This is a genomic window from Pseudomonas sp. GW458-11-26-14-LB4 (genome assembly GCF_059423925.1).
In genome coordinates, this window is the sequence record NZ_JBWKYU010000002.1 from 333,505 (window position 1) to 391,175 (window position 57,671).

A 57,671-nucleotide genomic window follows, 5' to 3' on the forward strand; every position below is an offset into this window, starting at 1 on the left:
TGTGGCTGGCCGCCAGTTATGGCGCGCGTTATGGCTTCATGGAAGATGCGCAGTGGGTGGGCATCTGCGTGGATGAGGCGAGCCGCTGGGAATGCTCGGTGCGCTCGAACCTGGGCCTGATGATTCATTTCCAGATGCTGGGCTGGGCGGCGGTCGCGGCTGCGGTGATCGGTTTTGTCGTGCCGGGACGGGCAGGGTGGTGGCTGGCGGTGCTGGCGCTGGTGTTCGGGTTGCCGGCGCTGGCGCTGTACAACACGACGCTGGCGGTGTTTGCGGTGGTGATTGCCGGGTTGCGACTGGTGCGGGAATCGCGCGACGCCAAGTAGTCATGCATCGCGGGCTCGCCCGCGATGCAATGCTTTCAAATGCTGAAGGTCAGCCCTTGCGAGCCCGCAGGCAGCGCCAAAGTGCAGCCACCATCAACACGCTGACCAGCGCCCAACCCCACGCCTGCTGATTCTGCAATCCTTCACGGAACAGTTGCGGCGCAATGCCGGCGCCGATGATGAAGGTCAGCAGGGCGATCTCCCGCCGGGCAACGGGCACCGGGCGGCACAGGTAAACCAGCGCTGGCAGGATGAAGGCCACGCTCGGAAAGCTGCGATAGCGCGGATCGAATACCAGCTCCAGCATCATCACGGCAGCGGCGAAACCGGCTGCCGCCACCAGCCAGCCGGCCCGTCGCTCGAAAGCGTTGAACGCCTGTTCACGCCAGCCACTGTGGGCGCTCAAGGTCAGCGCGGCATGGGCCAGCACCAACAGATTCAGAGCCGTCAGCAACCCGACCCACAGCCATTCGCTGGCAAATCGCGTGGTCACCCGGGCCAGATCACCCCAGGCACCAATCGAGCAGGCGGCGAGGGCGCCGAGCAGCGGCAGGATCAGCGCCGAACGCGTCGTACGAACCCGACCACCCAGCAGCAGTGTTCCGAGGAAAATCAGTCCACCGACCGCCAGCCACTGCGACCAGTAGGGTACGTTCGACACTGGACCGGCCAACACGCCCTTGTCCTGGCGATTCGCATCGAACAGCCCCCAGTAACCGCCGACCGCGCCTTCGCTGCCGCGCTTCCACGGCTGGTCGAACGCTTCGATCAGGTTGTAACGCCAGCCTTCCTGTTCGGCGAGGGTGACAAAACCACGAATGAACTTGGCCTCGTTGACCCGGCTCGGCAGCGCGGTCTCACGCTGGCGGCCTTCGCTCGGCCAGCCGGTTTCGCCAATCATCACGTCTTTTGGGGCGAACTTGTTGCCGAACACCTGACGCACTTCGGCCACATGATGCAGGGCCGCGTCGATGTTCGATGGATCGTCTTCCCAGTACGGCAGCAAGTGAATGGTCAGGAAATCCACCGCCGGCGCGACTTCCGGGTGCTTGAGCCAGAATTCCCAGACATCGGCGTAGGTCACCGGCTGCTTGATGTGGCTTTTGACCTTGTTGATCAGCTTCACCAGTTGGGTGGCGGTCACTTCCTTGCGCAGCAAGGCTTCGTTGCCGACGATCACGGCGCTGACCACATCCGGGTTGGCGTTGGCCGAGGCAATCAGCAGATCGACTTCCTTCTCGGTGTCCACCGGATTGCTGTTGACCCACGCGCCGATCATCAACTTCAAACCGTGCTTGCGCGCCAGATCCGGCAGCGCTTCGAGGCCCGTCATTGAGTAGGTGCGGATGCATTCGAAACGGGTGGCGAGCAGGGCGAGGTCGGCGTCCATGCGCTCCGGGCGCAGTTTGAACGGCACGTCGAACGGCGACTGGTCCTTGTCGAACGGGGTGTAGGAGGCGCATTGCAGCTTGTGGCTCGGGGTGGCGACGTCCGGCAGGATCACCGGTTTGCCGAGGCCGTACCAGAAACCGCACAGGGCAAACAGCCCGAGCAGGCAGGCGAACACATAAGGAAGAAAGGGGAAGCGGGAAGTCGCGGACATGGTCAGGCCGAGTGGCTGCAAAGCGACGCATGTTACCTGCATTTATAAGCAGGTTGGTGGCTCGCACGATTTTGACATGCAAAGTTCGGGCGGATTGTCTGGCGCCAAATATCCTGACGCAGTTAATGGCTTTCTGATGTCGTTTCTCGTTGCTTCGAGGTCGCTGGCAGAGCAGGTCTTAACGGGCGTCAGGTTGATGATCGGACTCATCAGTACTCCGCTGATGTTCGAACGAGTTCGCGAACGGGCGTGATGGGGGCGCCGAGCACCATAACAACACGTTGACGATGCCCGGCATCCGTCGGGCGCAGCATTTCGGGGAAGTAACGATGAAGATGCGACGACTTTTAGGCGCAGGTGCCGCTCTGGTGCTTGCGATGAGCTCCACTTTCGCCAGCGCTGAAAAACAGACCCTGAACATCGGTTACGTTGACGGCTGGTCCGACAGCGTCGCGACCACCCACGTGGCGGCCGAAGTGATCAAGCAGAAACTCGGCTACGACGTGAAACTGCAAGCCGTCGCTACCGGCATCATGTGGCAGGGCGTTGCCACCGGCAAACTCGACGCCATGCTCTCGGCCTGGCTGCCGGTGACCCACGGCGAATACTGGACCAAGAACAAGGATCAGGTCGTCGATTACGGTCCGAACTTCAAGGACGCGAAAATCGGTCTGATCGTGCCGGAGTACGTCAAGGCCAAGACCATCGAAGACCTGAAAACCGACGACTCCTTCAAGAAACGCATCGTCGGCATCGACGCCGGTTCAGGCGTGATGCTCAAGACCGATCAGGCGATCAAGGATTACGACCTGACCGGCTATCAACTCAAGGCCAGTTCCGGCGCCGGCATGATTGCCGAGCTGACCCGTGCCGAGAAGAAAAACGAATCCATCGCCGTCACCGGCTGGGTGCCGCACTGGATGTTCGCCAAGTGGAAACTGCGCTTCCTCGACGACCCGAAAGGCGTGTACGGCGCGGCTGAAACCGTGAACAGCATCGGCAGCAAGGAACTGGCGACCAAGGCGCCGGAAGTGGCCAAGTTCCTGAAGAACTTCCAGTGGGCTTCGAAAGACGAAATCGGCGAAGTCATGCTGGCGATTCAGGACGGTGCAAAACCTGACGCAGCGGCCAAGGATTGGGTTGCCAAACACCCGGAACGTGTTGCCGACTGGACCAAGTGATTTAAGCCGAAGCGTCTAATCTGCGCTTCCCAGGGCCGCCCGACATGACAGTCGGGCGGCCTTTTTTGTTTGCCTACTATTAATAAGCAGCGTTGGCCGTTTTCTGCTTGTCTGGAAATTGGCAAAAACGTCATGGCGTTCTACTACTAAGGTCGTCTGGAACCCGGCTCGCAGCCGCATACAGTGGATATGTTCCAAAAATAAAAATCTGTGCTGCGAGGATAAAAACAATGAACGACAGCATTTACCTCTCGATTCAGAACAGCCCGCGCTTCAAGGAGCTGGTCAAGAAAAGAGAAAGGTTCGCCTGGATACTCTCGGCGATCATGCTCGGGCTCTACTCCGGCTTCATCCTTCTGATCGCGTACGGGCCGCAAGTGCTCGGCACGAAAATCAGTCCTGAATCGTCCATCACCTGGGGCATCCCGATCGGTGTCGGACTGATTATCTCGGCCTTTATCCTGACCGGCATTTACGTGCGCCGCGCCAATGGCGAGTTCGACGACCTGAACAACGCGATTCTCAAGGAGGCTCAGCAATGATCCGGCGTCTACTGGCTCTTTTGAGCATCGCAGCGTTCGCTCCAGCCGTCTGGGCCGCTGACGCCCTGACCGGCGAAGTCCACAAACAACCGCTCAACGTTTCCGCGATCGTCATGTTCGTCGCGTTCGTTGGCGCGACCCTGTGCATCACTTACTGGGCGTCCAAGCGCAACAACTCGGCGGCCGATTACTATGCGGCGGGCGGCAAGATCACCGGTTTCCAGAACGGTCTGGCGATTGCCGGTGACTACATGTCGGCGGCGTCCTTCCTGGGTATTTCCGCGCTGGTGTTCACCTCCGGCTACGACGGCCTGATCTACTCGATCGGCTTCCTGGTGGGCTGGCCGATCATTCTGTTCCTGATCGCCGAGCGTCTGCGTAACCTGGGCAAATACACCTTTGCCGACGTGGCGTCCTACCGCCTCGGGCAAACCCAGATCCGCACCCTGTCTGCCTGCGGTTCGCTGGTGGTGGTGGCGTTCTACCTGATCGCGCAAATGGTCGGTGCCGGCAAGCTGATCCAGCTGCTGTTCGGTCTCGACTACCACGTTGCGGTGATTCTGGTCGGTATCCTGATGTGCATGTATGTGCTGTTCGGCGGCATGCTGGCGACCACCTGGGTGCAGATCATCAAGGCGGTGCTGTTGCTGTCCGGTGCCTCGTTCATGGCGCTGATGGTGATGAAGCACGTCAACTTCGACTTCAACACCCTGTTCTCCGAAGCCATCAAGGTTCACGCCAAAGGCGAAGCGATCATGAGCCCGGGCGGTCTGGTAAAAGATCCGATCTCGGCGTTCTCCCTCGGCCTGGCACTGATGTTCGGTACCGCTGGCCTGCCGCACATCCTGATGCGCTTCTTCACTGTTAGCGACGCGAAAGAAGCCCGCAAGAGCGTGCTGTACGCGACCGGTTTCATTGGCTACTTCTACATCCTGACCTTCATCATCGGCTTCGGCGCGATCCTGCTGGTCAGCACCAACCCGGCCTTCAAAGATGCGGCGGGCGCTCTGCTCGGCGGCAACAACATGGCGGCGGTGCACTTGGCCAACGCCGTGGGCGGCAGCGTGTTCCTCGGCTTCATCTCGGCGGTGGCGTTCGCGACCATTCTGGCAGTAGTGGCCGGTCTGACTCTGGCCGGTGCTTCGGCGGTGTCTCACGACCTGTACGCCAGCGTGATCAAGAAGGGCAAGGCCAACGAGAAGGATGAGATCCGCGTTTCGAAGATCACCACCATCGCACTGGGCGTTCTGGCCATCGGCCTGGGCATCCTGTTCGAAAGCCAGAACATTGCATTCATGGTGGGTCTGGCGTTCTCCATCGCGGCGAGCTGCAACTTCCCGGTGCTGCTGCTTTCGATGTACTGGAAGAAGTTGACCACCCGTGGCGCGATGATTGGCGGCTGGCTGGGTCTGGTGAGTGCGGTGGGTCTGATGATCCTTGGCCCGACCATCTGGGTGCAGATTCTGCATCATGAGAAGGCGATTTTCCCTTATGAGTATCCTGCGTTGTTCTCGATGATCATTGCGTTTATCGGGATCTGGTTCTTCTCCGTTACCGACAAGTCGGCGGCGGCTGAGAACGAGCGTGCGGCTTTCTTCCCGCAGTTTGTGCGTTCGCAGACTGGGTTGGGGGCTAGTGGGGCGGTTTCGCACTGAGGCTTTTGGGTTGAATATGTAGTTTGAGTTGGATGGAAATGCCCTGGTCGAGAGATTGGGGCATTTTTTTGTGGGCGGTTATCGGACTTTCTTGGGGGTGGTTTTGGTTTGTGTGTTTATCCGTTGCTGCGGTAACGGATTCTTAGGGTTCCGCCCTTACGGCGGGTCACTTTTTCCAAACGCCGAAAAGGTAACCCAAAAGGCTTTACCCTGACGTTCGGCCCTCGCTGTGGCTCGGGTTCCTTCGCTCCGGGATTGATCCGGGGGCATCGCCTACGGTTTGCTTCGCTGCACCTCCTCTCGATGCATGCGGCTGCGCCGCACGGTCGCTGCGCTCCCACCCCCGGATCAATCCCTCCACTCAGCCTGCCGACGGGCCCTGCGATCAAAAGCGGTACTCGAGCTAACGCTCATTGTGGTGAGTGGTGAGGGGCGGGTGTTCGGCTTTGGTTTTTTGGTGGGTTTACCCCTCACCCCAGCCCTCTCCCCGAGGAGAGGGAGCCGATTTTTGTGCTTTTCAAAGCCTGAGGTCGACTCGGTATTGCACGTCGGCGTAGCTCCCGCAAACACCTCGGTCAGTTCCCTCTCCCTCCGGGAGAGGGCTAGGGTGAGGGGGCTCTTGATCTGGCTTTTGCTCTAGCTCTGGCTCTGGCTCTGGCTTTTGATCTTTAGCCCCTTCGGCAGGCCGAGCGGAGGTGTCCATCAGGGGGTAGGCGCGTAGCGCCGTGCGGCGAAGCCGCATACATCGAGAGGAGGTGCAGCGAAGCAAACCGTAGGCGATGCCCCCTGATGGACACCGTAGCGAGGGAACACTGAGCCTAAGCGAAGTGCCGTACGCCGGGGCTCAGCCTTTTTGGTTACTTTTTCGGCGTTTGGAAAAAGTGACCCGCCGTAAGGGCGGAACCCTAAGAAGCCGTTACCGCAGCAACGGATATGCACACAAAACCAAAAGGCCACGCCCATTGACCCATCACGAACCCATGCGTAGCCTTGCGCTTTCGAGGTTCTTCGGCCCACGCCGAAGCTAAGAAGGGAACGCGGTCCAAGCCGCGGCTGCCCCCGCAACTGTGAACGGTGCTGTTCGCTGCCACGCCACTGCCAACTCAATCCAGAGCCAGCGGGAAGGCGCAGCGGATACCGGGCCAAGGCCCGAACACCGTCAGCCAGGAGACCTGCCTCGTCACAGATTCTCACTTTCAACCGGGCGGGGTGATCCGGTGGCGAACTCTCCAGGCACGCACCCGCGTTGCCGGTCTCGTCCCGTATGCCCGCCACCTTGCCAAAGGGCATCCGATGAAAACACTGGCCAAACTCCCCGTCACCATCGTCACCGGCTTCCTCGGCTCGGGCAAAACCACCTTGCTGCGGCACATGCTCGACAACGCTCAGGGCCGCCGCATCGCGGTGATCGTCAACGAGTTTGGCGAGCTGGGCATCGACGGTGAAATCCTCAAGCAGTGCACCATCGGCTGCACCGAAGAAGAAGCCACCGGCCGCGTCTACGAACTGGCCAACGGCTGCCTGTGCTGCACGGTGCAGGAAGAGTTTTTCCCGGTGATGCGTGAACTGGTGGCCCGTCGCGGCGACCTCGACCACATCCTGATCGAAACCTCGGGCCTGGCCCTGCCAAAGCCGCTGGTGCAAGCCTTCCAGTGGCCGGAAATCCGCAGCGCCTGCACCGTTGATGCGGTGATCACCGTGGTCGACAGCCCGGCCGTGGCCGCCGGCACTTTCGCCGCGTTCCCGGATCAGGTCGATGCCCAGCGCAAGCTCGACCCGAACCTGGACCACGAATCGCCGCTGCACGAACTGTTCGCCGACCAACTGGCCAGCGCCGACCTAGTGATCCTCAACAAGGCCGACCAGACCAGCCCTGAAGACCTCGCGCGTGTTCGCCTGGAAGTCGCCGAAGAGCTGCCGCCAGCGGTGAAAATCATCGAAGCCAGCAACGGTCGTCTGCCGCTGGACGTGCTGATCGGCCTCGGTTCCGGCTCCGAAGAACACATCGACAGCCGCCACAGCCATCACGATCACCACCACGGTGAAGGCGATGACGATCACGACGACCACGATCACGACGCCTTCGATTCGATCTCCATCGAACTGCCGCAAGCCGACGAAAGCCTGCTGCTCGATGCGCTGACGCAACTGGTGGTTCAGCACGGCATTCTGCGGGTCAAAGGTTTCGCGGCGATCCCGAACAAGCCGATGCGTCTGCTGATCCAGGGCGTGGGCACGCGTTTCGACAAGCACTTCGACCGTCAGTGGGGCGCCGATGAGGCGCGCGTGACGCGTCTGGTGTTGATCGGTCAGGCACTGGACGCTGCTCAGCTCGAAGCGCAACTGCGCGCCGCGCTCAGCGTTTAAGCCATGCACCTGCTCAGGACCCAGCCCGGCGGTTTCGTGTCGGACGACAACATTGCCGACCTTGGACAAACTCCCGCCGAGCTGGTGATCCTGTGCAGCGGCGATTCCAGCCTGGCACTGCTCGCCGAAGCCGCGCAGCAACTGCCCGAGGATTACCCGAGCGTGCGCCTGGCCAACCCGATGCAGGTGCAGAACCATGCGTCGGTCGACCTCTACGTCGATGAAGTGCTGCGCCACGCCAAGGTCATTCTGATTTCGCTGCACGGCGGCATCGCTTATTGGCGTTATGGCGTCGAGCGGCTGGTCGAGTTGTCCGAGCGTGGCGTGCAGGTGATTCTGGTGCCGGGCGATGACCGGCCCGACCCGGAGCTCAGCGACCTGAGCACCGTGGGCGCCGAGGATCGCGACCGGCTCTGGCAGTTTTTGCGTCAGGGCGGCATGGGCAATGCGCTGGACTTTTTCCGGTGTCTGGCCAATCGCTGGCTGGAACGGGATTACGTGTGGGGCGAGCCGCAAACGCTGCCGCGCACGGCGATTTATCACCCGAACAAAAACACCGCCGCACTGAGTGACTGGCAACCCGATTGGCTGCCCGGTCAACCGGTCGCGGCGGTGTTGTTTTATCGCTCGCATTTGCAAGCGGCCAACACGGCGTTTATCGACGTGTTCTGCCAACGGCTTCAGGCGGCCGGACTCAATCCGCTGCCGATCGCCGTGGCCAGTTTGAAAGAGCCCGGCTGCCTGTCGGTGGTCGAGGACTGGCTGGATGAGGTCGAGGCCTCGGTGATTCTGAACACCACCGGTTTCGCCCAGTCCAGCCCGGAGGCGCCACATCTGCGGCCGTTCCGTCGCAACATTCCGGTGATCCAGGCGATCTGTGCCCAAGACAACGAGCCCGGTTGGCGCGAGAGCGAACAGGGCCTCGGTCCGCGGGATCTGGCGATGCACATCGCATTGCCGGAGCTGGACGGCCGGATCATCAGCCGACCGATCAGCTTCAAGGATCTGGCCTGGCGCAGCGAGCGCAGTCAGTCCGATGTGGTGTGTTATCGGGCCCAACCCGAGCGCATGGATTTCGTGGCCGAACTGGCGCGCCGCTGGGTCGAACTGGCGCGGGTGTCGAACGCTGAAAAACGCGTCGCGCTGATCCTCGCCAACTACCCGACCCGGGACGGACGCATCGGCAACGGCGTCGGCCTCGACACGCCGGCTGCTGCGCTGAATATCCTGCGGGCGTTGCAGGCCGAAGGTTATCCGCTGCCGGCCGAACTGCCGGACAGCGGCACCGAACTGATCCAGCAATTGCTCGGCGGCGTCAGCAATGACCTCGACACCCTTGATCAGCGCCCGTGCCAGCAAAGCCTGGCGGTGGACGATTACCTGACGATGTTCAACGCACTCCCGGAAGCCAATCGCGCGGCGGTGCTGGAGCGCTGGGGTTCGCCGCAGAACGATCCGATGTGCCGTGACGGGCGGATGATGATCGCTGGTCTGCGTTTTGGTCTGACCTTCGTCGGCATTCAACCGGCGCGGGGTTATCAGGTCGATCCGAGCGCGGTGTATCACGACCCCGATCTGGTGCCGCCGCACGCGTACCTCGCGTTCTATTTCTGGCTGCGCCAGACCTACGGCGCTCACGGTGTGATTCACGTCGGCAAGCACGGCAACCTCGAATGGCTGCCGGGCAAAGGCGTGGGTCTGTCGGAGAACTGCTGGCCGGACGCGCTGCTCGGGCCGCTGCCGAATATCTACCCGTTTATCGTCAACGATCCGGGGGAGGGTGCCCAGGCCAAACGTCGCACTCAGGCGGTGATCATTGACCACTTGATGCCGCCGCTGACGCGCGCCGAAACCTACGGCCCGTTGCGCAATCTTGAACTGTTGGCGGACGAGTATTACGAAGCTCAGTTGCTCGATCCGCGCCGCTCCCGGGAGTTGCAGCGCGACATCCTGCAATTGGTGCGTGACACGCAGATCGATCGCGAGCTGCAACTCGACGAAGCCCTCGACAGCGATGCCGACGCGGCGATCTGGTTGCCGCGTCTGGACACCTATCTGTGTGACTTGAAGGAATCGCAGATCCGCGATGGCCTGCATATTTTCGGTGAGTCGCCGACCGGGCGTTTGCGTATCGATACCTTGCTGGCGCTGCTGCGGATTCCGCGTGGCGATGGCAAAGGGGCTCAGTCGAGTCTGTTGCGGGCGTTGGCCAAGGCGTTTCAGTTGGGGTTCGATCCGCTGGATTGTGCACTTGCTGATCCTTGGATCGGCCCGCGCCCATCGGAACTGCTGGCGATCAGCGACGAGGTCTGGCGCACGGCGGGGGATACCCGTGAACGCCTTGAACTGTTCGCCACCCAGTTGATCTCCCAATCACTGCCATTCCCCTGTGGGAGCGAGCCTGCTCGCGATAGCGGTGTGTCATTCAAAACGGAATCGCCTGACCTGACGCCATCGCGAGCAGGCTCGCTCCCACAGGATCCGCGCTGGGTTGAAGTCGGTGCAATCCTCGACAACCTGCGCGAAGTGATCGCCCCACGCCTCGACGCCTGCGGCCCGGCAGAAATGCACGGCTTGCTCGACGCGCTGAGCGGCCGTTTCGTCCCCGCCGGCCCGAGCGGGGCTCCAAGTCGCGGTCGTCTCGACGTACTGCCCACCGGGCGCAATTTCTATTCGGTGGACGTGCGTAATCTCCCGACTACCACCGCATGGCGAATCGGCTTCCAGTCGGCAACCCTGATTCTCGAACGACACCTGCAGGATCACGGCGATCACCTGCGCCAGCTCGGCCTGTCGGTCTGGGGCACCGCGACCATGCGCACCGGCGGCGATGACATCGCCCAGGCCATGGCGCTGATGGGCGTGCGGCCGGTGTGGGCCACCGGTAGTCAGCGGGTCGATGATTTCGAGATTCTGCCGCTGAGCCTGCTCGACCGCCCTCGGGTCGATGTCACGCTGCGGGTCTCCGGATTTTTCCGCGATGCGTTTGCCAACCTGATCCGCCTGTTCGACGCCGCCGTGCAAGCCGTGGCGGAGCTGGACGAGCCGGACGATCTCAATCCGCTGGCCGCCAAAGTGCGTGCCGAGCGTGAGGCGTTACGGCAATCGGGTCTGGATGAAGACGCGGCGCGACGTCAGGCCGGCTGGCGAATCTTCGGTGCCAAACCCGGCGCATATGGTGCGGGCGTGCAGGGCGCCATCGATGGACGCCTGTGGCAAACCCGCGAGGATCTGGCCGAGGTTTACTTGAATTGGGGCGCCTATGCTTACGGTGGCTCCGATGAGGGCACCGCCGCTCGCGAGCAATTCGCCCAGCGCCTGAGCCAGGTGCAGGCGGTGCTGCAAAACCAGGACAACCGCGAGCACGACCTGCTCGATTCCAATGATTATTACCAGTTCCAGGGCGGCATGCTCGCTGCCGTGGAAAGTCTGCGCGGCGAAGCAGCGGCCAGTTATCACGGCGATCACAGTCAGCCGGATCTGCCGAAGATCCGCACCTTGAAAGAAGAACTGAACCGGGTCATCCGCTCCCGGGCGGCGAATCCGAAATGGATCGACGGGATCAAGCGCCACGGCTATAAAGGCGCGTTCGAACTGGCGGCGACGGTCGATAACCTGTTTGCCTTCGACGCCACCACGCAACTGATCGATGATCATCAGTACGCCTTGCTGGCCGATGCGTATCTGCTGGACCCGGCGACCCGCGACTTTGTGCGCGAGCATAATCCCCACGCCTTGCGCGACATGACCGAGCGTATGCTCGAAGCGCAGCAACGCGGGATGTGGCAGGAACCGGGCGCCTACAAAGAAGCCTTGGAAAACCTGCTGCTGGACATAGAAGAAGAGAGCTGAGACTGAACATGACCGACACCCCGCATTTCCCGCTCTCCGCCGTGGTTGGCGCCGATGATCTGAAACTGGCGCTGTACCTGACGGCCATCGATCCGAAGATCGGCGGCGTGCTGATCGAAGGCCCGCGCGGTATGGCCAAGTCCACGCTGGCCCGGGGTCTGGCGGATCTGTTGGCCAGCGGTCAGTTCGTCACCTTGCCGCTGGGGGCGACGGAAGAGCGACTGGTCGGCACGTTGGATCTGGACGCGGCATTGAGCGACGGTCGTGCGCAGTTTTCTCCGGGCGTGCTGGCCAAGGCTGATGGCGGCGTGTTGTATGTCGATGAAGTGAATTTGCTGCCGGATCATCTGGTGGATTTGCTGCTTGATGTGGCTGCCAGCGGCACCAACCTGATCGAGCGTGACGGGATTTCCCATCGGCATTCGGCGAAGTTCGTATTGATCGGCACGATGAACCCGGAAGAGGGTGAATTGCGTCCGCAATTGCTGGATCGCTTTGGTTTGAACGTCGCACTGAGCGGTCACACAGCGCCGGTCGAGCGTGGTCAGATCATTCGTCGTCGACTGGATTTCGACAGCGATCCGCAGGCGTTCTGTGGGCAGTGGGAGGCTGAGCAGCAAGCTCTGCGTCAGCGCTGCGAGAACGCCCGCAAGGTTTTACCGGGTATTCCGCTGGATGATGCGGCGTTGGCGCAGATCACCGAGCGCTGCTTCGCGGCGGGCGTCGATGGTTTGCGCGCCGATCTGGTCTGGCTGCGTGCGGCGCGTGCTCATGCGGCGTGGCGCGGGGCTGAAGCCATCGCCGAGCAAGACATTGATGCCGTGGCTGAGTTTGCCTTGCGTCATCGTCGTCGCGAGCAGTCTTCACCCTCTGCACAGCCACCGGCGCAATCGCCGTCCGGCACTAACGCCGAGGCGAGTGAAGGGCAGGGCCAGTGGGGCGAAATGCCGGCGCCAGCACTCGCTACCGGCGCCCGCCGCGAAGTGCCTGTCTGGCCAAAAAAGCCCTAGGCATTCGCCCCCGATCCGACGCGGGGGCGAATGCCAGACCCCGCGCCGGACGCCTCGATAACGGTCGCCAGGGCAAGCGTCACGCGGCTCGCAGTGGCTCGGTGAACTGGCCCGGAACCTTGCTCAATGGTCGCCCCAAAGTCCGCGCGGATCTGCTGTTTCAACTGCGCACCCGCACGCCCCATGAACTCTGGCTGGTGATCGTCGACGCCTCGGCCTCGACCCGTCGCCATCAAGCCTTGATCGATGCCAAGGGCGTACTCGCGCAACTGTTCGACGACGCTTACCGGCAGCGCGCGCGCCTTGCGTTGTTGACCGCGAGCGGCGCGGCGCCGAAATGGCAGGTGCAAGGGCTGAAGGCCTCCAGAGGGTTACGCACATGGCTCGATGGATTGGGCGCGGGAGGCGGCACACCACTGTTGGCAGCGCTGACGGAAGCCGGGCATTGGCTGGCGGTGCGGCGCAAGCGGTTCCCCGCTGAACAACAACGTTTGCTGCTGATTACCGATGGTCGTTTGAAGGAATGGTCGGGGTTACCGATGCTGGGCTGTCCGGGCCTGCTGATCGATATCGAGCGCGGGCCGATTCGCCTGGGCCGCGCGAAACAATTGGCGACAGCACTGGACGCCGATTACCGGCATATCGACGAGTTGTTGTCGGTCTGAGAGCTATGCTGCAGTGAGGCCAAATCACCACAGGGAGTGAATCATGCGCGTACTGGTCGCCAATCCGCAGGATGATTTTCGCGTCAAGGCCTACGCCGGCACCAATGGCGTGCTGCTCGCCATGGACCTCGCCGAATCCCGCCGCAAAGGTCTGTTGGGGTTTGCCATCGAAAAGCAGCAGGGCGACAAACCGTGGTTGTTCCTGTTCAACAGCCTGACCTTTCCCGGCAAGGTTCACACCTTCCCGCAGTTTCACGCCACGCCGAGCGACAAGGCACCGTTGCAGAAATTTCGCTGGGCCGATTACGCGGTCAATCCAGGCATGACGATTAACTATCGCGTGCACCTGGCGTATGGCTCGCCGGATGCGCCGCAACTGGGTGAAGCGCTGGAGCTGACGATTTGTTCCGACGACGGTCATCCCGCTAATCAGTGCGTGATTTTCAACCGCGCCGTGGCTGCCAGTCAGGCGTTTCAGCGGAAATTTCCCGATCTCGACGCACAGATCAGCGCCAACAAAAACATGCCCATCGAAGCATGGCCCGATGCGGCGCGTCAGTGGCTGGAGAACGGCCTGCTCGGGCGTCTGCAGGGGTTTATCGAGCGTGCGGTGGACGGGCAGTGGGCGCTGGACATCGCGATCTACGAATATCAGTTACAAGCCATCATCGACACGGTGAACGCGGCGTTCGAACGAGGTGTTCAGGTGCGCGTGCTGTATCACGCCCGGCCCGACGACGAAGACACAACGATCAACGAAGCGAGCCTTGTGAAACTGCCGGCGAGCAGCAAGCGCGGGCGGGTCACCCATAACATTTTCCATAACAAGTTCATCGTCCTCAGCCGCCTGGACGGAGGCGGTGAGCGCCAGCCGCAAGCGGTGCTGTGCGGCAGCACCAACTTCACCGCCAACGGCGTGTACCGCCAGGCCAACGTGGTGCATGTACTGGACGATTCGGCGATCAGTGCGAGTTACCTGAAAACCTTCGAGCAGATCTGGGCCGAGCCGGCGGACGTCGGCGCCACCCGCGACTGGATCACCCAACACAACCCGATGAACCCGGCGCAGCCCTTGTTCGCCGGGTTTTCACCGCGTACCGGCGGCGCCGATCTGCGGGAGTTCGTCGATATCATCGAAGGAGCGAAAAAAGACCTGCTGTTCGTCACCGCATTCGCCTTGCCCGACGCGATTCTCAACGCGTTGCTCGGCCAGCCCCACGACGACATCCTGCGTTACGGCCTGCAAAACACCGTCAGCCGCATCACCGGGTTTCACGCCGACCGAACCGCCGAGTTTGCCGCCACCGCGTTGCTCAACACCGGGCTGGAAGGCTGGCTGCGGGAAAACATGAAAGGGCAGAAAGGCAACCTGCTGGTGCACACCAAAGCCGTGGTCACCGACTTCACCAGCGACAGCCCGACCCTCATCAGCGGCAGCCATAACCTCAGCACTTCCGCCAGCAACGGCAATGACGAGAACTATCTGATCATTCGCGGCGACACCGATCTGGCGGACCGCTATGGCCTGGAGCTGCTGCGGTTCTACGAGCATTACCGTTTTCGCTACTTCGCGAAAAAACTGGCGTTGAAGCAGGTGCAGCCGCTGGCGGCGGATGACAGCTGGACCAATGACTACTACGTCGAGGGCGATCTGCGCCAGTTGTCTCGCCTCAGGTTTGCCGGGCGTTAGCCCTTACACATCCGTTGGTTGCCGATGCTGACGGGGACGGCGATAAGCTGGCGGCGTACAGATTTTGAAATGATTTCCAGCTGTAGGAAAAGTCATCAGAGCCTGTACGCTTCAAGGCCTTTTTTCATTCAGGATTTGCATGAACACCCTCTCGGAGCCTCCCAGTTCTATTCCAGGAACCCCGTTCCCCTCGCGCCACGGCGCGCTCTTGACGCACTTCCAGCATCCAGTCTTCCGAGTACCGACTATCGTTGTTGGCGCAGCCTTCGAGCTTGCGCGCCGCACTTTGCCGTGTCCGGCAGCCTGAATTCACTGACGAGAGATAGAGAAAGATTATGGAATGGTTAGCGGATCCCACGGCATGGTTGGGCTTGTTGACACTGATCGTGCTGGAACTGGTACTGGGTATCGACAACCTGGTGTTCATCGCGATCCTGGCGGACAAACTGCCGCCCCATCAGCGCGACCGCGCACGCATCATCGGCTTGAGCCTGGCGCTGATCATGCGTCTTGGCCTGCTGGCGAGTATTTCCTGGCTGGTCACCCTCACGGCACCGTTGTTCGAAGTGTTCGGCAAGAGCTTCTCCGGTCGTGACCTGATCATGCTGTTTGGTGGTGTGTTCCTGTTGTTCAAGGCAACCATGGAATTGCATGAGCGCCTGGAAGGGCATATTGGCGAGCGCTCGACCAACACCGCTTATGCGCTGTTCTGGCCGATCGTGGCGCAGATCGTCGTGCTCGACGCGGTGTTCTCCCTGGACGCGGTGATTACGGCCGTGGGCATGGTTGATGAACTGGCGGTGATGATGATCGCGGTGGTCGTATCCATTGGTGTGATGATCGTTGCCAGCAAGCCGCTGACCCGCTTCGTCAACGCCCACCCGACGGTGATCATGCTGTGTCTGGGCTTCCTGATGATGATCGGTTTTGCCCTGACGGCTGAAGGCCTGGGCTTCCACATTCCGAAAGGTTATCTGTACGCGGCCATTGGTTTCTCGATCCTGATCGAGATCTTCAACCAGATCGCCCGCGCTCGTCGCAAGCGCTCGATGCAGGGCTTGCGCCCGATGCGCGAGCGCACGGCCCATGCGGTGATGCGTCTTTTGGGTGGTCGTAAACTGGCGGTGGAAGAGGTCGGCGAGGAGATTTCCGACCTGCTGGATAACGGTGAAGCGCCGAGCGCGGAGCTGTTCGACCGTCGCGAGCGGGTGATGATCAGCGGCGTGCTGCAACTGGCTGAACGCCCGATTCGTGCCTTGATGACGGTGCGCGCCGATGTCGATCACATTGATCTGGCCGACGACACCGAGGCTATTCGTACGCGATTGATGCACTCGTCCTACTCGCGCTTGCCGTTGATTCGTAACGGCGCGGTTGATGAGCCGTTGGGCTTCGTGCACAAGAAAGAGCTGCTCAAGGAATATCTGGCTGGCAACGAGCCGAACCTTGAACACCTGGCGCGCAAGACCGTCAATCTGCTGGACAGTTATTCGATCCTCAACGCACTGGAACAAATGCGTGCGGCCTCGACCCACATTGCCTTCGTGGTCAACGAGTTCGGTGACTTTGTCGGCGTGTTGACCATGACCGACATTCTCGAATCGATTGCCGGTGAACTGCCGGATGCCAGCGAAATCGCCGGCCCGGACGTGGTCGAGGAGCAGGGCGGGTACATCGTCAACGGTGCGCTGAACCTGACCCGTATCCGCGAGCACACCGGTTTTCGCGCCGAGCCGACCGAGGATTACCAGACCCTCGCCGGGCTGGTGATGAGCCTGCTGGATCGCCTGCCGATGAAGGGCGATCGACTGGAACATGACGGTTGGGGCATGACCGTAATGGCGGTCGAAGAGCGTCGCGTGACGCGGGTGTTGCTGGTGCGTGAGGCCTGACGGCCTCACTGATGAAAGGTGTACCGGTCCTTGCCGGAATGCTTTGACTCGTACAGTGCTTCATCGGCCTTGATCAGTGCCTGGTTGAGGGTGTCGCCATCTTCGACCCGGGCCAGACCGATGCTGATGGTCACCGGGTGCCGGGTCGGTTGCTCGCGCACCACCCGGCACAATTTCCCGGCCAGCGCCTCGACATCCTCGCGGCGCACACCGGCCAGATAGATCGCAAACTCCTCGCCACCCAGTCGCGCGTACTCAAACGGTGCCATCACCGCTTTGATGTCCGCCGCGATGCGCTTGAGCACCTCATCGCCGATGTCATGGCCGTACACATCATTCACTTTCTTGAAGTTGTCGATGTCGATCATCGCCAGGTAGTGGTCATGCTCACGCGGCACGGCTTGCAGGGTTTTTCCGGCGCGGGTCATGAACGAGCGGCGGTTGGGGATTTCAGTGAGGGTGTCGTTGTAGGCCTGATCCAGCAACAGCTTGGACATGATGTAGTTGTAGAGCTTGGCCTCGCGCAGCTTCAAAAACGTATAGATCGTCAACCCGCAGAGAAACACGGCGTACGCGATGGTCATCACGCCTTTGAGTTCCAGCAGGTTGATACCGGTGTTCATGAACGGATTGAGCACCAGCCAGGTGATGGCCTGGGCACCGAAGAACGACCAGCGGCTGAGCGGCAGTACCGAGGCGCTGTACAACGTAGTGGCTGCGGCGAGCACCAGCCAGATGCCATGAAAGGTCGGCGGCAGGCCGTCGATCACCATTCGGATGCCGAGTGTGATGATCACCACGAATGTCAGGTTCAGCCAGTCGAAGTGTCGAGCCTTGCGGGTGAACATCAACACCACAGCAAGAATCGCAAAGGCCGCGATGAACACCATCGAACGCCAGGTGAATCCCTGATTGCCGATGAAGCTGACGATCAGGTCGAAGGCGAGCCAGATGCCGATGCTCGCCAGGTAGATCAACAGGCAGAACGAATGCAGCCGCTCGAATTCATGCTGGATGAACTCGCTCCACAGTTCGGCGGGCGCGGTCTTCTTCAGGACTTCGTCTTCAATGGTTTTGTACATTGCTGCCCGGATGCTTGCGTTGGTTGTCGAGGATGACCGAGCCCCACGGTCGATAGCGCAGGGAAAACACCGCGTTCTGATGGCAGCCGGTCGAGGTCGCATCCGGGTTGGCCGGCTTGGCACGGAAGGGCTCGCCCTCGCGGCTGACCTGCCGGAAGGCTTCGCGCACGATCCCCACGGAGCAGGGCAGTGCACTGGCATAACCGTTGCGCACCAGCGGTGACAAACGACCGGTGCCCGCGCCGTCCTGCCACCAGACCTGCGCACCCGCCGCCGTCAATTCGCCCAACCATTGACCGTTGACCGCCGGGGCCAGCTTGCCGGCACTGAAGGCGCTGACATGCAGCGGCGCATCCAGCTTCGCGGCAAAGTCCTTCAATTGGCGCTGAAGTGTGGCCCGTCGATCTGCCGCCAGAAAGTGCAGGTCGTCCAGCTCCAGCGGCAGATACCAGCCGTTGACCGGCAGCTTCCAGTCCCGACGGAGCTTCTGCTGCTGAGCCAGTGACTGGCCCAGTTGTGCCTGCCAGTAAGCGCCGAGACCGGCGCTGTCCAGTTCATCGATGCGTTTGTAGTAGGCCGGGTCCATCGCCAGGCCGAGCACCAGTTGCAGACCTTCCCGCTGAGCGAGTTTCAGGCTGTTGGCGAGCCAGCCATTGGCGCCGTCGAAGTCCGAGTCACCATAAGCCGTCCACTGGACGATCACGGTACGCGTGCCTTGTTTCGCGGTGTCTTGCCAGACTTTCTGCCACTGCGCCTGGGTCAGGCCGGCATCGACATTCAGCGGCTGATAGAAGACACGCTCGTCGGCCTTGGCGACAGTGGCACTCATCAGCAGGCACAAACACAACATCCATCGAGCCATCAGAAATTCCACTCCACGCCCAGCAGCACGCCGTTGCCGCCTTCATACAGATTGCCGCCCAGCGACTGTTGATATTCGGTGCGAACCGTCAGTTTCGAACGGTAGGCGTTGTAGCGATCCTCGTCGTACCACCATTGCCAGCGCAGACCGACACCGGTGCGCAGGTCCTGGCGCCAGTCGTTGCTCGGGTCCTGGCTGGCAAACTCGAGGAAGCCGTAAGGCATGATCGTCTGGGCTCCACTGAACGGCAGTTTCCAGGCGTGACCTTGCTGGAATCGCGACAGCCACTGGTGATCGCCGGCCTTGGTCCACCACGCAGCATCAAGATAGAGAAAACGCTCGTCCCAATCGTTTTCGTCGACCCGCCAGTCGTTGCGGTACTTGCCCTGATCGAGGAACGAGGCGGTGGCGCGTAGCAGGTAATCAGTGGTGGTGTGACCGTCCTTGCGGTGATCGTTGACCTGATCGAACAGCTTTTCCGGCACCAGCATCTGGCCGAGGCTCAGGCTGTGACTGTCGTCATCGTCGAACTGGCTCTGCTTGTAGATCTCGCCGTAGAAGTTGATGTTCTGTGTGCCCCACGGTTTGTAGCGCAGGCCGACACCGGCGGCGAGGGACTCGGCGTAACTTGAGCGACCTTGTCCGCCCAGCAAGACACGTCCGTACACCGACAGCGTGCTGCCGGCGCGGCTTGGTTCTTCGCCCAGGGCGTGGTCCCACATTGCCAATTGCACATTCTGCGAATCCGAGCGACGGCGTGAACCTTTGCTGTCGTCCGGGCGCACGAAGTCGTTGGTCGAGATCCCGGCCGGCGACCAGGTGCTGGCAATCGTCCGGCTGTCACGCCGTGACAAGGTTTCATGGGCGCGGCGCTGGCGATAACGGCGGGCCTCCATGCTGCCGTCTTCGCCATCGGCCGCCACCGGGTTCTGCTCCAGATCGATCACCCGGCGCAGTTCCTTGCGCGCGGAGGCGCTGTCTTCGACTTCGTCGTAGCGCCAGGCCAGGGTTTCGCCGAGGCGGTAATCCTCGGGGAAATCGCGGGTGGCCTGTTGCAGATACGGAATCGCCGTGGCGCGTTCTTCGCGGGTTTCGGCGCCGGCCAGACGCATGCCGTAGTCGGCGCGATAACGCGGATTGTTCGGCTCGCGGCGTACCGCTTCGGCCAGCCATGCAGTGCTTTGCGGCAGGTCACCGGCCTTTTGCGCGGTGACCGACGCGGCGTAGAAGTGGCCGGCATCCGGTGCCTGCTGCAGGGCCTGGCGCTGACGTTGCAGTGCCTGGGCGTGATCACCCCGTGCGTCGGCGATGGCTGCGCCGAGGGCCCATTCATTGGCACCGCGAGTGGTGCTCTGTTGCCAGTAGGTTTCGGCGGTCTGGCTGTCACCAACATTCAGGGCGCTGCGACTGGCTGTCAGACGCGCGTTGTCGCTGAGTTCGGCGGTCGGGATGCTGCGCCAGATCGTCAGTGCACCGGCAGAATCACCGGCCGCTTCCAGGGCATAGGCCAGCGGCAGACGACTGCCGCGATCGCCGAGCTTTTCAGCCTGCTGGTAATAGACGACGGCTTCACCCGGGCGATCAGGCATGGCGCAGCGACCGAGCGCGCGGTAATCGCCAGCCGCTTGCGGGTGGCTGCCGATGGCTTGCTGCACGGCGTCGCACTGGCCGGTCTCCGCAAGTTGCGCGAGCAGTTGGCCGCGCGTGGCACCGTCCACCCGGTTGAGCAGGAGCGCCATGCGTCGCTGTTGCTCCGGCGTCGTGGAGGGCGCTGCGGCATACAAGCCGGCCAGACGCTGCAACGCCGTCGCCGGCAAACGCCCGTTATGACGATCGAACGCAGATTCCAGCAACTGTTGAGCGTGCGCCCGATCACCGGCATTTACCGCAAGATAGGTGGCCTGATTGAGCGAGGAAAGATTGTCGGTCTGTCGGTAATGCAGTTCCCACAGGGTCTCCGCTTCGATCATCCGTCCCATGCGCTGCGTCAGTTCCGCACGGCGCTTGACGATATCGGGCGTCTGTTTCTGACCGGCCAGCCAGGCGTTGACTTCGGCACTGCGACCTTGCTCCTGCCAGATGTCGAGCACCTGTGTTTGTCGTCGACTGTCCCAAGGCTCCGGTAGACGGGTGCTTTGCAATAGATCCGTGGCTTGCAGGCGCTGGGCGAGTACCAGCCAGGTCTGTGGGTCGTCGGTCGGCGGGCAGCTGCGCAGTTGCTTGAGCGCGGCTTCCGGATCCTGGCGCGACAGCCATTCCGCGGTTTCCAGGCAAGGCCGTTGCAGATCGTTGCTCAGACGCTGCACGGTGGGCACGTCTTCGGTCTTGCGTGCCAGTTCCCACAGACGCTGACGTTGCGCCGGATCGGCGAGATCGCTGGCCGGCAACGACTGCATCCAGCGTTGGGCCTGTTGCTCGTGGCCCATGGCGATGGCGCGGTCGACCATCGCCAGGCGAATGTTGCGTGCGGCCTCGGGACTCGGCGCCTGTTGCAGCAGTTGCTGTAGCGGCTTTTCATCGAGACGCTGCACGTAAGCGTTGGCCAGCCGTTGCCAGCCTTCGGCGTCCAGTTGTTTGCGTGCGGCCAGCGGCGCCAGTTGGTCGATGGTGCCGCTCCAGTCGCGCAGTTGCTCCGACCAGTTGGCGCGGGCCAGGCGCAAGATGTTGTCGTCACCCTTGGGCGCCAGTTGTGCCAACCAGTCATGGGCCTTGGCCGCGCCGCCGAACTTGGCCAGGCTCAGGCTGTAGGCCTGCCACAGACGCACACGGTCATTCAGGCTGCTGGTGGCCATCCAGCTTTCAACTTGCGTGCTGGTCGGCGGATCCTGTTCGATCCAGGTCAGGCGCAGGTCGAGCAGGGCATCGCTGTTGTCCGGCAATGCTTGCAGCGCTTCCTTGTAACGGCGTTGATTGGCCAGGGACTCCACCAGCAGTGCCCGCGCCTCATCGTTTTTCGGGACCTTTTCCAGCAAGTGGCGCATCAGTCGTTCGACTTCTTTCCAGTTGCCCTTTTTCGCCTCGCGATAGCTGCGGTCCATGTAGGGGTAGCTGCGGAACTGTTCAAAGTCGCTCAGCGGTGCAGCCTGCAGCGGATACGCGGTGCTCAGGCCCAGCAGCAGGCTGCCCATCAGCAAGGTTTGACGATGCACAGGCTTCATGCGACCTCCCGGACAATGCGGTAGGCGGCTTGCTGTTCGCTGGCCTGATCGGCCAGGGCCTGTTCCAGTACTTCCTGGGTAATCATGCCCCGGGAAATCAGGTGTTCACCGAGTGACATCTTCTCGGCATCGAAGTCGATCAGCGCCTGATTGAACAGGGTCGGCGGAACCATGCCGCGCACCTGCAACAGATTGCCCAGCAGCACTTGATGGCGGCTGACCCGTTCCAGCAGGGCTTCATCGTCCTGATGGCGCTCAAGCACTTCGAGCATATGACGCACTTCCTCATTCTGGCGGGGGCTGGCGTACCAGTAACGAATCCCCAATGTGACTCGGCCCTGAGGTGCGAGACGGCTGCGCACCGGGCGTTTCAATTGACGGCTGATGGCGCCGAGCGAGACCTGACTGACCGGGCCTTCGGAGGCCAGAATCAGGGTGTCGCCTTCTTCGGCCACCGGCAAAATGCCGTAATGGGAGGCGACCCGGCGCGGTACGGCATCGATCAGGCGCTTGTCGAGCTTGAACGGATTGAGTGGCGCCCATTCCAGATCAAGCTGTTCGGCCAGGGTTTGCACGAGTTGGGTGCTGTTGATGTATTCACGCAACAGCAGTTCGCGCCCGAGGCGCCGGCGTACCGGGCTGGTGATCGCCGCTTCCAGTTGCTCTTCGGTAAGCAGGCCTTTTTCCACCAGCCGATGGCCAAGTGGAGTGCGCTGGGCCTTGGTCAGCGCCGGGAATTCGTGAGTGGTTTTGTCCCAGGCCACACGCCGCGAATCGCCCATTTCCATGACCTGACGCAAGGCGCGCAGGTTGGCGAAGAAATTGACGAAGTTGCTCCACATCATGCGCGGCGCTGACAGCAGACCTTCAACCAATCCGTAGTAACGAGTGACGAACCAGCCGCGCTGGAACAGGCGGTTGAGCAGCATCAGGCCGTTGAGCCACAGTAGCACTGAGAGCAGCGAGCTGTCGGCGAGAATCGAGGGGTAGCGCCAAGAGTCCGGGGAAATGATCGTCACCGCCCACATCGCCAGCAGTACCAGGAACAGCAGGTTCACCAAAAAACTCAGCAGGTAGGCGATCAGCCCGCGACGGTCGCGCCACAGGAAGTAGTTGAGAAGACCCTTGCGGCTCCAGCCGAGGTTCTTGGTGCCCTGGAACACGATGCCGACAATCCACCGCGATTTCTGCCGGATTGCGTGTTGCAAGTCACGTGGGAAGTGTTCCCGGACACAGATCACCTGGGAGAATTCGCGGTTCATGCCGAACACCCAGGGTTGCTCCAACGCCAGTTTCGGATCGCTGACCGAATAACGGGCGAAGATGCATTTCATGCCTTTCTGTTTGAGGCGGAAACCGATGTCGTAGTCCTCGGTGAGACTCTGCACATCGAAGGCAATGCCGTCGCCGTCTTCCAGCAGGGCGCTGATGGCTTTACGGCTGAAGCAAGTGCCAACGCCGGCGCTGGGCACCTGGCCGGTGAGGGCTTCGCGGACGATGACGTCTTTGCCGTGGTTCTCGGCGAACTCATCGACGTAGTGCCCGGCGGTGAAGCCTTTCCACTCCGGCGCGTAGGGGTAGACCGGTATCTGGATCAGGTCCTTGTTCGGCAACAGGTAGTTGTAGAGGCGCAATTCCATCGGCGAAATCACGTCTTCGGCGTCGTGCAGGATGAACCCGGCGAACTGGATTTTCGCCTCGCTCTCGAAGCGCAGGATCGCGTCGATGATGTTGTTCAGGCAGTCGGCCTTGCTGGTCGGGCCGGGGCGGGCGCACACCACTTTGTGCACGTTGGGGTAGTGCTGGCAGACCGCGTCGACATCGGCCTGGGTTTCGGCGTCGTTGGGGTAGGTGCCGACGAAAATCTGATAGTTCTCGTAGTCGATGGTCGAGGCGGCCAGACGCGCCATTTCACCGACCACGCCGACTTCGTTCCACGCCGGCACCATGATTGCCAGCGGTTTCTCGGGAATCGAATACAGGCGTTCCTCGTCGGCACGCTTGAATTTCTCGTAGATCCGCCAGCGCCGGATGAATTTGCGGCTCCAGTAAACGAGGTCGATGAACAGGTCATCGAGGCCGAGGATGAACATCAACAGGGCGAGGGCAATCGCCACATATTTGAGACCGAACAGCACATACGCGAAAAAATCGACCCACCCCAGACTCATACCCCTTTACCCGCCGCCGAGCGTGCGCTCAGCCAGGCGTAGAGGCGGTTGGAACAGATGTTGAGTGTGATGTCGGGCCACTGACGCAGAACCCGGGCCAGCGGGGCCATTTTGATGGCCTCCGGGCGAGTACCGAAAACCATCATGACATTAAAGGACATTGACCCCTCCTGGGACGAAGCAAGGCCGCGGCCAAAGGGCCGGCAGCACTTATCTCTTTCTGAGAAATAAAGAAAAGCAGCCGGATGGGAGCTTGTCCAATCCGGCTTCGAGGCTAGTTGTTACAGATCAATTGGAACGACGGTGCCATTTCATGATGGCTCTTAGGTGGCACTTTCAGGAAAAGTTCCATCGTTTTGCGCGGGGGATGGTGCAGAGGGTGCTGAGGGTGTGGTGCAGCCAGGAGAGGGTGTGTCGGGGTTTGCGGCAAGTGGCGGGTGCTTTCACCTTGCCGATGTGTTCGGCGAAATGCTCATGAAGGGATCTTTCATCTCCAATGCCTTTGAGTTTTTTCCGCAGTTTCCCGTCCTGAAAGAAAAGCACCGTAGGGAATCCGTCGACATGAGAAATATTGGGCGACTTTTCCGCTTCGAGCATGTAGATGTTCGCCCGAAGTCGATAAGGCTCCGCGATTTCACGAAAAACCGGGCTGGCATAGGTACAGGCACCGCAGTGCTCGCTGTAGAAATACAGAATCACTGGACGCCATCCCTTCAACACTTTGCGGTAGGCGGGGTGCAACGTTGTGTGGGGGGGACGGGTTCTCATTGGAGCCTCCTGATCAATGAGTCTGGAAGGCCTTTGACGTTAAAGCAGGGCAAAACGGCGGTCTACTGTCAGAAATTACAGGTAGGTCCTACAAAGGATGATTTCGTCCTACTTTGATGCAAGAGCATTCCCTCAGAAGACTCAGGTCCGCAAAGGCCAAGCAGCTGGTATCGTTTTCAGACATTTATCAAAGGAGCTCCTGATGGGCAGCGACGCAGGTTTTAAAGCAGTTTCCGTAGTACAAACTGATGAGGAGCTTATGAATCGCCTTGAGGATCTGGAGCTGATAGCTCTCTGCAAGGAGTGGGAAAATGATCCGACCATAAAAGTTTCGATAGACGACCTTTGAGGTTGGTTCTCGGAAATAAACACTGCCCCTGAATCGATCACCCGTGCACCGACTGGGAACCTGCTACCCGCATTGTTGTAGCCAACGGTAGCGCACGCTCCGCTCTCTCACTGTTCCTCTATTTTTTCTTTTTACATATCTCTTTGATTCCTCAGAATTTTCAATCCATTGCAGATTCCCCGCGAATCCTGTGGCACACTTTCTGCTGTCTATTCCGTAGTAACAAACCGTGTTCCGGTATAGCGGAATAAACAACTTCCTGGAGTGCTTGCCATGCATCGCCGACCTTCCTTGTTCAAAGCGTGTGTTTTTGTTCTCGCGGCTTCGTCCGCTGTCGTGGGTATGGCCCAGGCGGCTGACAGCAAGCTCGATAGCGTCCTGGCCCGTGGAAAACTGATTGTGGGCACCGGCAGCACCAATGCGCCGTGGCACTTCCAGGGCGCGGACGGCAAGTTGCAGGGCTTTGATATCGACATCGCCCGGATCGTCGCCAAAGGTCTGTTCAACGACCCGAGCAAGGTCGAGTTTGTTGTGCAGTCTTCCGATGCGCGGATTCCCAACCTGCTGACCGACAAGGTCGACATGAGCTGCCAGTTCATCACCGTCACCGCCAGCCGTGCGCAGCAAGTGGCGTTCACCCTGCCGTACTACCGCGAAGGCGTCGGCCTGCTGCTGCCGAACAACAGCAAATACAAGGAAATCGAAGACCTGCAGGCCGGTGGTGACGGCGTGACCGTGGCCGTGCTGCAGAACGTGTACGCCGAGGAGCTGGTGCATCAGGCGCTGCCCAAGGCCAAGGTCGATCAGTACGACAGCGTTGATCTTATGTACCAGGCGGTGAACTCCGGTCGCGCCGATGCCGCCGCCACCGACCAGTCTTCGGTCAAATACCTGATGGTGCAGAACCCTGGCCGCTACCGCAGCCCGACGTACGCCTGGAGCCCGCAGACCTACGCGTGCGCCGTCAAACGTGGCGATCAGGACTGGCTGAACTTCGTCAACACCGCCCTTCATGAGGCCATGACCGGCGTCGAGTTCCCGACTTATGCCGCGTCGTTCAAGCAATGGTTCGGCGTGGATCTGCCATCGCCGGCCATCGGTTTCCCTGTCGAATTCAAATGATCCCGTGAGAGTGGGGCGCCCTGATGCGCCCCGCTCAAGGTACTGCCGACCATGAACTATCAGTTGAACTTTGCCGCCGTGTGGCGCGATTTCGACACCTTGCTGGCGGGGCTCGGTCTGGGCCTCGAACTGGCGCTGGTGTCGATCGCCATCGGCTGCGTGATCGGCCTGCTGATGGCGTTTGCCTTGCTGTCCAGGCATCGCGCCTTGCGGGTGCTGGCATCGGTGTATGTGACGGTGATCCGTAACACGCCGATTCTGGTGTTGATTCTGTTGATCTACTTTGCGTTGCCAAGCCTGGGAATCCGGCTGGACAAGATCCCGTCGTTCATCATCACGCTTTCGCTGTATGCCGGGGCGTACCTGACCGAAGTGTTCCGCGGCGGTTTGCTGAGCATTCCCAAGGGCCAGCGCGAAGCGGGGCTGGCTATCGGTCTGGGCGAGTGGCAGGTGAAAGCCTACGTCACCGTGCCGGTGATGTTGCGCAACGTGCTGCCGGCGCTGTCGAACAACTTCATTTCGCTGTTCAAGGACACCTCGCTGGCCGCCGCGATCGCGGTGCCGGAGCTGACCTATTACGCGCGCAAGATCAACGTCGAAAGCTACCGGGTGATCGAAACCTGGCTGGTGACCACGGCGTTGTATGTCGCGGCCTGTTACCTCATTGCCATGCTGCTGCGTTACCTCGAGCAGCGTCTGGCGATCCGCCGATAGGAGGCTGCGATGTACGAATCCCCCAGTTGGTTGCATGAGTTGTGGATTGCCCGCGAAGCCTTGTGGCAAGGCTTTCTGACCAGCGTGCAGGTGTCGGCGCTGGCGATTCTGTTCGGCACGTTTATCGGCGTATTCGCCGGGCTGGTGCTGACCTACGGCAAGTTCTGGATGCGCGCGCCGTTCCGTTTTTATGTCGACCTGATTCGCGGCACCCCGGTGTTCGTGCTGGTGCTGGCGTGCTTCTACATGGCACCGGCGCTCGGTTGGCAGATCAGTGCGTTTCAGGCGGGTGCCTTGGGGCTGACGCTGTTTTGCGGCTCCCACGTTGCCGAGATCGTGCGCGGTGCGTTGCAGGCGTTGCCACGCGGGCAGATGGAAGCCGGCAAGGCCATCGGCCTGACGTTCTATCAGTCCCTTGGTTACGTCCTGTTGCCTCAGGCACTGCGGCAGATCCTGCCGACCTGGGTCAATTCGTCCACCGAAATCGTCAAGGCCTCGACCTTGCTGTCGGTGATCGGCGTGGCCGAGCTGTTGCTCAGCACCCAGCAGATCATCGCCCGGACGTTCATGACCCTGGAGTTTTACCTGTTCGCCGGTTTTCTGTTCTTCGTCATCAACTACGGCATCGAATTACTCGGCCGGCACATTGAAAAGCGGGTGGCCCTGCCATGACTCAAGCTCAAGTTTCCAACGTCCAGAACGGTCAGCTCCTGCTGGACATCCGTGGCCTGCACAAACAATACGGCGCGGTCGAAGTGCTCAAGGGCGTTGACCTGAGCATGCAGCGCGGCAACGTGGTGACGCTGATCGGCTCCAGCGGCTCGGGCAAGACCACGATGCTGCGCTGCGTGAACATGCTGGAGGAATTCCAGGGCGGGCAGATCCTGCTCGATGGCGAATCCATCGGCTATGACGAACTCAACGGAAAGCGCGTGCGCCACCCGGAAAAAGTCATTGCCCGTCATCGTGCGATGACCGGCATGGCGTTCCAGCAATTCAACCTGTTCCCGCACCTCACCGCGTTGCAGAACGTCACGCTCGGCTTGCTGAAAGTCAAAAAGATGCACAAGGACGAAGCCGTGGTCCTGGCCGAGAAATGGCTGGAGCGGGTCGGCCTACTGGAGCGGCGCAATCACTTTCCCGGCCAGTTGTCCGGCGGTCAGCAGCAGCGCGTGGCGATTGCCCGGGCGATTGCGATGAACCCGAGCCTGATGCTGTTCGACGAAGTCACCTCGGCCCTCGACCCGGAACTGGTCGGCGAAGTGCTGAACGTGATCAAGGGCCTGGCCGAGGACGGCATGACCATGTTGCTGGTGACCCACGAAATGCGTTTTGCGTTCGAGGTCTCGGACAAGATCGTTTTCATGAATCAGGGGCGCATCGAAGAGCAGGGGCCTCCCAAGGAACTGTTCGAGCGTCCTCAATCGCCGCGGCTGGCGGAATTTCTCAAAAGCACGCGGTTCTGACTTTTCACTTTTTCAATCAGGAGAAACACCCATGAGCATTACTCGTTACGGCACCGGCAGCACCGCCGCTGGCGGCCAGCCACGTCCATTCGCCCGCGCTGTTGAGGCAGATGGCTGGCTGCACGTTTCCGGGCAGGTGCCGGCGGTGGATGGCGAGATCATTGTGGGCGGCATCGTCGAGCAGACGCACCAGACCATGAAGAACCTGATCGCGATTCTCGAAGAGGCCGGTTATGGCCTGGAAGACGTGGTACGCGCCGGCGTGTGGCTGGACGATCCGCGGGATTTCAGCAGTTTCAACAAGGTCTTCGGCGAGTACTTCAAGCCCGAACACGCACCGGCCCGGGCCTGTGTGCAGGCGAGCATGATGGTCGACTGCAAGGTCGAGATCGACTGCATTGCGTACAAGAAGAAGGCCTGAGTGATGTGGCGTCGCTGAGGCCATAGCCCCCTCACCCTAGCCCTCTCCCCCAGGAGAGGGGACTGATCTCTATCGATGCAGATTGTTGTGCCAGACGATGGCATTTGCATCGATACGGTCAGGCTCCCTCTCCCTCCGGGCGGTCCGACGTTTCGGGAGGGCGGGGGGTGAGGGCTGCGATCCAACTGACACAACGCCAAGGGCCAGTTACCATCCCGGCATCTTTTAAGGGAACCACAGAAATGACCGAAGACACCATCAAGCGCCGGGCACGCGGTCTGGACCGGGCGTTCGATATCCTCGATTTCCTCAAGGAGATCGGCCAGCCACTGCGTCCGAACGACATCGCCAACGGCATCGGCAGCCCGAAATCCACGGTCTACGAGCTAGTGGCGTCATTGCTCGAGCGGCGGATTCTGGAGCCGGTGGGCAAGGACGGTCACGTCTATCTCGGTCGTCAGCTGTACTTCCTTGGCCAGGCGCACTTGCGCCATTTCGACCTCAGTCGCGAAGCCGATCACGCCTTGCAGGAGATCGTCAGCCAGACCCGGGAAACCGCGCAGATGTGCCTGCTCAACGGGCGCAAATACACGGTGGCGCTGATGAAGGAGGGCGAGCGGCACTTCCGCATTTCTTCCGATATCGGTGAAAACGCGCCGATCCCGTGGACCGCCTCCGGTCGCCTGCTGCTGGCGCACTTGAGCGATCAGCAGATCAGCGATCTGATCGATCCCGACGATTTCATCCTGCCGGATGGCGAACGCCTGCCGATGGAGACGTTTCTGGCGGAAATCCGTCAGGCCGGCATCGACGGTTTCTTCTCCTTCGACAGTGTCGCCGACACCTTCACCCATTGCTTCGCCGCCCCGGTCAAAGACCCTCAAGGCGTGGCCATCTGCACCCTGTGCATCGTCGCCCCGCGCGCCGATGCCAAGAACAATTACAACGACTATCGCCGGGTCTTGATCGAGAGCGCCAACAGCCTCGCCCGGCGAATCAACGAATAACCGCGCCTGCCTGCGGGCGCGACTGTGAGGAGTTCGACCATGACGACTGCCAACAACACTGCTGCCGTGGAAAAGGGCGATGCCGCCGTCGGCGCGCAACTGGTGCGTGACATCAGCCTGCCGGCGCTGGTGCTGCATCGCGAAGCGCTGGAACACAACATCCGCTGGATGCAGAAATTCGTCAGCGACAGCGGCGCCGAACTCGCGCCCCACGGCAAGACCAGCATGACCCCGGCGCTGTTTCGTCGTCAGCTCGACGCCGGCGCTTGGGGCATCACCCTGGCCAGCGCCACCCAGACCCGCGCTGCATACGCCCACGGCGTGCGCCGGGTGCTGATGGCCAACCAACTGGTCGGCACACCGAACATGGCGCTGATCGCCGATCTGCTGGCGGCCGATTCCGGCTTCGATTTCTATTGCATGGTCGATCACCCGGACAACGTCGCCGATCTGGGCGCTTATTTCGCATCGCGCGGCGTGCGGCTTAACGTGATGATCGAATACGGCGTGGTCGGCGGCCGTTGCGGTTGCCGCAGCGAGCAGGAAGTCATCGAACTGGCCAAGGCCATCGGCGCGCAATCGGCGCTGGCCCTGACCGGCATCGAAGGTTACGAAGGCGTGATCCATGGCGATCACGCGGTCAGCGGCATCCGTGAGTTCGCCGCCTCGCTGGTGCGCCTGGCGGTGCAGTTGCAGGACAGCGGCGCGTTCGCCATCGCCAAGCCGATCATCACCGCGTCGGGTTCGGCCTGGTACGACCTGATCGCCGAATCGTTCGAACCGCAGAACGCTGGCGGGCGTTTCCTCAGCGTGTTGCGCCCTGGCAGTTACGTGGCGCACGACCATGGCATCTATAAAGAAGCGCAGTGCTGCGTACTCGACCGTCGCAGCGATCTGCACGAAGGCCTGCGCCCGGCGCTGGAAGTCTGGGCGCACGTGCAGTCGCTGCCGGAGCCGGGCTTCGCGGTGATTGCCCTGGGCAAGCGTGACGTGGCGTTCGATGCCGGGATGCCGGTGCCGTTGCTGCGTTACAAGGCCGGCGTGCTGCCGGCAGTGGGCGACGATGTCGGCGCCTGCAAGGTGACGGCGGTGATGGACCAGCACGCGTTCATGACCGTGGCGCCGGGCGTGGAATTGCGCGTCGGCGACATCATTTCCTTTGGCACTTCGCACCCGTGCCTGACCTTCGACAAATGGCGCGTAGGGCTGCTGGTGGACGAGCAGCTGTCCGTGATCGAAACCATGGAAACCTGCTTCTGATGAACACGCTCAGTGCATTGGGTCCGAACACCCCGCGCATCGCCCTGATCGGCGAATGCATGATCGAACTCCAGCAACGTGCCGATGGCAGCCTGCAACAGAGCTTCGGCGGTGACACGCTGAACACGGCGGTCTATCTGTCCCGCGCCATGGGCGACAACGCGCAGGTCGATTACGTCACGGCGCTGGGTGATGACAGCTTCAGTGACGCGATGTGCCGCAGTTGGGCCGACGAAGGCATTGGTCTGGATCTGGTCCAGCGTTTACCCGGTCGTCTGCCGGGTCTGTATTGCATCCAGACCGACGCCGCCGGCGAACGTCGTTTTCTGTACTGGCGCAACGAAGCCGCCGTTCGCGACTGCTTCACCACGCCGACGGCCGCGCCGATTCTGGCGGCGCTGCCGGATTACGACGTGCTGTATTTCAGCGGTATCACGCTGGCGGTACTCGGTGCGCAGGGGCGGGAAAAACTGATCGAGACCTTGATCGAAGCCCGTCAGCGTGACGCGCGAATCGTCTTCGACAACAACTACCGCCCACGCCTGTGGGCTTCGGTGGAAGAGGCGCGGGCGGCGTATCGCAGCGTGTTGCCCCATGTCGATCTGGCGTTGCTGACGGTGGACGACGAGCAGGCGCTGTTCCATTTCGAGGACTGTGATGCGGTGTTTGAAGCGTACGCGCAGATCGGCACGCCGGAAGTGGTGCTCAAGCGTGGCGCTGAAGCCTGTCTGATCCGTTGCGCCGGGGAAGCGTTCGAAGTCCCGGCGCAGAAGGTCGAGAAGGTGGTGGACACCACGGCAGCGGGGGATTCGTTCAGTGCGGCGTATCTGGCGAGTCGCTTGTCGGGCGCAAGCCCTGTGCAGGCGGCGGAGGCGGGGCATCGCTTGGCCAGTCAGGTCATTCAAGTGCCTGGGGCGTTGATCCCCAGGGATTGATGCCGATCCCTGAAGGCGCTGCCGAAAGCCGCGCCTTCAGGGCACTGGATCAGTCGCGGTAAAACACCTGTACCAGGTGATACCCGAACTTGCTCTTGATCGGCCCGTGCACGGTGCGCAGCGGTTTTTTGAAGATCACCGCATCGATCGCACCGACCATCTGCCCCGGCCGTACTTCACCCAGATCGCCGCCGCGCTTGCCGGACGGACAAGTCGAAAATTTCTTCGCCAGCACATCGAACGCCTCACCGTTGGCGATGCGTTGTTTGAGTTTTTCAGCCTCTTCGGCGGTCTTCACCAGAATGTGGCGGGCTTGGGCTTTCATCGTGCAATACCTGTAGCGGGGTGACGGCGGGGCGCGGATTATGCCTCAAGTCACGGGTTTTGGCTGATCATCGTGCGGATCTTGCCGGCCAGCTGTTCGATGGAAAACGGTTTGGCGACCATGTCCATGCCGTCTTCGAGGAAGCCCTGGCGCTCGGCGGCTTTCTGCGCGTAACCGGTCATGAACAACACCTTGAGCCCCGGACGATGCTGGCGGGCGATCTCCGCCATTTGCCGGCCGTTCATGCCCGGCAGGCCGACGTCGGTCACCAGCAGGTCAACCCGCAGATCCGATTCGAGCAACGGCAGGGCGCCCTTGGCGTCTTCGGCTTCATGGGCGCGATAACCCAGCTCCTTGAGCAGGTCCATGACCAGCATGCGCACCGCCGGATCGTCCTCGACCACCACCACGGTCTCGCCGGTCGCCACAGCGGGGGCCTCGGCAACCGCTTCGATTGCCGGCAGCTCCGCTTCCAGTGCATACAAGCGCGGCAAGTACAGGCGCACGCAGGTGCCCTGACCCGGCAGGCTGTCGAGGCTGACGTGCCCACCCGATTGCTGGGCAAAGCCATAAATCATCGACAAGCCGAGCCCGGTGCCTTGCCCGATGGGTTTGGTCGTAAAGAACGGATCGAACGCTTTGGAACGTACTGAAGGCGTCATGCCGGTGCCGTTGTCGCTCACCGCCAGCATCAGGTAATCACCGGCCTTGACCGGTTCGAGGGTAGTGATGTCGTTGCCGTCGAGGTAGACGTTGGCCGTTTCGATCAACAGCTCGCCGCCGTCGGGCATGGCGTCGCGGGCGTTGATCACCAGGTTGAGCAGGGCGTTTTCCAGTTGGCTGACATCGGTGCTGACCGGCCATACATTGTCGGCCAGGCGCAACTTGAGTTCGATCGGATCACCCTTGGTACGGCGGATCAGGTCTTCCAGCGAGTGGATCAGCTCGTTGACGTCGAGGGTCTTGCGATCCAGCGACTGACGCCGGGAGAACGCCAGCAGACGGTGGGTCAGTGCCGCCGCGCGGTTGGCCGAGGACACCGCCGCGTCAGTGAAACGGCCGATCTCATCGGCGCGGCCATTGGCGATGTAGCGCTGCATCAGGTCGAGGCTGCCGATGATGCCGGTCAGCATGTTGTTGAAGTCATGGGCGATGCCGCCGGTGAGCTGGCCGACCGCTTCCATTTTCTGCGCGTGGCGCAAGGCATCTTCGGCGCGCTCGCGTTCGAACATTTCGTTCTGCAAGCGCTGGTTGGCCTGGGCCAGTTGTTCGGTGCGCGCACTGACGCGTTCCTCAAGAGTTTCATTGAGGTTGCGCAGGGCTTCTTCGGTCTTTTTGCGTTCGGTTTCGTCGATCACGAAGATGTAGAAACCGTTTACCGCACCGTCCGCGCCGTGACGCGGCAGGTAGTTCATCAAGGCGTGCCGCTGGCTGCCGTCGCGGTGCGGCGTGTACAGGCTGAACGAGCAAGGGCGGCCGGCGAGGGCTTCGGCGATGTACGGCGCCCGCAGGAAATAGGCCTCTTCGCCGATCACTTCGCGGATCGTGCGACCGTACAGCTCTTGCGGCGTGAGCCCGTACCAGTCGAGGTACGCGGCGTTGTTCAGGCGAAAGCGTTCTTCGTGGTCGACATAGCTGATCAGGATCGGCATGGCGTTGATGATCAGTTGCAGCTCGGTCTGGCTTTGCCGCAGTGCCTGTTCGGTGTGCTTGCGTTCGGTCAGGTCCAGCGCCGCGCCGAGAAAACGTATCGGCCGGCCGTGATGATCCTTGTAGCAGCGCCCGCGGGCGAACACCCAGCGCAGCTCGCCATTGGCTTGCAGCAGGCGGTATTCCTCAGCGTATTCGGTGCCGTGGGTAATGCAATGCTTGATACTGCGGGCGATCATAGCGCGGTCTTCGGGGTGCACGCCGTGCAGGTACTCGCTGATCGGCAACTGACCGGCCAGGGCCGGATCGACACCGTGCAACTGGGCGAAATGCGCATCGGCGATGAAGCGGTCTTCGCCTATGTCCCAATCCCAGGTGCCGACCGCATCGGTGGCCGCCAGCGCCAGTTGCAGGCGCTCTTCGCTTTCGCGTTGGGCCTTGAGGCTGTCTTCGGAGCGCTGCTGCAGTTCCAGGGCGATGCGCCGGCGTTCGTTGGTTTCGATGGCGGTGACCAGAATCCCGGCCACTTGCGCGCTTTCGTCGCGGATCGGGCTGTAGGTCAGGTCCAGCCAGAAGTCGGAGTCCTGGCCGTCCCGTTGCAGGGTAAAGCGCCGTTCGCTGTAGGTTCGCACCTGGCCTTGTAGGACGGCGCTGTAAATCGGGTCGGTAAAGTCTCTAAGTTCCGGCCATATCTGGTGCGCCGGTTGTCCGAAAGCGTGCGGATGCTTGCTCCCGGCGAGCAGTGCAAAGCCGTTGTTATAGATCTGGGTGAGTTGCGGGCCCCACAACAGCAGCATCGGCATCGGCGAGTGAATCACGATGTCCACCGCGGTGCGCAGGCTCTGTGGCCAGGTGCCAGCGGCGCCCAGCGGGCTGCGGCTCCAGTCGGTGCGGGCAATCAATGCCTGGGCGTCGTTGGTGTTCGGTACAGCGTTCATCACATCAATCCTGGGCGTCGGTCGGTGAGGCGGCGTCTACTATCCTAGTGCGGTAGACGCTGTAAGGCACGTCGCGTCACGGCGCGGTCTTGTGTTCATTGAAAGCTTCGCAGGTGCTTTTGGCCATGGAAATCGATGCATTGCTCAAACAACTGGCGAGCCGCCACGGTTCGGATCTGTTCCTGTCCACGGGCGCACCACCCAGTGCGCGGTTCGACGGGGTGCTCACGCCCTTGAGCGAGCAGCCCTTCAAACCCGGTGAGGTGGCCAGTATCGCGGTCTCCCTGATGGACGCCGAACAACGACGGGAGTTCGACCGGGATCTGGAAATGAACCTGGCGATTTCCCGCACCGGGATCGGCCGCTTCCGGGTCAACATCTTCAAACAACGCAATGACGTGTCGATCGTTATTCGTAACGTCAAACTCGACATTCCGCGATTCGAAGATTTGAAACTGCCGCCGGTATTGCTCGATTCGGTGATGCTCAAGCAAGGCCTGATCCTGTTCGTCGGCGCCACCGACTCGGGCAAGTCGACGTCGCTGGCGGCGCTGATCGACCATCGCAATCGCCACAGCAGCGGGCACATCATCACCATTGAAGACCCGGTGGAATACATCCATCGCCACAAAAAATCAATCATCAACCAGCGCGAAGTCGGGGTCGATACCCGCAGCTTTCACGCTGCGCTGAAAAATACTCTGCGCCAGGCCCCGGACGTGGTGCTGATCGGCGAAATCCGTGATCGCGAGACCATGGAACATGCGCTGGCCTTCGCCGAAACCGGGCATCTGGTGCTGTCGACATTGCACGCCAACAACGCCAATCAGGCGCTGGACCGGATCATCAATTTCTTTCCCGAAGAGCGCCGCCCGCAATTGCTGCATGCCTTGGGCAATCACCTCAAGGCGTTCGTCTCCCAGCGTCTGGTGCGAACCCGGGACGGTCAGCGACGGGCCGCCGCCGAGGTGATGCTGGGCACGCCGACGATTGCCGACCTGATCCGGCGCAATGATTTTGGTGAGCTGAAAACCATCATGGAAAAATCGGCGGAACTGGGCATGCAGACCTTTGACGGTGCACTGTTCGCGCTGGTAGCAGAAGGGGTGATCGATGAAGACGAGGCCCTGAAAAATGCTGATTCGGTGAATAACCTGCGCCTGCGTCTGAAGCTGCACGCCGACACCATGCCGTCCCCACCGCCCTCGACCGGCGAATGGGGACTGATGGACTGACAGGCTTCAGTCGCGAAGTTCGACCCGGTCGCGAAACTGCTCAAGCGCTTGCGGATTGGCGAGGGCATCGGTGTTTTTCACCGGATCACCGTGCACCACATTGCGCACGGCCAGCTCCACCACCTTGCCGCTGATGGTGCGCGGAATGTCAGTGACCGCGACGATCTTCGCCGGCACATGGCGCGGTGTGGTGTTGGCGCGGATCACCTGGCGGATCTGCTGTTGCAGTGCCTCATCCAGCGTTAGGCCATCCTTGAGGCGTACGAACAGCACCACGCGCACGTCGTCCTGCCACTGTTGGCCGATGGCGACGCTGTCCAGCACTTGCGGGACTTTTTCCACCTGCCGGTAGATCTCCGCCGTGCCGATGCGCACGCCGCCGGGGTTGAGCACAGCGTCGGAGCGGCCGTGAATCAGCATCCCGCCGTGGGGCAGTTGTTCGGCATAGTCACCCTGGGCCCAGACGCCGGGGAACTGGCTGAAATAGGATTTGCGCAGCTTTTCGCCATCGGGATCGTTCCAGAGTCCGATGGGCATCGCCGGGAATGGTCGAGTGCATACCAATTCACCTTTTTCGCCGATCACCGGTTGCCCGGCGTCATTCCACACTTCCACCGCCATGGCCAGGCTCTTGCCCATGATCTCGCCCCGGCGAACCGCCGACATCGGGTTACCGTTGACGAAGCAGGACACGATGTCCGTACCACCGGACATCGAGGACAGGCACACGTCCGGTTTGAAGTCGCGATAAACGAAGTCATAACTCTGCGGCGACAGCGCGGAGCCGGTGCAAAGCAGGGTTTTCAGGTGGCTCAGGTCGTAGCTTTCGCGCGGCTTGATGCCGCTGCTTTCCAGGGTCGCGAGGAATTTCGGGCTGGTGCCGAACACGCTGACCTGCTCGTCGTCGAGCAGCTCCAGCAATCGCTCGTTGTCCGGATAAAACGGTGAGCCGTCATACAGCACCACCGCGCTGCCGACCGCTAGTGCCGAGACCAGCCAGTTCCACATCATCCAGCCGCAGGTGGTGTAGTAGAACAGACGGTCGCCGGGGCCCAGGTCGACATGCAGCCCGTGCTCCTTGGCGTGTTGCAGCAACACGCCGCCGGTGCTGTGAACAATGCACTTCGGTACGCCGGTGGTGCCGCTGGAATACAGCACGTACAGCGGATGATCGAACGGCACCGGGACGAACTGCGGCTCATCGCCCGGTTCATAGAAGTCGTCCCACAGCGTGACGTTGGCGGGTGTCCGGTAATCCGTGGCATGGGCCTGAGGTCGCGCGTAGGGCACGATGATCAACTGCTGCAAGGTCGGCAGTTGTTCGAGGATTTCATTGATCTTGACGGTCTGGTCGATCTCTTTGCCGGCATAGCGGTAACCGGCGCAGGTGATCAGCACTTTCGGTTCGATCTGGCCAAAGCGGTCGATCACGCCGTGGGTGCCGAAGTCCGGCGATGAGCACGACCAGATTGCGCCGAGACTGGTGGTCGCGAGCATCGCCACCAGGGTTTGCCAGGTGTTGGGCATGCAGGCGGCAACCCGGTCGCCGACCACGACGCCGGCCGCTTGCAGGCTGGCCTGAAAACCGGCGACTTGCTGGGCCAGTTCGGCCCAGGTCAGCAGCTCACGCTGGCCGTTTTCCCCGATAGCGATCACGGCGATGGCATCGTCGCGTCGGCTCAACAGGTGTTCGGCGAAATTCAACGTGGCGCCGGGAAACCATTCGGCACCCGGCATTTTCAGGCCTCCACGCAGAACGGCGTCCGGTTGGGTGTGAAATCTGATGCCGAAGAAATCCACGATCGCCTGCCAGAACGCTTCGCGCTGGTCGATGGACCATTGATGCAGGGCCGGGTAATCGTCGAGGTGCAGGTGATGGCGTTGATTGATGAAGTGCCGAAAGCCGTCCATGCGGGACCGGGCAATGCGTTTGGCATCGGGCTGCCAGAGAATGTCGGACATGGTTTGCCTCTTATTGTTGGTCAGAAGGCTCCCACGACAGCGTGGGAGCGATCAATTGCAAGCTTATTGCGCGAGCCACCCGCCATCGATATTCCACGCGGCACCACGCACTTGGCTGCCGGCCTCGCTGCACAGAAACAACACCAGCTCACCCAGATGTGCCGGGGTGACGAACTCCAGCGACGGCTGTTTCTCGGCCAGCAGATCGTGCTGCGCCTGCTGCGGGTCGACACCCTTGGCTGCGCGATCGTCGATCTGTTTCTGCACCAGCGGCGTCAGCACCCAGCCCGGGCAGATCGCGTTGCAGGTCACGTTGCTGGCGGCGGTTTCCAGGCCGACCACCTTGGTCAGGCCGATCACGCCATGCTTGGCCGCCACATACGCAGCTTTACCGGTGGAGCCGACCAGGCCGTGCACCGAGGCGATGTTGACGATCCGCCCCCATCCCTTGGCGCGCATGCCCGGCAGGCTCAGGCGAGTGCTGTGAAACACCGACGACAGGTTGATCGCGATGATCGAATCCCAGCGCTCTACCGGAAATTCTTCCACCGCCGCGACGTGCTGGATGCCTGCGTTGTTGACCAGAATGTCCACGCCGCCGAACTCGCGCTCGGCATAGGCGATCATGTCGGCGATCTGCGCCGGGTCGCTGACGTCCGCCGGGTGATGGCCGACCTTGCCGCCGTACTGCTCGACTTCGGCGATCACCTTGGAGGCGTCGCCAAAACCGTTGAGGATCAGGTTGGCGCCGGCCTTGGCCAGCGTCAGGGCGATGCCCAGCCCGATGCCGCTGGTGGAGCCGGTAACCATTGCGGTCTTGCCATAAAGAGTCGTCATCAATACCTCACACAATGCCAGTGGCGTAGAAAGTGCCGATCACCACGAAAACCGCCAGGGTCTTGATCAGCGTAATACAGAAAATGTCCTTGTAGGCCTCACGGTGGGTGAGACCAGTGACGGCGAGCAGGGTGATCACGGCGCCGTTGTGCGGCAGGGTGTCCATGCCGCCGCTGGCCATCGCGGCCACCCGGTGCAGCACTTCCAGCGGAATGTTGGCGGCGTGGGCGGCGCTGATGAATTGCTCCGACATCGCTGCCAGCGCGATGCTCATGCCGCCCGAAGCAGAACCGGTGATACCGGCCAGCAGGGTCACGGTAATCGCTTCGTTGACCAGCGGATTGGGAATGCTCTTGAGCCAGTCGGCCAGCACCAGGAAACCCGGCAACGAGGCGATGACCGCACCGAAACCGTATTCCGACGCAGTGTTCATCGCCGCCAGCAGTGCACCGCTGACTGCGCTTTTGCTGCCCTCGGCGAGCTTGCTTTTGATCGCTTTAAAACCGAACGCCAGCACCATCAGAATGCCCACCAGCAAGGCTGCCTGCACCGCCCAGATCGCCGTGAGTTTGGCGATCTCGGTAGTGACCGGCGCGGCCATGCCCGGCAGCGCGAGGCTGTGGGTCTTGCCGTACCACTGCGGAATCCACTGGGTGAACAGCAGGTTCATGATGCCCACCGCCAGCAGCGGCGACAGGGCAATCCACGGGTTCGGCAGCTTAAGGTCTTCGGCGGTTTCCGGTTCGTTGCGCAGTTCGGTGCCGTAGCCTTCACCGGCACGCTGAGCCTTGTTGCGTTGGCGCTGCAGGAACAGCATGCCGGCGCAGAACACGAAAATCGTGCCGATCACACCCAGCCATGGCGCTGCCCACGCCGTGGTGTTGAAAAAGGTGCTGGGGATGATGTTCTGGATCTGCGGCGTGCCGGGCAGGGCGTCCATGGTGAACGAAAACGCGCCGAGGGCGATGGTCGCCGGAATCAGGCGCTTGGGGATGTTGCTCTGGCGGAACATTTCCGCTGCGAACGGGTAGACCGCGAACACCACGACGAACAGCGAAACGCCGCCGTAGGTGAGCAGGGCGCAGACCAGCACGATCACCAGCATCGCCTGGCGGGTGCCGAGCAGACGAATCGCTGCCGCGACGATCGAGCGGGAGAAACCCGACAGTTCGATCAGCTTGCCGAACACGGCGCCGAGCAGGAACACGGGAAAGTAGAGTTTGATGAAGCCGACCATCTTCTCCATGAACACCCCGGTGAAAGCAGGGGCGACGGCAGACGGGTCGGTGAGCAGCACGGCTCCGAGGGCGGCGATCGGGGCAAAAAGGATAACGCTGTAGCCACGGTAGGCCGCGAGCATCAGCAGCGCGAGGGCTGCCAAGGCGATGATCACACTCATGGTGTGCTCCTTCGATTGTTATTTTTGTGGGTGGAACGGGTGTGGGGAGGCCTGAAGCGAGATCTGTGCCAGATAGTTAAGTTGTTGAAATAAAAGGAATTAATTTGATATTCGGCGGTAGTTTTGGAGTTTTTGTCTCTGTTTGGAGACTTCTATAACTGTGAGGACGATATCGCGGGCAAGCCCGCTCCCACAGTTGTACGCATTCCCCCGGGAGAGCGGGCTCGCCCGCGATGCTTTTAATGTTGTCTCTATATGGGGAATGGTGTCTCTCTATTGAGACTCCGCGATCCCCAGTGCAATCATTTTCTTGTAAAGCGTCGACCGCCCCAGTCCCAGCCGCTCAGCCGCCTCGATCACCTTGCCCCCGCATTGCGCGAGGGTGGATTGAATCAACTGCCGGTCAAACCGCTCGCGAGCCTGACTGAAGGTTTCGTTGGTTATTGGCTCTGAGAGAGGCACCAGCGTTCGCTCAACCGGTGCGAACGTGCCAATCGCGGCACGAATGTCATCCGCCGTCAGCATCAAGTCATCACTGAGCAGTGCTGCTCGCTCCAGCACGTTTCGCAACTCGCGGATATTCCCCGGCCACGCGTGCTGTCCCAACAGCTCCAGCGCTTCGCGGTTCAACTCGTGCTGACTGCGCAACTCCTCAAGAATCGCTTCACTGAGCGCCGGCAGATCATCCAGCCGCTCTCGCAGCGGCGGCACCTGAATCGGCAACACGTTGAGGCGGTAGTACAAATCCGCGCGGAACTCGCCGCGCTTGATCGCCGCTTCCAGATCCGTCGAGGTCGCGGCAATCACCCGCACATCGCTCTGGATTACTTCATTGGAACCGACAGGTTCGAATTCCTTTTCCTGCAACACCCGCAGCAATTTGCTTTGCAGCGGCAGTGGCATGTCGCCGATCTCGTCGAGAAACAGCGTCCCGCCCTGAGCGATCTGCAACTTGCCGGTGCGACCCTTGCGGTCGGCGCCGGTGAAAGCGCCCGGCGCGGTGCCGAAGAACTCGGCTTCAAGCAACGCCTCGGGAATCGCCGCGCTATTGATACTGACAAACGCCTTGTGCGCCCGAGGTGAAGCGCCATGGATCGCCTGGGCCAGCAATTCCTTGCCGCTGCCGGTTTCGCCCAGCAACAGAACCGGCGACTCGGCGCTCGCGCTGCGACGGGCACGGCGCTTGACCTCGAGGCTGGCAGCGCTGGTGCCGATGAAGTGGGCGAAGTTGTATTTGGTCTGGCGGGCACGCAGCAGCGAGCGGGTCGAGGCCAGCTCTTCCTGCATGCTCAGGTAGCGCTTGAGCATCGGCGACAGCGTGCGCAGTTCGTCGAACAGGGCAAAACCGATGGCGCCGATCACCGCGCCGGCGTCGTCATGAATCGGCAGGCGCATCACCACCAGCGGTTCTTTCGGGGTGTCCTGCATGTCCAACAGAATTGGCCGCCCGGTGCGCACCACTTCGCGCAGCAGGCTGCCGGGGATCACGCTTTCGCAAGGCTTGCCGATGGCCCCGGCGGCGGAGTCGAGCCCGAAGCGCCGCGCATAGCGCTCGTTCATCCAGACGATGTTCGCGTCGCGGTCGACAATCACCGTGCCTTCACTGGATTGCTCGATGATCTCGAACAACGAACGGATCGCCAGCGTGCGAACCCGTTGGTAATCCTTAAGGCTTTCGGTGGTGTTCATGGCGGCGTCCATTGGCGGAAGTCAGGTGGCGCGATTATGCCTATCCCGGATGCGCCGCCGCCAACAGCTCTTTGGTATAGGGATGCTGCGGTGAGTCGAACACGTCATGGCTGGCGCCGCTTTCGACCACCTTGCCGTCCTTGATCACGATCATGTCGTGGGCCAACGCCCGCACCACGGCCAGATCGTGGCTGATGAACAGATACGTCAGGCCATGTTTTTCCTGAAGCTGGCGGAGCAGGGCGACCACCTGTTTCTGCACGGTGCGATCCAGTGCCGAGGTCGGTTCGTCGAGCAGGATCAGCGCGGGTTTGAGTACCAATGCCCGGGCGATGGCAATGCGCTGACGCTGGCCACCGGAGAACTCATGGGGATAGCGATGACGGCTTTCGGGATCGAGCCCTACTTCCTTGAGCACGCGGATCACCTGGTCGTCGCACTCGTCGGCAGTGGACTGGCAATGCACTTCCAGCCCTTCGCTGATGATCTGCGCCACCGACATGCGCGGGCTGAGGCTCCCGAACGGATCCTGGAACACCACCTGCATCTGCCGGCGCCACGGCCGCATCTGTTTCTGGTCGAGGCCGTCGAGGGCCGTGCCCTGGAAGCGGATGCTGCCCTTGGAGTCGAGCAGCCGTAGAATCGCCTGGCCGAGGGTCGACTTGCCCGAACCGGACTCGCCGACAATGCCCAGCGTCTTGCCGCGCTGGATGTTCAGGCTGATGCCATCCACCGCGCGCAGGTATTGCTTGCGCTGGAACAGCCCGCCGCCGACCGTGAAATCAACCCGCAGGTCATCGACTTCCAGCACGTTCTCGCGTTCGTCCCGGGGCAGTGCTTCGCCTTCCGGTTCAGCGTTGAGCAACACGCAGCTGTAAGGGTGTTTCGGTTCGGTGAACAGGGTTTCGCACGGCGCCTGCTCGACGATTTCCCCGGCCTTCATCACGCACACCCGTTGGGCGATGCTGCGCACCAGATTGAGGTCATGGCTGATCAGCAGCAGCGACATGCCCAGGCGCCGTTGCAGAGACTTGAGCAGCAACAGGATCTTGCGCTGTACGGTCACGTCGAGGGCGGTGGTCGGCTCGTCGGCGATCAGTAATTCAGGTTCGCAGGCCAGGGCCATCGCGATCATTACCCGTTGGCGCTGGCCGCCGGACAGTTGATGCGGATAAGCCTTCAGCCGTTCTTTCGATTTCTGGATGCCCACCAGTTCGAGCAGTTCGAGGATTCGCGCCTGAGCTTCCTTGCCACCGAGGCCACGGTGCAGCAACAGGGTTTCGCCGATCTGCTTTTCAATCGTGTGCAGCGGATTGAGCGAGGTCATCGGCTCCTGGAAAATCATGGCGATGCGGTTACCCCGCAGGTCGCGCAGGGTCTTGGGATCGGCGCCGACCAGTTCCTGCCCACGATAGCGGATGCTGCCGGTGGTCCGGGCATCGCATTCGGGGAGCAGTTGCAGGATCGAGTGGGCCGTCACCGATTTGCCCGAGCCCGATTCGCCGACCAGTGCCAGGCACTCGCCGGGGCGGATGTCCAGGCACAGGTTGCGCACTACGGTCTGGCCATGGAAGGCAACGCTGAGGTCACGGATTTCGATCAGGTTGTCAGTCATATCAAATATCCGTTCATGAGCGCGGGTCAAAGGCATCGCGCAGCGCTTCGCCGATGAATACCAACAGGGAAAGAATCAGCGCCAGGGTGAAAAACGCGGTCAACCCGAGCCACGGCGCTTGCAGGTTCTGCTTGCCCTGACTGATCAGCTCGCCCAGTGACGCGCTGCCGGCGGGCATGCCGAAGCCGAGGAAATCCAGCGCGGTCAGGGTCGAAATCGCCCCGGTCAGAATAAAGGGCAGATAGCTCAGGGTTGCGTTCATCGCGTTGGGCAGGATGTGCCGGACAATCACCTTGCGATCGCTCAAGCCCAAGGCTCGGGCAGCCTTGACGTACTCGAGATTGCGACCGCGCAGAAACTCGGCGCGTACCACGTCCACCAGCGCCAGCCAGGAGAACAGCGCCATGATCCCCAGCAGCCACCAGAAGTTCGGCTCGACGAATCCCGAAAGAATGATCAGCAGGTAAAGCACCGGCAGTCCTGACCAGACCTCCAGCAATCGCTGGCCGAGCAGATCGACCCAGCCGCCGTAATAGCCCTGCAGGGCGCCGGCCGCGATGCCGATCAGGGCGCTGACGAAGGTCAGCATCAGGGCGAACAGGATCGACACCCGCGCGCCGAAGATCACCCGAGCCAGTACGTCACGCGCCTGATCGTCGGTGCCCAGCCAGTTGACTGAAGTCGGCGGGCTCGGTGCCGGTTTGTTGAGGTCGTAGTTCGGGGTGTCGTCACTGAATGGAATCGGCGGAAACAATAGCCAGCCACCGTCCTTGCGGATCAGCTTCTGCACGTAGTCGCTGCGGTAGTCGGCCTGGAACGGCAGTTGTCCGCCGAACTCCTGTTCGGTGTGGCGCTTGAATACCGGGAAGTACCATTGGCCCTGATAACTGACGACCAATGGCTTGTCGTTGGCGATCAGTTCGCCGCCGAGGCTAAGCAGAAACAGGCCGATAAACAGCCACAGCGACCACCAGCCCCGGCGGTTTTTCTTGAAGCGTTCGAAGCGGCGACGGCCCAGAGGCGAGAGCTTGAACATCAGGCGTTCCTCGCGGCGAAGTCGATGCGCGGGTCGACCAGCGTGTAGCACAGGTCGCCGATCAGTTTTATCAGCAGGCCGAACAGGGTGAAGATGAACAGCGAGCCGAACACCACCGGATAGTCACGGGACACGGCTGCTTCGTAACTCATGCGCCCGAGGCCGTCGAGGGAGAAGATCACTTCGATCAGCAACGAACCGGCAAAGAACACGCTGATGAACGCCTGGGGAATGCCCGACACCACCAGCAGCATCGCGTTGCGGAACACATGCCCGTACAGCACCCGGTTTTCGCTCAGGCCTTTGGCGCGAGCGGTGACCACGTATTGGCGGGTGATCTCATTGAGGAACGAGTTTTTGGTGAGGATGGTCAAGGTGGCGAACCCGCCGATCACCAGCGCCGTGACCGGCAATACCAGATGCCAGAAGTAGTCGGTGATCTTGCCCAGCGTCGACAGGGATTCGAAGTTATCGGACACCAGACCGCGCACCGGAAACCAGTTCAGCGAGGTGCCACCGGCGAACACCACGATCAGGAACATCGCGAACAGGAATGCCGGCATGGCGTAGCCGATGATGATTGCCGTGCTGCTCCAGATATCGAAATGACTGCCGTGGTGCACGGCTTTGCGGATACCCAGCGGGATCGACACCAGATAAGTGATCAGCGTCGCCCACAGGCCGAGGGAAATGGTCACCGGCATTTTCTGCAGGATCAGGTCGGTGACCGTGGCGCCGCGGAAGAAGCTCTTGCCGAAATCCAGCTGCGCGTAGTTCTTGAGCATCAGCCACAGGCGTTCATGGGCGGGTTTATCGAAGCCGTACTGTTTTTCGATGTCCTTGATCAGCTGCGGATCGAGGCCGCGACTGGCGCGGGACGTGCCGCTCATGGTCTCGCTCGTACCGCCGCCGACACTGGCGCCGCCGATGCCTTGCAGGTGGGCGATGGCCTGTTCGACCGGACCACCCGGCGCGGCCTGGATGATCACAAAATTCACCAGCAGAATGATCACCAGCGTTGGAATGATCAGCAGCAGGCGTCGCAGTATGTAAGCCCACATCAGTGCGGCCCTCCGGGTCTGCCACGGCTGATTTTCTCGGCCGTCATCTGCTGGTTGGTCAGCGGCGTGCTGCTGATTTCCCACCAGCTCTCGATCGCTTCGTCATTGCTCGCCTGCACGGTGGGAATACCGAAGCGGTTCCACCACACGGTCGACGTGCCCGGCGGGTAATAGTTGGGAATCCAGTAGTAGTTCCATTGCAGCACCCGGTCCAGCGCATGGGCATAACGCAGCATGTCGGCCTGGGTCGAGGCGCGGATCAGGCCGTTGATCAAGGTGTCGACCGCCGGGTTCTTCAGCACCATGTAATTGTTGGCGCCGGGATCGTTGGCCGATGCTGAACCGAAGTAGTTCAACAGTTCGCCGCCGGGGGAGGTGGTGACCGGGTAACCGGTGACGATCATGTCGTAGTCGCGACTCATCAGCCGGTTGACGTACTGCGAGGAATCGATGCGACGGATGTCGAGGTTGATGCCGATCTGTTTCAGCGTGCGTTTATAAGGCAACAGCAGGCGATCCATGCCGTTCTGGCTGACCAGGAAAGTGAAGCTCAACGGCTCGCCATGGTCGTTGACCAACTGGTCGCCATCGGGTTTCCAGCCGGCCTGTTCCAGCAACTCCAGCGCTTGCAGTTGTTTGTCGCGAATAATGCCGCTGCCATCGGTCTTCGGCGCTTCGAAGACCTGGGTGAACACCTCGTCGGGAATCTGTCCGCGCAAGGGTTCGAGAATCTTCAGTTCGGCGGCGTCCGGCAGCTTGCGGGCGGCCAGATCGCTGTTGGAAAAGTAACTCTGCTGACGGATGTACATGTTGCGCATCATCTGCCGGTTGCTCCATTCGAAATCCCAGAGCATGGCCAGTGCCTGACGGACGCGGCGATCCTGGAACATCGGCTTTTGCAGGTTGAACACGAAGCCCTGTGCCGACTGCGGCGCTTCGGTGGCCAGATGAGCCTTTTGCAGACGACCGTCGCTCAGGGCCGGGCTCTCGTAGCCGATGGAGTAGCCGGTGGCGGAGAACTCACGGTTGTAGTCGTAGGCGCCGCCGCGCAGGACCTGGCGGGCGACGTCGGTGTCGCCGAAGTACTCGATGCTGAAGTGATCGAAGTTGTACAGGCCACGGCTGACCGGCAGGTCCTTGCCCCACCAGTCGGGATTGCGTTCAAAGGTGATGCTGCGCCCGGAGTCGACCTTGCCGACCCGATACGGGCCGCTGCCCAGCGGCGGTTCATAGCCGCCACCGCCGGCGAAATCACGGGTCTTCCACCAATGCTCGGGAAATACCGGCAGGGTCGCGATGTCCAGGGGCAGGGTGCGGTTTTCGTTGCTCTTGAAATCGAAGCGCACGGTGAGCGGGGCTTCGACTTCGACGCCTTTGACGTCGGCGAACTGGGTGCGATAACGCAGGCTGCCCTGGGTCATCAGCAAATCATAGGTGTAGCGCACGTCTTCGGCGGTGATCGGCTTGCCATCGGCGAAGCGGGCCTTGGGATTGATAAAGAAGCGCAACGACAGGCCGTCATCCGAGCGTTCCATTTTCTGCGCCACGAGGCCGTATACGGTGTAGGGCTCGTCGAGCGAGCGCTGGGCCAACGGGGAATACAGCAGGCCGTCGATCTGGCTGACGCCGATGCCTCTGTCGATGTACGGCAGGACATGGTCGAAGTGGCCGATCTCGATGGCCGAGCGGCGCATCGTCCCGCCCTTGGGCGCCCGGACGTTGGTGTAATCGAAGTGACTGAAGCCGGGCGGGTATTTTGCCGGTTCGCCATAGACGGTCATCGCATGCTGCGGTGCGGCGTCCACACCGGTGATCCCGAGCAGCAGGGTCACGGCAGTGAACATCAAAGTCGGGAAAGCCAGTCGCATTGTCAGCCTTAAAGCCGGGTAATCGATAAGCGCAATTTGTACGCGAGCGGCGCGCCGTTCGCCAGCGGTGTGGTGTAACCAAAACAAAACGGCCCGCCATCAGGCGGGCCGTTGCACAGCAGGTCGGGCTGAAATCAGTCCTGACGGCTGGTGACTTCCAGCAGGTGGTAGCCGAACTGGGTCTTCACCGGGCCTTGCACGACGTTGATCGGTGCGCTGAACACCACGGTGTCGAATTCCTTGACCATCTGGCCAGGACCGAACGAACCCAGGTCGCCGCCCTGACGGCTGGACGGGCAAGTGGAGTTGGCCTTGGCCACTTCGGCGAAATCAGCGCCACCTTCGATCTGGGCCTTGAGTTCGTTGCACTTGGCTTCGCTGGAAACCAGGATGTGGCGGGCAGTGGCTTTAGCCATGGGGAAACTCTCCAATCAAATCAGTAAAAGGGGGAGCCTACCGGATTCAGTGGCCTATTTCTCGCCAAAGTTCCATTCGCTCGTCTGATACCGGCCCCTAGAGATTAGCTGCTTGCAGGCGCAGGGCGTGTTCGATGTAGAGCTCGACGGGATCGTTTTCTGTGGTGCGCTGGCCGATGCCCCGACGCAGGCTGCGCAAATGGTCGAGCGGATAATCCGAGCGGATCACGGTGCCGAGGTGAGAGCTGAAACGGCCGACAAAACCGTCGTTCTGCGCGGGTTCTGTAATGAAATATTCCGACAGGGCCAGGCAGATGCCTTGCACCGGGTCGAGGGACTGCACGGTCAATTCCGGCACAACGCCACTCCACGAATAATAGCGAACGCCATCGACCCGCTCGGCACCCTGGCCACCCCAGGTTTCGGGAAGGCCCTGCGGGTATTTGTCATTGAATTTGCCAACGCCCTCTGTCGTCAGCGCGTTGAGTGCAGCCAGCGCATTGCGAGGCAGTTTTTCTTGCCCGCTGACCAATGACAGAAAGTCGGCAAACAGCGTGGCTACGTTCTGGGCAACGGCCTCCGGCAGTCGTCCGGGGATCAACGCCTTGCGCAGGAAGTCTGCCAGCTCCGAGCCGTGGTTGGGGCCGCTGACCGAAGTCACGGACGCGACCTTATTTGGGGCAAGCGCTGCAGCATATCGAGCAGACAGTGCACCCTGGCTGTGCCCGATCAGGTTGACTTTGGTGGCACCTGTGCCTCTTAGCACACATTCGATTTGCGATAACAGTTGCTCGCCTCGCATTTCGTTGTCATGGACGGCCGACAAGTGCGGCACGAATACCTGTACTCCGGCAGCCTTGAGTGCCTGTTTGACGTCATGGAACAGTTCGAAAGGGCCGATGCGCTCGAATCCGAACAGACCATGCACCAGCAGAACGGGATAAAGAGTCGTTGCATTTCGTTGCATTTTTCGTCCTTGATCGCAGAGATTCATCGAAGTTGTCTGCGTGCCACTCTAAAACAGTCGCTGCACTTGCGATGCCTGAAGAGTCCTCCTAATGCGTTGGAATCTGGATCAGTGTGTGTATGAAATTTCACTTTTGAATGAGGTCCCGTTCTGAATATTTGGAGGGTTCTCGCCTTATCCAGCGTGTTTTTCCTTTTTTTGCCTACCCGCTTCAGTGCAGTTAACCCTGTCCCGCCGGGTGTGGGGCTGACATCGGGTGATCGATGAAGCGCGTTAAATAGAGGCTCTTTCACGCTGCTCTTCGGCAGCGTGTCACTTCCAGGGAATGGAGCAGCTAATGAACATGACGGATGCACAGGCAACAGCTTCGCGGGAGCGAGCCAATGGGATGGATGCTGAAAGAGTCGGGGCGTTCGAGCATTGTCATGCACGCGAGCAGTCTCTATCACTGCCCGTACCCTCAATCGATTCGTTGGAAGGTGCTTTCCTTGATCCCTCACTGAGCCGGGTTGTCGTGCGGATTGCCCCCTATCCGGGTATGGCATGCGGGGACCGGATCGTGTTGAGCTGGCGTGGCCACGATATCGAGGGTCTGCCTTATCACCATGAAATACCGCGATTTATCAGCGAAGCCCAACTGGGAAGGGCGATCGTTCTGGTCGTCCGGGGCGCACACGTGGCAGCGCTGGACGGAGGTTCGCTGGAGATGTTCTGGACATTGACCAGTGCCGCGCGGCCGGAACCAGTGATTTCCTTGCGCAGGCAACTGGATGTCGGAGACGTTCGGTGCAGCCTGCTGCCGGCCACTCTCGAGGATGCCGTTGGGGGCAGCCTCGACCCCGCACGTGTGATCGATGGGACATCGGTCACGCTTCAGCCTTATGCGGGTATGAGTGCTGGCGACCGGGTGCGGTTGATCTGGGAGGGGGCCGTGCAGGGAGCATCACTTCGAGACACGCTGATCGTCGAGTCCTTTGCTGTCGGTCGGCCTCTGGTGCTGGGGATCGCGCCCGAATTCATCACGCCGCATCTCGGCGGGGAGGTGGTGGTCCGATACTGTGTTGAACAGCAGAGCGGCGCGATTCGAGAATCAGGTGAGACTCGAATCAGCATCGCTCCTCTTGAAAGAGGTGTATTGGCGGCGCCCCAGGTACTCGAAGCCGATGACGGAGTGCTCAACGTGGAGGATGCAATCGACGGCGTGAGTGTGCTGATCAGCGATGCGCGGGTGGAAGAGGGTGAGCTGGTTTATCTCAAATGCGACGGTGAGTCATTTTTCCACCGCGATGATCGCGAAGTAATCAACGGAATGGCGATGCAGCCGTTGGTTTTCATCGTGCCGTATCGATTCTGGCGCGAACATGTGGACACCCTTGTGCAAGTGTCCTATTCGGTCGAGAGGCTTGATGATGTGAGTCAAATGTCCGGTGTGAAACTGCTGCGAGTAAAGGGTTGATGTGTCGACATTGAGCATCGGCTGGCCCTCCGGGTGAATGACACACCGGAGGGCGGCTTGGCTGTCAGGCCTGTTGTCGAAGGCGTTGCGCGGCATCCAGCAACAAGCGTTCTGTTGCATCGAACCCGAGGCAGCCATCGGTCACCGAAACGCCATAACGAAGCGACTCGCTCAGGGGCTGGCATCCCTCGAACAGGTGCGACTCGAGCATCATGCCGATCAACGAGCGGTTACCTTGCAGTCGCTGCTCCAGCACATCGTTGAACACGCCCGGCTGGCGGAGCGGGTCCTTGCCACTGTTGGCATGGCTGCAATCGACCATGATCCGGCTCGGAATTTTCAGGCGGTTCAACTCGGTATTGATGACGGCAACGCTTTCGCGGTCGTAGTTCGGCCCTTGGTGACCTCCACGCAGCACCAGGTGGGTGTCCGGGTTGCCCGGGGTCTGGATGATTGCCGGGTGGCCCTGGCTGTCTACGCCGAAATGGCGATGGGCATGGGCTGCCGAACGCATTGCGTCAACGGCGACGGTCACACCGCCATCGGTGCCGTTCTTGAAGCCGACCGGCATGCTCAGTCCGCTGGCCATTTCCCGGTGGATCTGTGACTCGGTTGTGCGGGCGCCAATGGCGACCCAGCTCAGCAAGTCATCGAAGTACCCGGCAGCCATGGGCTGCAGCAGTTCGGTGGCAATCGGGAGCCCGAGGCGGATCATTTCCAGCATCAGTTCGCGCGACAGCGTGAGGCCGGCAGCCATATCGTCGCTACCATTCAGATGAGGGTCATAGGTAAGGCCTTTCCAGCCGACGGTGGTGCGAGGTTTTTCGACGTAGGCACGCATCACGAGCAGCATGTCATCACGGACTTCTTCGGCCAGACGCGAAAGTTTGCTGGCGTATTCAAGCGCGGACTCGGGGTCGTGAATCGAGCAGGGGCCGACGACTACCAGCAAACGCGGATCATGGCCATTGAGAATTGCGCGGACCGCCTGGCGGTGGGCGACGACTTGCTGGTTCAGCGCATTGCTCAGGGGCAATTGCTGTTTGAGTTGCAGCGAACTCGGCAGACGCAGGGTCAATGCTTCGTTGGCAGGGTTAAGGGTGGACAGTGGCAGAGCAGAAACGGACGAGTTCATATTCGGTCTTCCTGGGCGGACGGCGGGTGCTTCCCGCTCACTCGGCCCTACTGGGGTGTTCGACAATTGGCCGGATTGGCTACGTGTGTTGGCTTGCCACCTGTGGGTGACCGATCGGAGGCGGCAGGCTGTCCCGAGCGGAGGCTGGTAAATCGCCAGGCGGTAAAACTGTCGTAACGGTAATAAGTGGCGTAGTTCATTGGTTGAATCCTCAAAGTGTCTGGTGTGTTGCTGAAAAAATTAGGGCCTGAAAAAACAAAACCCCCGGTCGGGAGGCCGACCGGGGGTTGAGAAATCTCTGGTAGGCGACCCGTTCAAATGGGCGCCGGTTGGGTATCAGGCGCGCCAGTGGCTAAACCAATACCCAAAATAAAAGCTTGCAGGAGCAGCGCAGACGCCATTCGCCCGGGCAGCCGCAACCGAACGCGAGGCGCTGGCAGTACGAAGCTGTGAAAGGGCGTTGAACATGAACTGTCTCCAAAGAATGCGCCGAGCTTACTAGAGGCTGCTGCGCGTCAGCAATCAGAAAATGCTATTGAACGCGTAAGAGGGCCTCTATGGGTTGAGCGCCTGCAAAGGTGTGACACACTCTGCTTTCTGAACTTGCGCTCAAGGAAGGTGCATGAACTTGACTAAGATCGAGGCAGGAATGAGTTTTGAGTTGCGCCAGGCAACGTCCGCCGACCTGTCGTTTGTACGAGAGCTGACTTGCCGAAACATGCTCCGCTACTACATTCACTATGACTTGCTGTGGCAGGACGAGGCGTTTGATGTCGCTTGGGCTGGCCGCGAAAGCTGGTTGATCCTTCGTGATGGCGAATTGACGGGGTATTTCAGTCTGAGTCGAGATGCGCGGGCTGTGTACATCCGAGAATTGCAGATCGTCGAAAGCGCTCAAGGCCAGGGCGCGGGATCCTGGGCGATCGATCAGGTTGTTGCGATGGCTCGGCGTGAGAGTCGCCCGGCCTTGCGCCTGACAGTGTTCAAAAATAATCCGGCGCAAAACCTGTATCGAAGAAAAGGAATGATTGTGCAGGGCGAGGACGAGTGTTTCCTGCGAATGCAGCTCGATTTCAGTACACCTGTGCTCTGAAACCCACGGCTGGCAAGCTCTCGATGAAAAGTTGAAACTTTTTATATGTTGCTTGCCGCTAGGTCTGCCCGGCACTTTTTGCTAAGGTGTCCGGCATCCCAATAAGACCATATCGCGAGGTGTCTGCTTGATTAGGGTGCTAGTGGTCGACGACCATGATCTCGTTCGTACAGGCATTACACGGATGCTGGCCGATATCGATGGCCTGCAGGTGGTAGGCCAGGCCGAGTCCGGGGAAGAATCCCTCATCAAGGCTCGTGAGTTGAAGCCCGACGTGGTGCTGATGGACGTCAAGATGCCAGGCATCGGCGGTCTCGAAGCCACGCGCAAACTGTTGCGAAGTCATCCCGACATCAAAGTGGTCGCGGTCACTGTGTGCGAGGAAGATCCGTTTCCCACACGGTTGTTGCAGGCCGGTGCGGCGGGGTATCTGACCAAGGGCGCCGGATTGCCGGAAATGGTTCAGGCCATTCGCCTGGTATTTGCCGGCCAGCGCTACATCAGCCCGCAAATTGCCCAGCAACTGGCAATCAAATCCTTTCAGCCGACCAACGATTCACCGTTCGATGCGTTGTCTGAACGGGAAATCCAGATTGCGCTGATGATTGTCGGCTGTCAGAAGGTTCAGATCATTTCCGACAAATTGTGCCTTTCGCCGAAAACCGTTAACACCTACCGCTACCGCATTTTCGAGAAGCTCTCGATCAGCAGCGATGTCGAACTGACGCTGTTGGCGGTTCGACACGGCATGGTTGATGCCAGCCTCTGACCATGACTGAAGCATTCGATTCGGGCGCCTTTCTTTCGACCGTCAGTGGGCGCCCCGGCGTGTACCGCATGTTCGACAGCGATGCGCGTCTGCTGTACGTCGGCAAGGCGAAGAACCTCAAGAAACGTCTGGCCAGTTACTTTCGCAAGACAGGCCTGGCGCCGAAAACCGCGGCACTGGTCGGGCGTATCGCCCAGGTCGAAACCACCATCACGTCCAACGAGACAGAGGCGTTGCTGCTCGAGCAAACCCTGATCAAGGAGTGGCGGCCGCCGTACAACATCCTGCTGCGCGACGATAAATCCTATCCCTATGTCTTTTTGTCTGACGGGCAATTCCCGCGCCTGAGCATTCATCGCGGGGCTAAAAAGGCCAAGGGCAAGTATTTCGGTCCCTATCCGAGTGCCGGGGCGATTCGCGAAAGTCTCAGTCTTCTGCAGAAAACGTTCTTCGTGCGTCAGTGCGAGGACAGCTACTACAAGAACCGGACCCGGCCGTGCCTGCAATATCAGATCAAGCGTTGCAAGGCGCCCTGCGTCGGATTGGTCGAGCCTGAGGTTTACGCCGAGGACGTGCGTCACTCGGTGATGTTCCTCGAAGGGCGCAGTCATGCGTTGACCAATGAGCTGTCGACGGCGATGGAAGAGGCAGCAATCAACCTCGAATTCGAACGCGCCGCCGAACTGCGCGACCAGATTGCCTTGCTGCGTCGGGTGCAGGATCAACAGAGCATGGAGGGCGGTACCGGCGACATCGATGTGATCGCTGCGTTCGTCAATCCGGGCGGTGCCTGTGTCCACCTGATCAGCGTGCGGGGAGGGCGGGTGCTTGGCAGCAAGAACTTCTTCCCACAAGTCGGGATTGAAGAAGAAGTGGCCGAGGTCATGGCCGCTTTCCTCGGGCAATACTTCATCAGCAGCCCTGAACGCGATTTGCCGAGCGAACTGATCGTCAACGTCGTGCACGAAGACTTCCCTGCGCTGATCGAGGCCATTCAGGCGCTGCGCGGACGTGAGCTGACTATCAGCCATCGGGTACGCGGCACACGGGCGCGCTGGCAGCAACTGGCTGTGACCAATGCCGAACAGGCGCTGGGCGCCCGGCTGGCCAACCGTCAGCACGTTGCCGCGCGTTTCGAGGCATTGGCAGAAGTGTTGAACCTCGACGAGCCGCCGCAACGGCTGGAGTGCTATGACATCAGCCACTCCAGCGGTGAAGCCACGGTGGCCTCCTGCGTGGTGTTCGGCCCGGAGGGGGCGATCAAATCGGATTACCGTCGGTACAACATAGAAGGCGTGACCGCCGGCGACGATTATGCCGCCATGCATCAGGCCCTGACCCGACGCTTCAGCAAGTTGAAGGAAGGCGAGGGCAAATTGCCGGACATCCTGTTGGTAGACGGCGGCAAGGGGCAGCTGTCGATGGCGCGTGATGTGCTCAACGAGCTGGCTGTCCCGGATCTGATCTTGCTGGGGGTCGCCAAGGGTGCCACGCGCAAGGCGGGATTCGAGACTTTGTATCTGAATGATGCGGCGCACGAGTTCACCTTGCGGGGTGATTCGCCGGCGCTGCATCTGATCCAGCAGATTCGTGACGAAGCCCATCGCTTTGCAATCACTGGCCACCGCGCACGCCGCGGCAAGACCCGCCGCACGTCAACGCTCGAAGGCGTAGCAGGCGTCGGGCCAACCCGGCGTCGGGACTTGTTGAAACATTTTGGTGGATTGCAGGAGCTGTCTCGTGCAAGCATCGAAGAGATCGCCAAAGCACCGGGGATCAGCAAAAAGCTAGCAGAGTCGATTTATGCAAACCTGCATAGTGAGTAGAATGCCCATTCACCTCGTAGCCAGTTGTGCCGATGAATATCCCTAATCTGATTACCGTTCTCCGCGTCCTGCTCATCCCGATCTTCATTCTGTTGTTCTATCTGCCTTACCAATGGAGCTATCTGGCCTCAAGTTCGGTATTCGCCTTTGCGGCGGCAACGGACTGGCTGGACGGCTACCTCGCGCGACGCCTGGAGCAAAGCACGCCGTTTGGTGCGTTTCTGGATCCTGTCGCTGACAAACTGATGGTTGCCGTTGCCCTGGTGCTACTGGTGCAAGAACACGGCAATCTTTGGCTCACACTTCCGGCGGCTGTCATCATCGGTCGCGAGATCGTAGTTTCGGCATTGCGTGAGTGGATGGCCGAGCTTGGTGCGCGGGCCCATGTGGCCGTGTCGAATCTGGGCAAGTGGAAAACTGCTGCACAGATGCTCGCGCTGGTGATCCTGCTGGCCAATCCAAAAGATTTCAGCTTTTGGGTTCTGGTCGGTTATGCGTTGCTGATGGTCTCTGCAGGCCTGACCCTGTGGTCGATGGTTCAATACCTCCGCGCTGCCTGGCCACATCTGAAGACCGATGTTGAAAAGAAATAAAACTTTTTTGAATCAAAGGGTTGACGGGGCATCTGGAATCTATAGAATGCGCCACACCAAGCGGGAATAGCTCAGTTGGTAGAGCACGACCTTGCCAAGGTCGGGGTCGCGAGTTCGAGTCTCGTTTCCCGCTCCAAGTTTGTACAACGTTTGTTGTTGCGCTACTGACAGCAAATGTTTTGAGGCCGAGTAGCAAAATGGTTATGCAGCGGATTGCAAATCCGCCTACGCCGGTTCGATTCCGACCTCGGCCTCCACTATAAACAAGCTCCGTAGATCCATGATTTACGGAGCTTTTTTATTTGCGTTGCACTGAAAGATTTAGTCTTTGAAACGGCAACTGCAAACTTGCTTCACCGGGAAGTGATGTATATATTTCCCCCTCTGCCGCCGACATGCAGTTCCTGTCAGGACTGTGAATCGTCATCAGAACCAAGCAACACCGCGCTACCGCCCGAATGGCGAAACTGGTAGACGCATGGGACTTAAAATCCCCCGCTCGTAAGGGCGTGCCGGTTCGATTCCGGCTTCGGGCACCATGAATATCAAGGGCTTGCATGACATTCCTCATGCAAGCCCTTAGTTCTTTTTTCCGCAATCAAAAAATCTTTTCCGCAATTCGTGACCGCCAGTCACTTCGTAGGGGTAACCTTCATCCCCTTGCGCATTCGGATGTACTGTTCTGTCATCCCAACGGTTGTATGTCCTAGCTGGTCCCTAGCTTCTCGGATGCTCCCCGTTGACTCCTCCTTATCCGTCGCCGCTTTTGCTCTTAGGTCGCGCATCTGAAATTCTGCTTTTGGAATTCCGGCTGCTTCCCTGGCGTCATCAAACCGCTTTCTGAGCATGCTGGTCGTCATTGGCTGCCCAGAGTCGATTACTACCAGACGTGTTGATCTGATTTTGTGCCCAGCCTTTCGCGTCATGATTCGATCGATTACGACTTTGAGCTCACCAATGATCTCGATCCTTCGTTTAGCCCCGGTCTTGCCTTGCTGAACGGAGAGCTTTCCGTCTTTTATGTCTCGCTCATCCATCTTCAATGTGTCTGCGATCCTCTGGCCTGTTAGGTAGAACAGGTCCAAAGCGTCCCTCAATGGCTGATCGGCATGTCGGTAGGCTCTCGCAAGTACGTCGTCTTCAACATATATGTCGCGACCGGTTTCTTTATTACCTTTCACGCCTGAGCAAGGATTTGCCAAAGATGTATAGCCATTCTCGCGAGCAAAGTTCCAGATGGAGCTGAGTAATGCCTTCTCCCGATTCGCGCGAATAGGTGCTGTCTTGCCACGGTGACGAAGGTACTGGCTGACATGCTTCGGTTCGATAGCTTCTAGAGGGGCGGGCGGGTCGTTGAAGAACAGAAGAAGGTTTTTGAGTTCGCGCGCGTTGTCTTTTTGGGTGGCGTGGGCTTTTGTGGGAACCACCTCATTCATATAAAGCTCGGCTACGTAAGCAAAGGTAAGTACGGTTTGTGTCAGGGCTTGAGAGACGCGGCTTTTTTCGAGCTTTGCGTACTCTAAGATGGCCAGGCCGTAATCCGTACCTAGCGGGATTTCCTTGCGTGGTTTCCCGCCAGTGTCGTAAAGGTAATAGGTTGTGTTGCCGCGTTTTCTCTCGCGCAGGCGAGGAATGCTCCCCGGCTTTGTTGGTCTTCGTCCCATTCATCCCACCAGGCGCGGCTGCCACGTTGGAGTTTCTGC

47 protein-coding genes, 3 tRNA genes and 1 riboswitch (2 of these 51 only partly in view) are annotated in these 57,671 nt (G+C 60.6%); of the genes, 28 read left to right on the forward strand and 22 right to left on the reverse strand.

Features of this window, described 5'->3' with window-relative positions; all coding sequences use genetic code 11:
* Positions 1-326, forward strand: the 3' portion of a protein-coding gene (locus tag AC07XZ_RS04345; RefSeq protein WP_102686061.1) for a hypothetical protein. It extends 46 nt beyond the left edge of the window; only the last 326 of its 372 coding nucleotides appear in the window; its start codon lies off the left edge, out of view; its stop codon occupies positions 324-326.
* 49 nt (positions 327-375) lie between these two features.
* Here the strand turns inward: AC07XZ_RS04345 and AC07XZ_RS04350 are convergent, their stop codons facing one another.
* Positions 376-1,971: a glycoside hydrolase family 17 protein gene (locus tag AC07XZ_RS04350; RefSeq protein ID WP_102686062.1), complete on the reverse strand. Its 1,596-nt coding sequence runs from the start codon at positions 1,969-1,971 to the stop codon at positions 376-378.
* 287 nt (positions 1,972-2,258) lie between these two features.
* Between AC07XZ_RS04350 and AC07XZ_RS04355 the strand changes: the two genes are divergently transcribed.
* The 9 genes from AC07XZ_RS04355 (at position 2,259) to AC07XZ_RS04395 (ending at position 16,783) form a co-directional block, all read left to right on the forward strand.
* Positions 2,259-3,110 carry a glycine betaine ABC transporter substrate-binding protein gene (locus AC07XZ_RS04355; protein WP_102686063.1) on the forward strand — a complete coding sequence of 284 codons (852 nt, stop codon included), beginning with the start codon at positions 2,259-2,261 and terminating at the stop codon, positions 3,108-3,110.
* Positions 3,111-3,340: 230 nt separating this feature from the next.
* Positions 3,341-3,652: a DUF485 domain-containing protein gene (locus AC07XZ_RS04360; RefSeq protein WP_007959307.1), complete on the forward strand. Its 312-nt coding sequence runs from the start codon at positions 3,341-3,343 to the stop codon at positions 3,650-3,652.
* The gene (locus AC07XZ_RS04365; protein ID WP_064594474.1) at positions 3,649-5,307 is read left to right on the forward strand and encodes a cation acetate symporter; all 1,659 of its coding nucleotides are present in this window, start codon (positions 3,649-3,651) and stop codon (positions 5,305-5,307) included. Before AC07XZ_RS04360 ends, AC07XZ_RS04365 begins: the two co-directional genes overlap by 4 nt.
* 984 nt (positions 5,308-6,291) lie before the next feature.
* Positions 6,292-6,501: riboswitch (cobalamin riboswitch) on the forward strand.
* 99 nt (positions 6,502-6,600) lie between these two features.
* Positions 6,601-7,674, forward strand: a complete 1,074-nt coding sequence (cobW, locus tag AC07XZ_RS04370; RefSeq protein ID WP_102686064.1) for a cobalamin biosynthesis protein CobW — start codon at positions 6,601-6,603, stop codon at positions 7,672-7,674.
* Between the two features lie 3 nt (positions 7,675-7,677).
* Positions 7,678-11,526: a cobaltochelatase subunit CobN gene (gene cobN, locus AC07XZ_RS04375; protein ID WP_102719556.1), complete on the forward strand. Its 3,849-nt coding sequence runs from the start codon at positions 7,678-7,680 to the stop codon at positions 11,524-11,526.
* 8 nt (positions 11,527-11,534) lie between these two features.
* Positions 11,535-12,536 (forward strand): magnesium chelatase ATPase subunit I, encoded by a 1,002-nt coding sequence (locus AC07XZ_RS04380; RefSeq protein WP_102686066.1) that lies wholly within the window; start codon positions 11,535-11,537, stop codon positions 12,534-12,536.
* Positions 12,518-13,201 carry a vWA domain-containing protein gene (locus AC07XZ_RS04385; protein WP_102686090.1) on the forward strand — a complete coding sequence of 228 codons (684 nt, stop codon included), beginning with the start codon at positions 12,518-12,520 and terminating at the stop codon, positions 13,199-13,201. Before AC07XZ_RS04380 ends, AC07XZ_RS04385 begins: the two co-directional genes overlap by 19 nt.
* Before the next feature lie 43 nt (positions 13,202-13,244).
* A complete protein-coding gene (locus AC07XZ_RS04390) occupies positions 13,245-14,891 on the forward strand; it encodes a phospholipase D-like domain-containing protein (protein ID WP_102686067.1) in 1,647 nt (548 codons plus the stop codon).
* A 335-nt stretch (positions 14,892-15,226) separates the two neighbouring features.
* Positions 15,227-16,783, forward strand: coding sequence for a TerC family protein (locus AC07XZ_RS04395; protein ID WP_102686068.1), 1,557 nt, complete (start codon positions 15,227-15,229; stop codon positions 16,781-16,783).
* 5 nt (positions 16,784-16,788) lie between these two features.
* Here the strand turns inward: AC07XZ_RS04395 and AC07XZ_RS04400 are convergent, their stop codons facing one another.
* From AC07XZ_RS04400 to AC07XZ_RS04425, 6 genes are all read right to left on the reverse strand, one after another.
* Positions 16,789-17,865: a GGDEF domain-containing protein gene (locus AC07XZ_RS04400; protein WP_102686069.1), complete on the reverse strand. Its 1,077-nt coding sequence runs from the start codon at positions 17,863-17,865 to the stop codon at positions 16,789-16,791.
* Complete coding sequence (locus tag AC07XZ_RS04405; protein WP_102686070.1) at positions 17,849-18,727, reverse strand: DUF4434 family protein; 879 nt, start codon at positions 18,725-18,727, stop codon at positions 17,849-17,851. Before AC07XZ_RS04405 ends, AC07XZ_RS04400 begins: the two co-directional genes overlap by 17 nt.
* A complete protein-coding gene (locus AC07XZ_RS04410) occupies positions 18,727-21,885 on the reverse strand; it encodes an NfrA family protein (RefSeq protein ID WP_102686071.1) in 3,159 nt (1,052 codons plus the stop codon). Before AC07XZ_RS04410 ends, AC07XZ_RS04405 begins: the two co-directional genes overlap by 1 nt.
* Positions 21,882-24,056 carry a cyclic di-3',5'-guanylate-activated glycosyltransferase NfrB gene (gene nfrB / locus AC07XZ_RS04415; protein WP_085745503.1) on the reverse strand — a complete coding sequence of 725 codons (2,175 nt, stop codon included), beginning with the start codon at positions 24,054-24,056 and terminating at the stop codon, positions 21,882-21,884. Before nfrB ends, AC07XZ_RS04410 begins: the two co-directional genes overlap by 4 nt.
* On the reverse strand, positions 24,053-24,217 hold the full coding sequence (locus AC07XZ_RS04420; protein ID WP_158247720.1) for a hypothetical protein: 165 nt from the start codon (positions 24,215-24,217) through the stop codon (positions 24,053-24,055). The genes nfrB and AC07XZ_RS04420 overlap by 4 nt, the downstream gene beginning before the upstream one ends.
* Positions 24,218-24,392: 175 nt before the next feature.
* A complete protein-coding gene (locus AC07XZ_RS04425) occupies positions 24,393-24,824 on the reverse strand; it encodes a thioredoxin family protein (protein ID WP_102686072.1) in 432 nt (143 codons plus the stop codon).
* 202 nt (positions 24,825-25,026) lie between these two features.
* Here AC07XZ_RS04425 and AC07XZ_RS04430 point away from each other — a divergent pair, with 202 nt between their 5' ends.
* The 9 genes from AC07XZ_RS04430 to AC07XZ_RS04470 all read left to right on the forward strand — a co-directional run bounded on the left by AC07XZ_RS04430 (position 25,027) and on the right by AC07XZ_RS04470 (position 32,098).
* A complete protein-coding gene (locus AC07XZ_RS04430) occupies positions 25,027-25,173 on the forward strand; it encodes a hypothetical protein (RefSeq protein WP_240871899.1) in 147 nt (48 codons plus the stop codon).
* Between the two features lie 273 nt (positions 25,174-25,446).
* On the forward strand, positions 25,447-26,295 hold the full coding sequence (locus tag AC07XZ_RS04435) for a transporter substrate-binding protein (RefSeq protein ID WP_102686073.1): 849 nt from the start codon (positions 25,447-25,449) through the stop codon (positions 26,293-26,295).
* Between the two features lie 51 nt (positions 26,296-26,346).
* Positions 26,347-27,009: an amino acid ABC transporter permease gene (locus AC07XZ_RS04440; RefSeq protein WP_007960243.1), complete on the forward strand. Its 663-nt coding sequence runs from the start codon at positions 26,347-26,349 to the stop codon at positions 27,007-27,009.
* A 9-nt stretch (positions 27,010-27,018) separates the two neighbouring features.
* Positions 27,019-27,681, forward strand: a complete 663-nt coding sequence (locus AC07XZ_RS04445; RefSeq protein ID WP_102686074.1) for an amino acid ABC transporter permease — start codon at positions 27,019-27,021, stop codon at positions 27,679-27,681.
* A complete protein-coding gene (locus tag AC07XZ_RS04450; protein ID WP_102686075.1) occupies positions 27,678-28,475 on the forward strand; it encodes an amino acid ABC transporter ATP-binding protein in 798 nt (265 codons plus the stop codon). Before AC07XZ_RS04445 ends, AC07XZ_RS04450 begins: the two co-directional genes overlap by 4 nt.
* Before the next feature lie 31 nt (positions 28,476-28,506).
* A complete protein-coding gene (locus AC07XZ_RS04455) occupies positions 28,507-28,896 on the forward strand; it encodes a RidA family protein (RefSeq protein ID WP_007912330.1) in 390 nt (129 codons plus the stop codon).
* Between the two features lie 242 nt (positions 28,897-29,138).
* On the forward strand, positions 29,139-29,903 hold the full coding sequence (locus AC07XZ_RS04460) for an IclR family transcriptional regulator (protein WP_011334479.1): 765 nt from the start codon (positions 29,139-29,141) through the stop codon (positions 29,901-29,903).
* Positions 29,904-29,942: 39 nt separating this feature from the next.
* Positions 29,943-31,163 (forward strand): amino acid deaminase, encoded by a 1,221-nt coding sequence (locus AC07XZ_RS04465; RefSeq protein WP_102686076.1) that lies wholly within the window; start codon positions 29,943-29,945, stop codon positions 31,161-31,163.
* Complete coding sequence (locus AC07XZ_RS04470) at positions 31,163-32,098, forward strand: sugar kinase (protein WP_102686077.1); 936 nt, start codon at positions 31,163-31,165, stop codon at positions 32,096-32,098. Before AC07XZ_RS04465 ends, AC07XZ_RS04470 begins: the two co-directional genes overlap by 1 nt.
* A 49-nt stretch (positions 32,099-32,147) precedes the next feature.
* Here AC07XZ_RS04470 and AC07XZ_RS04475 read toward each other — a convergent pair whose 3' ends face one another.
* Positions 32,148-32,423 (reverse strand): peptidylprolyl isomerase, encoded by a 276-nt coding sequence (locus tag AC07XZ_RS04475; RefSeq protein ID WP_007952044.1) that lies wholly within the window; start codon positions 32,421-32,423, stop codon positions 32,148-32,150.
* A 50-nt stretch (positions 32,424-32,473) separates the two neighbouring features.
* Entirely contained in the window at positions 32,474-35,011 is a 2,538-nt protein-coding gene (locus AC07XZ_RS04480) for a PAS domain-containing hybrid sensor histidine kinase/response regulator (RefSeq protein WP_102686078.1), read from the reverse strand.
* A gap of 125 nt (positions 35,012-35,136) precedes the next feature.
* On the opposite strand from AC07XZ_RS04480, the gene AC07XZ_RS04485 reads away from it, so the two are divergent.
* Positions 35,137-36,246 (forward strand): PilT/PilU family type 4a pilus ATPase, encoded by a 1,110-nt coding sequence (locus AC07XZ_RS04485; protein ID WP_085745512.1) that lies wholly within the window; start codon positions 35,137-35,139, stop codon positions 36,244-36,246.
* A gap of 6 nt (positions 36,247-36,252) precedes the next feature.
* On the opposite strand, the gene AC07XZ_RS04490 is transcribed toward AC07XZ_RS04485, so the two are convergent.
* The 10 genes from AC07XZ_RS04490 to AC07XZ_RS04535 all read right to left on the reverse strand — a co-directional run bounded on the left by AC07XZ_RS04490 (position 36,253) and on the right by AC07XZ_RS04535 (position 49,096).
* Positions 36,253-38,208, reverse strand: coding sequence for an acetoacetate--CoA ligase (locus tag AC07XZ_RS04490; protein ID WP_102686079.1), 1,956 nt, complete (start codon positions 38,206-38,208; stop codon positions 36,253-36,255).
* 63 nt (positions 38,209-38,271) lie between these two features.
* A complete protein-coding gene (gene hbdH, locus AC07XZ_RS04495) occupies positions 38,272-39,045 on the reverse strand; it encodes a 3-hydroxybutyrate dehydrogenase (protein ID WP_102686080.1) in 774 nt (257 codons plus the stop codon).
* A gap of 7 nt (positions 39,046-39,052) precedes the next feature.
* The gene (locus AC07XZ_RS04500; RefSeq protein ID WP_007952055.1) at positions 39,053-40,444 is read right to left on the reverse strand and encodes a GntP family permease; all 1,392 of its coding nucleotides are present in this window, start codon (positions 40,442-40,444) and stop codon (positions 39,053-39,055) included.
* 273 nt (positions 40,445-40,717) lie between these two features.
* Positions 40,718-42,133, reverse strand: a complete 1,416-nt coding sequence (locus AC07XZ_RS04505; RefSeq protein WP_102686081.1) for a sigma-54 interaction domain-containing protein — start codon at positions 42,131-42,133, stop codon at positions 40,718-40,720.
* A gap of 40 nt (positions 42,134-42,173) precedes the next feature.
* Positions 42,174-43,748, reverse strand: coding sequence for an ABC transporter ATP-binding protein (locus AC07XZ_RS04510; RefSeq protein WP_102686082.1), 1,575 nt, complete (start codon positions 43,746-43,748; stop codon positions 42,174-42,176).
* Between the two features lie 13 nt (positions 43,749-43,761).
* Entirely contained in the window at positions 43,762-44,784 is a 1,023-nt protein-coding gene (locus tag AC07XZ_RS04515) for an ABC transporter permease (RefSeq protein WP_085745516.1), read from the reverse strand.
* Complete coding sequence (locus AC07XZ_RS04520; protein WP_102686083.1) at positions 44,784-45,845, reverse strand: microcin C ABC transporter permease YejB; 1,062 nt, start codon at positions 45,843-45,845, stop codon at positions 44,784-44,786. Before AC07XZ_RS04520 ends, AC07XZ_RS04515 begins: the two co-directional genes overlap by 1 nt.
* The gene (locus tag AC07XZ_RS04525; protein WP_102686084.1) at positions 45,845-47,713 is read right to left on the reverse strand and encodes an extracellular solute-binding protein; all 1,869 of its coding nucleotides are present in this window, start codon (positions 47,711-47,713) and stop codon (positions 45,845-45,847) included. Before AC07XZ_RS04525 ends, AC07XZ_RS04520 begins: the two co-directional genes overlap by 1 nt.
* Before the next feature lie 134 nt (positions 47,714-47,847).
* The gene (locus AC07XZ_RS04530) at positions 47,848-48,129 is read right to left on the reverse strand and encodes a peptidylprolyl isomerase (RefSeq protein WP_007952068.1); all 282 of its coding nucleotides are present in this window, start codon (positions 48,127-48,129) and stop codon (positions 47,848-47,850) included.
* A gap of 97 nt (positions 48,130-48,226) precedes the next feature.
* Positions 48,227-49,096, reverse strand: a complete 870-nt coding sequence (locus AC07XZ_RS04535; RefSeq protein ID WP_102686085.1) for an esterase/lipase family protein — start codon at positions 49,094-49,096, stop codon at positions 48,227-48,229.
* A 337-nt stretch (positions 49,097-49,433) separates the two neighbouring features.
* On the opposite strand from AC07XZ_RS04535, the gene AC07XZ_RS04540 reads away from it, so the two are divergent.
* Positions 49,434-50,552, forward strand: a complete 1,119-nt coding sequence (locus AC07XZ_RS04540; RefSeq protein ID WP_102686086.1) for a hypothetical protein — start codon at positions 49,434-49,436, stop codon at positions 50,550-50,552.
* 64 nt (positions 50,553-50,616) lie between these two features.
* Here AC07XZ_RS04540 and AC07XZ_RS04545 read toward each other — a convergent pair whose 3' ends face one another.
* On the reverse strand, positions 50,617-51,687 hold the full coding sequence (locus AC07XZ_RS04545) for a 3-deoxy-7-phosphoheptulonate synthase (RefSeq protein ID WP_102686087.1): 1,071 nt from the start codon (positions 51,685-51,687) through the stop codon (positions 50,617-50,619).
* 649 nt (positions 51,688-52,336) lie between these two features.
* Here AC07XZ_RS04545 and AC07XZ_RS04550 point away from each other — a divergent pair.
* From AC07XZ_RS04550 to AC07XZ_RS04580, 7 genes are all read left to right on the forward strand, one after another.
* Positions 52,337-52,780, forward strand: a complete 444-nt coding sequence (locus tag AC07XZ_RS04550; RefSeq protein WP_102686091.1) for a GNAT family N-acetyltransferase — start codon at positions 52,337-52,339, stop codon at positions 52,778-52,780.
* A 127-nt stretch (positions 52,781-52,907) separates the two neighbouring features.
* The gene (gacA, locus tag AC07XZ_RS04555; RefSeq protein ID WP_032829778.1) at positions 52,908-53,549 is read left to right on the forward strand and encodes a response regulator transcription factor GacA; all 642 of its coding nucleotides are present in this window, start codon (positions 52,908-52,910) and stop codon (positions 53,547-53,549) included.
* 2 nt (positions 53,550-53,551) lie between these two features.
* Positions 53,552-55,375, forward strand: coding sequence for an excinuclease ABC subunit UvrC (uvrC, locus tag AC07XZ_RS04560; RefSeq protein ID WP_085745521.1), 1,824 nt, complete (start codon positions 53,552-53,554; stop codon positions 55,373-55,375).
* Positions 55,376-55,407: 32 nt separating this feature from the next.
* Entirely contained in the window at positions 55,408-55,968 is a 561-nt protein-coding gene (gene pgsA, locus AC07XZ_RS04565; RefSeq protein ID WP_085745522.1) for a CDP-diacylglycerol--glycerol-3-phosphate 3-phosphatidyltransferase, read from the forward strand.
* Between the two features lie 60 nt (positions 55,969-56,028).
* Positions 56,029-56,104, forward strand: a tRNA-Gly gene (locus tag AC07XZ_RS04570).
* Positions 56,105-56,151: 47 nt separating this feature from the next.
* Positions 56,152-56,225 (forward strand) — tRNA-Cys (locus AC07XZ_RS04575).
* Between the two features lie 195 nt (positions 56,226-56,420).
* Positions 56,421-56,507 (forward strand) — tRNA-Leu (locus AC07XZ_RS04580).
* Between the two features lie 93 nt (positions 56,508-56,600).
* On the opposite strand, the gene AC07XZ_RS04585 is transcribed toward AC07XZ_RS04580, so the two are convergent.
* Both AC07XZ_RS04585 and AC07XZ_RS04590 read right to left on the reverse strand, forming a co-directional pair.
* Positions 56,601-57,632 carry a site-specific integrase gene (locus AC07XZ_RS04585; RefSeq protein WP_056785472.1) on the reverse strand — a complete coding sequence of 344 codons (1,032 nt, stop codon included), beginning with the start codon at positions 57,630-57,632 and terminating at the stop codon, positions 56,601-56,603.
* On the reverse strand, positions 57,633-57,671 hold the end of the coding sequence (locus tag AC07XZ_RS04590) for a DUF4224 domain-containing protein (protein ID WP_008080161.1). Its footprint extends 168 nt past the window's final position; only the last 39 of its 207 coding nucleotides appear in the window; its start codon lies beyond the right edge, outside the window — the gene reads right to left on this strand; its stop codon occupies positions 57,633-57,635.

What these genes read in the sequence shown, in the direction of transcription:
- AC07XZ_RS04350 (WP_102686062.1), bottom strand. Translation starts at nt 1,971, where the DNA reads ATGCAGGTAACATGCGTCGCTTTGCAGCCACTCGGCCTGACCATGTCC.
- AC07XZ_RS04355 (WP_102686063.1), top strand. Translation starts at nt 2,259, where the DNA reads ATGAAGATGCGACGACTTTTAGGCGCAGGTGCCGCTCTGGTGCTTGCG.
- AC07XZ_RS04360 (WP_007959307.1), top strand. Translation starts at nt 3,341, where the DNA reads ATGAACGACAGCATTTACCTCTCGATTCAGAACAGCCCGCGCTTCAAG.
- AC07XZ_RS04365 (WP_064594474.1), top strand. Translation starts at nt 3,649, where the DNA reads ATGATCCGGCGTCTACTGGCTCTTTTGAGCATCGCAGCGTTCGCTCCA.
- cobW (WP_102686064.1), top strand. Translation starts at nt 6,601, where the DNA reads ATGAAAACACTGGCCAAACTCCCCGTCACCATCGTCACCGGCTTCCTC.
- cobN (WP_102719556.1), top strand. Translation starts at nt 7,678, where the DNA reads ATGCACCTGCTCAGGACCCAGCCCGGCGGTTTCGTGTCGGACGACAAC.
- AC07XZ_RS04380 (WP_102686066.1), top strand. Translation starts at nt 11,535, where the DNA reads ATGACCGACACCCCGCATTTCCCGCTCTCCGCCGTGGTTGGCGCCGAT.
- AC07XZ_RS04390 (WP_102686067.1), top strand. Translation starts at nt 13,245, where the DNA reads ATGCGCGTACTGGTCGCCAATCCGCAGGATGATTTTCGCGTCAAGGCC.
- AC07XZ_RS04395 (WP_102686068.1), top strand. Translation starts at nt 15,227, where the DNA reads ATGGAATGGTTAGCGGATCCCACGGCATGGTTGGGCTTGTTGACACTG.
- AC07XZ_RS04400 (WP_102686069.1), bottom strand. Translation starts at nt 17,865, where the DNA reads ATGTACAAAACCATTGAAGACGAAGTCCTGAAGAAGACCGCGCCCGCC.
- AC07XZ_RS04405 (WP_102686070.1), bottom strand. Translation starts at nt 18,727, where the DNA reads ATGGCTCGATGGATGTTGTGTTTGTGCCTGCTGATGAGTGCCACTGTC.
- AC07XZ_RS04410 (WP_102686071.1), bottom strand. Translation starts at nt 21,885, where the DNA reads ATGAAGCCTGTGCATCGTCAAACCTTGCTGATGGGCAGCCTGCTGCTG.
- nfrB (WP_085745503.1), bottom strand. Translation starts at nt 24,056, where the DNA reads ATGAGTCTGGGGTGGGTCGATTTTTTCGCGTATGTGCTGTTCGGTCTC.
- AC07XZ_RS04420 (WP_158247720.1), bottom strand. Translation starts at nt 24,217, where the DNA reads ATGTCCTTTAATGTCATGATGGTTTTCGGTACTCGCCCGGAGGCCATC.
- AC07XZ_RS04425 (WP_102686072.1), bottom strand. Translation starts at nt 24,824, where the DNA reads ATGAGAACCCGTCCCCCCCACACAACGTTGCACCCCGCCTACCGCAAA.
- AC07XZ_RS04430 (WP_240871899.1), top strand. Translation starts at nt 25,027, where the DNA reads ATGGGCAGCGACGCAGGTTTTAAAGCAGTTTCCGTAGTACAAACTGAT.
- AC07XZ_RS04435 (WP_102686073.1), top strand. Translation starts at nt 25,447, where the DNA reads ATGCATCGCCGACCTTCCTTGTTCAAAGCGTGTGTTTTTGTTCTCGCG.
- AC07XZ_RS04440 (WP_007960243.1), top strand. Translation starts at nt 26,347, where the DNA reads ATGAACTATCAGTTGAACTTTGCCGCCGTGTGGCGCGATTTCGACACC.
- AC07XZ_RS04445 (WP_102686074.1), top strand. Translation starts at nt 27,019, where the DNA reads ATGTACGAATCCCCCAGTTGGTTGCATGAGTTGTGGATTGCCCGCGAA.
- AC07XZ_RS04450 (WP_102686075.1), top strand. Translation starts at nt 27,678, where the DNA reads ATGACTCAAGCTCAAGTTTCCAACGTCCAGAACGGTCAGCTCCTGCTG.
- AC07XZ_RS04455 (WP_007912330.1), top strand. Translation starts at nt 28,507, where the DNA reads ATGAGCATTACTCGTTACGGCACCGGCAGCACCGCCGCTGGCGGCCAG.
- AC07XZ_RS04460 (WP_011334479.1), top strand. Translation starts at nt 29,139, where the DNA reads ATGACCGAAGACACCATCAAGCGCCGGGCACGCGGTCTGGACCGGGCG.
- AC07XZ_RS04465 (WP_102686076.1), top strand. Translation starts at nt 29,943, where the DNA reads ATGACGACTGCCAACAACACTGCTGCCGTGGAAAAGGGCGATGCCGCC.
- AC07XZ_RS04470 (WP_102686077.1), top strand. Translation starts at nt 31,163, where the DNA reads ATGAACACGCTCAGTGCATTGGGTCCGAACACCCCGCGCATCGCCCTG.
- AC07XZ_RS04475 (WP_007952044.1), bottom strand. Translation starts at nt 32,423, where the DNA reads ATGAAAGCCCAAGCCCGCCACATTCTGGTGAAGACCGCCGAAGAGGCT.
- AC07XZ_RS04480 (WP_102686078.1), bottom strand. Translation starts at nt 35,011, where the DNA reads ATGAACGCTGTACCGAACACCAACGACGCCCAGGCATTGATTGCCCGC.
- AC07XZ_RS04485 (WP_085745512.1), top strand. Translation starts at nt 35,137, where the DNA reads ATGGAAATCGATGCATTGCTCAAACAACTGGCGAGCCGCCACGGTTCG.
- AC07XZ_RS04490 (WP_102686079.1), bottom strand. Translation starts at nt 38,208, where the DNA reads ATGTCCGACATTCTCTGGCAGCCCGATGCCAAACGCATTGCCCGGTCC.
- hbdH (WP_102686080.1), bottom strand. Translation starts at nt 39,045, where the DNA reads ATGACGACTCTTTATGGCAAGACCGCAATGGTTACCGGCTCCACCAGC.
- AC07XZ_RS04500 (WP_007952055.1), bottom strand. Translation starts at nt 40,444, where the DNA reads ATGAGTGTGATCATCGCCTTGGCAGCCCTCGCGCTGCTGATGCTCGCG.
- AC07XZ_RS04505 (WP_102686081.1), bottom strand. Translation starts at nt 42,133, where the DNA reads ATGAACACCACCGAAAGCCTTAAGGATTACCAACGGGTTCGCACGCTG.
- AC07XZ_RS04510 (WP_102686082.1), bottom strand. Translation starts at nt 43,748, where the DNA reads ATGACTGACAACCTGATCGAAATCCGTGACCTCAGCGTTGCCTTCCAT.
- AC07XZ_RS04515 (WP_085745516.1), bottom strand. Translation starts at nt 44,784, where the DNA reads ATGTTCAAGCTCTCGCCTCTGGGCCGTCGCCGCTTCGAACGCTTCAAG.
- AC07XZ_RS04520 (WP_102686083.1), bottom strand. Translation starts at nt 45,845, where the DNA reads ATGTGGGCTTACATACTGCGACGCCTGCTGCTGATCATTCCAACGCTG.
- AC07XZ_RS04525 (WP_102686084.1), bottom strand. Translation starts at nt 47,713, where the DNA reads ATGCGACTGGCTTTCCCGACTTTGATGTTCACTGCCGTGACCCTGCTG.
- AC07XZ_RS04530 (WP_007952068.1), bottom strand. Translation starts at nt 48,129, where the DNA reads ATGGCTAAAGCCACTGCCCGCCACATCCTGGTTTCCAGCGAAGCCAAG.
- AC07XZ_RS04535 (WP_102686085.1), bottom strand. Translation starts at nt 49,096, where the DNA reads ATGCAACGAAATGCAACGACTCTTTATCCCGTTCTGCTGGTGCATGGT.
- AC07XZ_RS04540 (WP_102686086.1), top strand. Translation starts at nt 49,434, where the DNA reads ATGAACATGACGGATGCACAGGCAACAGCTTCGCGGGAGCGAGCCAAT.
- AC07XZ_RS04545 (WP_102686087.1), bottom strand. Translation starts at nt 51,687, where the DNA reads ATGAACTCGTCCGTTTCTGCTCTGCCACTGTCCACCCTTAACCCTGCC.
- AC07XZ_RS04550 (WP_102686091.1), top strand. Translation starts at nt 52,337, where the DNA reads ATGAGTTTTGAGTTGCGCCAGGCAACGTCCGCCGACCTGTCGTTTGTA.
- uvrC (WP_085745521.1), top strand. Translation starts at nt 53,552, where the DNA reads ATGACTGAAGCATTCGATTCGGGCGCCTTTCTTTCGACCGTCAGTGGG.
- pgsA (WP_085745522.1), top strand. Translation starts at nt 55,408, where the DNA reads ATGAATATCCCTAATCTGATTACCGTTCTCCGCGTCCTGCTCATCCCG.
- AC07XZ_RS04585 (WP_056785472.1), bottom strand. Translation starts at nt 57,632, where the DNA reads ATGGGACGAAGACCAACAAAGCCGGGGAGCATTCCTCGCCTGCGCGAG.